The sequence below is a fragment of the Streptomyces sp. NPDC058579 genome (genome assembly GCF_042718575.1).
Taxonomy (GTDB): domain Bacteria; phylum Actinomycetota; class Actinomycetes; order Streptomycetales; family Streptomycetaceae; genus Streptomyces.
Window position 1 is genome coordinate 341,854 of record NZ_JBHXPI010000002.1, and the last position, 55,423, is coordinate 397,276.

Annotated in this window: 54 protein-coding genes and 1 pseudogene (1 of these 55 cut by a window edge); 29 read left to right on the forward strand and 26 right to left on the reverse strand. The window is 71.8% G+C overall.

Annotated features, from left to right (window positions below):
* Positions 1-25: 25 nt before the first annotated feature.
* Positions 26-307 carry a WhiB family transcriptional regulator gene (locus ACFWRO_RS04400; protein WP_384504177.1) on the forward strand — a complete coding sequence of 94 codons (282 nt, stop codon included), beginning with the start codon at positions 26-28 and terminating at the stop codon, positions 305-307.
* A gap of 84 nt (positions 308-391) precedes the next feature.
* Here ACFWRO_RS04400 and ACFWRO_RS04405 read toward each other — a convergent pair whose 3' ends face one another.
* The 3 genes and pseudogenes from ACFWRO_RS04405 to ACFWRO_RS04415 form a co-directional block, all read right to left on the reverse strand.
* Positions 392-1,366 carry an acyl-ACP desaturase gene (locus ACFWRO_RS04405; RefSeq protein ID WP_384504179.1) on the reverse strand — a complete coding sequence of 325 codons (975 nt, stop codon included), beginning with the start codon at positions 1,364-1,366 and terminating at the stop codon, positions 392-394.
* 237 nt (positions 1,367-1,603) lie between these two features.
* Entirely contained in the window at positions 1,604-1,819 is a 216-nt protein-coding gene (locus ACFWRO_RS04410) for a hypothetical protein (protein WP_384504181.1), read from the reverse strand.
* Positions 1,820-1,829: 10 nt separating this feature from the next.
* Positions 1,830-2,233 (reverse strand): annotated as a pseudogene (locus ACFWRO_RS04415) (DUF5753 domain-containing protein).
* A 20-nt stretch (positions 2,234-2,253) separates the two neighbouring features.
* Between ACFWRO_RS04415 and ACFWRO_RS04420 the strand changes: the two are divergent.
* Positions 2,254-2,634 (forward strand): ATP-binding protein, encoded by a 381-nt coding sequence (locus ACFWRO_RS04420; RefSeq protein WP_384504183.1) that lies wholly within the window; start codon positions 2,254-2,256, stop codon positions 2,632-2,634.
* A 24-nt stretch (positions 2,635-2,658) separates the two neighbouring features.
* Here ACFWRO_RS04420 and ACFWRO_RS04425 read toward each other — a convergent pair whose 3' ends face one another.
* Together ACFWRO_RS04425 and ACFWRO_RS04430 are read right to left on the reverse strand one after the other, a co-directional pair.
* On the reverse strand, positions 2,659-4,293 hold the full coding sequence (locus ACFWRO_RS04425) for an ABC-F family ATP-binding cassette domain-containing protein (RefSeq protein ID WP_384504184.1): 1,635 nt from the start codon (positions 4,291-4,293) through the stop codon (positions 2,659-2,661).
* A gap of 267 nt (positions 4,294-4,560) precedes the next feature.
* The gene (locus ACFWRO_RS04430; RefSeq protein WP_384504186.1) at positions 4,561-4,971 is read right to left on the reverse strand and encodes an SsgA family sporulation/cell division regulator; all 411 of its coding nucleotides are present in this window, start codon (positions 4,969-4,971) and stop codon (positions 4,561-4,563) included.
* A 168-nt stretch (positions 4,972-5,139) separates the two neighbouring features.
* On the opposite strand from ACFWRO_RS04430, the gene ACFWRO_RS04435 reads away from it, so the two are divergent.
* A complete protein-coding gene (locus ACFWRO_RS04435) occupies positions 5,140-6,309 on the forward strand; it encodes a WD40/YVTN/BNR-like repeat-containing protein (protein ID WP_384504188.1) in 1,170 nt (389 codons plus the stop codon).
* A 4-nt stretch (positions 6,310-6,313) separates the two neighbouring features.
* Here the strand turns inward: ACFWRO_RS04435 and ACFWRO_RS04440 are convergent, their stop codons facing one another.
* Complete coding sequence (locus tag ACFWRO_RS04440; protein ID WP_384504189.1) at positions 6,314-6,613, reverse strand: YciI family protein; 300 nt, start codon at positions 6,611-6,613, stop codon at positions 6,314-6,316.
* An 85-nt stretch (positions 6,614-6,698) separates the two neighbouring features.
* On the opposite strand from ACFWRO_RS04440, the gene ACFWRO_RS04445 reads away from it, so the two are divergent.
* The 3 genes from ACFWRO_RS04445 to ACFWRO_RS04455 are packed head-to-tail and all read left to right on the forward strand — an operon-like array spanning position 6,699 to position 7,976.
* Positions 6,699-7,412: an endonuclease V gene (locus ACFWRO_RS04445; protein ID WP_384504191.1), complete on the forward strand. Its 714-nt coding sequence runs from the start codon at positions 6,699-6,701 to the stop codon at positions 7,410-7,412.
* A gap of 58 nt (positions 7,413-7,470) precedes the next feature.
* Positions 7,471-7,605, forward strand: coding sequence for a morphogenic membrane protein MmpA (gene mmpA, locus ACFWRO_RS04450; protein WP_384504192.1), 135 nt, complete (start codon positions 7,471-7,473; stop codon positions 7,603-7,605).
* Positions 7,602-7,976, forward strand: a complete 375-nt coding sequence (locus tag ACFWRO_RS04455; protein ID WP_384504193.1) for a VOC family protein — start codon at positions 7,602-7,604, stop codon at positions 7,974-7,976. The genes mmpA and ACFWRO_RS04455 overlap by 4 nt, the downstream gene beginning before the upstream one ends.
* A 15-nt stretch (positions 7,977-7,991) precedes the next feature.
* Here ACFWRO_RS04455 and ACFWRO_RS04460 read toward each other — a convergent pair whose 3' ends face one another.
* Together ACFWRO_RS04460 and ACFWRO_RS04465 are read right to left on the reverse strand one after the other, a co-directional pair.
* Positions 7,992-9,200, reverse strand: coding sequence for a saccharopine dehydrogenase family protein (locus tag ACFWRO_RS04460; protein ID WP_384504195.1), 1,209 nt, complete (start codon positions 9,198-9,200; stop codon positions 7,992-7,994).
* 79 nt (positions 9,201-9,279) lie between these two features.
* A complete protein-coding gene (locus ACFWRO_RS04465; protein WP_384504197.1) occupies positions 9,280-9,780 on the reverse strand; it encodes a hypothetical protein in 501 nt (166 codons plus the stop codon).
* 147 nt (positions 9,781-9,927) lie between these two features.
* Here ACFWRO_RS04465 and ACFWRO_RS04470 point away from each other — a divergent pair, with 147 nt between their 5' ends.
* From ACFWRO_RS04470 to ACFWRO_RS04495, 6 genes are all read left to right on the forward strand, one after another.
* On the forward strand, positions 9,928-11,082 hold the full coding sequence (locus tag ACFWRO_RS04470; protein ID WP_384504198.1) for a CaiB/BaiF CoA transferase family protein: 1,155 nt from the start codon (positions 9,928-9,930) through the stop codon (positions 11,080-11,082).
* Positions 11,079-12,221, forward strand: a complete 1,143-nt coding sequence (locus ACFWRO_RS04475; RefSeq protein ID WP_384504200.1) for an acyl-CoA dehydrogenase family protein — start codon at positions 11,079-11,081, stop codon at positions 12,219-12,221. The genes ACFWRO_RS04470 and ACFWRO_RS04475 overlap by 4 nt, the downstream gene beginning before the upstream one ends.
* A gap of 42 nt (positions 12,222-12,263) precedes the next feature.
* Positions 12,264-13,481, forward strand: a complete 1,218-nt coding sequence (locus tag ACFWRO_RS04480) for an acetyl-CoA C-acetyltransferase (RefSeq protein ID WP_384504202.1) — start codon at positions 12,264-12,266, stop codon at positions 13,479-13,481.
* 35 nt (positions 13,482-13,516) lie between these two features.
* Positions 13,517-15,691, forward strand: a complete 2,175-nt coding sequence (locus ACFWRO_RS04485; RefSeq protein ID WP_384504204.1) for a 3-hydroxyacyl-CoA dehydrogenase NAD-binding domain-containing protein — start codon at positions 13,517-13,519, stop codon at positions 15,689-15,691.
* Between the two features lie 164 nt (positions 15,692-15,855).
* Positions 15,856-16,263 (forward strand): hypothetical protein, encoded by a 408-nt coding sequence (locus tag ACFWRO_RS04490; RefSeq protein ID WP_384504206.1) that lies wholly within the window; start codon positions 15,856-15,858, stop codon positions 16,261-16,263.
* Complete coding sequence (locus ACFWRO_RS04495) at positions 16,260-17,174, forward strand: hypothetical protein (RefSeq protein WP_384504208.1); 915 nt, start codon at positions 16,260-16,262, stop codon at positions 17,172-17,174. Before ACFWRO_RS04490 ends, ACFWRO_RS04495 begins: the two co-directional genes overlap by 4 nt.
* On the opposite strand, the gene ACFWRO_RS04500 is transcribed toward ACFWRO_RS04495, so the two are convergent.
* Positions 17,171-17,929 (reverse strand): MerR family transcriptional regulator, encoded by a 759-nt coding sequence (locus tag ACFWRO_RS04500; RefSeq protein ID WP_384504209.1) that lies wholly within the window; start codon positions 17,927-17,929, stop codon positions 17,171-17,173. The genes ACFWRO_RS04495 and ACFWRO_RS04500 overlap by 4 nt on opposite strands.
* 154 nt (positions 17,930-18,083) lie before the next feature.
* On the opposite strand from ACFWRO_RS04500, the gene ACFWRO_RS04505 reads away from it, so the two are divergent.
* From ACFWRO_RS04505 to ACFWRO_RS04520, 4 genes are all read left to right on the forward strand, one after another.
* Complete coding sequence (locus ACFWRO_RS04505) at positions 18,084-19,676, forward strand: MFS transporter (protein WP_384504211.1); 1,593 nt, start codon at positions 18,084-18,086, stop codon at positions 19,674-19,676.
* A gap of 31 nt (positions 19,677-19,707) precedes the next feature.
* Entirely contained in the window at positions 19,708-20,196 is a 489-nt protein-coding gene (locus tag ACFWRO_RS04510; protein ID WP_384504213.1) for a macro domain-containing protein, read from the forward strand.
* 86 nt (positions 20,197-20,282) lie between these two features.
* Positions 20,283-20,747, forward strand: a complete 465-nt coding sequence (locus ACFWRO_RS04515) for a hypothetical protein (protein ID WP_384504215.1) — start codon at positions 20,283-20,285, stop codon at positions 20,745-20,747.
* A gap of 11 nt (positions 20,748-20,758) precedes the next feature.
* Positions 20,759-22,120, forward strand: a complete 1,362-nt coding sequence (locus ACFWRO_RS04520; protein WP_384504216.1) for a hypothetical protein — start codon at positions 20,759-20,761, stop codon at positions 22,118-22,120.
* 12 nt (positions 22,121-22,132) lie between these two features.
* Here the strand turns inward: ACFWRO_RS04520 and ACFWRO_RS04525 are convergent, their stop codons facing one another.
* Positions 22,133-22,519, reverse strand: coding sequence for a VOC family protein (locus ACFWRO_RS04525; RefSeq protein ID WP_384504218.1), 387 nt, complete (start codon positions 22,517-22,519; stop codon positions 22,133-22,135).
* Between the two features lie 85 nt (positions 22,520-22,604).
* Positions 22,605-23,594, reverse strand: a complete 990-nt coding sequence (gene sph, locus ACFWRO_RS04530; RefSeq protein ID WP_384504220.1) for a sphingomyelin phosphodiesterase — start codon at positions 23,592-23,594, stop codon at positions 22,605-22,607.
* Positions 23,595-23,775: 181 nt separating this feature from the next.
* Here sph and ACFWRO_RS04535 point away from each other — a divergent pair, with 181 nt between their 5' ends.
* The gene (locus ACFWRO_RS04535; protein ID WP_384504222.1) at positions 23,776-24,264 is read left to right on the forward strand and encodes a hypothetical protein; all 489 of its coding nucleotides are present in this window, start codon (positions 23,776-23,778) and stop codon (positions 24,262-24,264) included.
* 154 nt (positions 24,265-24,418) lie between these two features.
* Positions 24,419-25,282, forward strand: a complete 864-nt coding sequence (locus tag ACFWRO_RS04540) for an oxygenase MpaB family protein (RefSeq protein ID WP_384504224.1) — start codon at positions 24,419-24,421, stop codon at positions 25,280-25,282.
* Between the two features lie 72 nt (positions 25,283-25,354).
* On the opposite strand, the gene ACFWRO_RS04545 is transcribed toward ACFWRO_RS04540, so the two are convergent.
* From ACFWRO_RS04545 to ACFWRO_RS04575, 7 genes are all read right to left on the reverse strand, one after another.
* The gene (locus ACFWRO_RS04545; RefSeq protein WP_384504226.1) at positions 25,355-26,722 is read right to left on the reverse strand and encodes a GH1 family beta-glucosidase; all 1,368 of its coding nucleotides are present in this window, start codon (positions 26,720-26,722) and stop codon (positions 25,355-25,357) included.
* Between the two features lie 47 nt (positions 26,723-26,769).
* Complete coding sequence (locus ACFWRO_RS04550) at positions 26,770-27,609, reverse strand: carbohydrate ABC transporter permease (RefSeq protein WP_384504228.1); 840 nt, start codon at positions 27,607-27,609, stop codon at positions 26,770-26,772.
* Positions 27,606-28,574 (reverse strand): carbohydrate ABC transporter permease, encoded by a 969-nt coding sequence (locus ACFWRO_RS04555; RefSeq protein WP_384504229.1) that lies wholly within the window; start codon positions 28,572-28,574, stop codon positions 27,606-27,608. The genes ACFWRO_RS04550 and ACFWRO_RS04555 overlap by 4 nt, the downstream gene beginning before the upstream one ends.
* A 93-nt stretch (positions 28,575-28,667) precedes the next feature.
* On the reverse strand, positions 28,668-29,990 hold the full coding sequence (locus tag ACFWRO_RS04560; protein WP_384504231.1) for an ABC transporter substrate-binding protein: 1,323 nt from the start codon (positions 29,988-29,990) through the stop codon (positions 28,668-28,670).
* A gap of 171 nt (positions 29,991-30,161) precedes the next feature.
* Positions 30,162-31,187: a LacI family DNA-binding transcriptional regulator gene (locus ACFWRO_RS04565; RefSeq protein ID WP_384504233.1), complete on the reverse strand. Its 1,026-nt coding sequence runs from the start codon at positions 31,185-31,187 to the stop codon at positions 30,162-30,164.
* Between the two features lie 200 nt (positions 31,188-31,387).
* Entirely contained in the window at positions 31,388-32,380 is a 993-nt protein-coding gene (locus ACFWRO_RS04570; protein ID WP_384504235.1) for a hypothetical protein, read from the reverse strand.
* Positions 32,381-32,487: 107 nt separating this feature from the next.
* Positions 32,488-34,101: a M1 family metallopeptidase gene (locus ACFWRO_RS04575; protein ID WP_384504237.1), complete on the reverse strand. Its 1,614-nt coding sequence runs from the start codon at positions 34,099-34,101 to the stop codon at positions 32,488-32,490.
* Positions 34,102-34,303: 202 nt separating this feature from the next.
* Here ACFWRO_RS04575 and ACFWRO_RS04580 point away from each other — a divergent pair, with 202 nt between their 5' ends.
* From ACFWRO_RS04580 to ACFWRO_RS04590, 3 genes are all read left to right on the forward strand, one after another.
* A complete protein-coding gene (locus tag ACFWRO_RS04580; RefSeq protein WP_384504239.1) occupies positions 34,304-36,313 on the forward strand; it encodes a Xaa-Pro dipeptidyl-peptidase in 2,010 nt (669 codons plus the stop codon).
* Complete coding sequence (locus ACFWRO_RS04585; protein ID WP_384504241.1) at positions 36,310-37,623, forward strand: M14 family metallocarboxypeptidase; 1,314 nt, start codon at positions 36,310-36,312, stop codon at positions 37,621-37,623. The genes ACFWRO_RS04580 and ACFWRO_RS04585 overlap by 4 nt, the downstream gene beginning before the upstream one ends.
* A 135-nt stretch (positions 37,624-37,758) precedes the next feature.
* Positions 37,759-39,495: a BCCT family transporter gene (locus ACFWRO_RS04590; protein ID WP_384504242.1), complete on the forward strand. Its 1,737-nt coding sequence runs from the start codon at positions 37,759-37,761 to the stop codon at positions 39,493-39,495.
* A 30-nt stretch (positions 39,496-39,525) separates the two neighbouring features.
* On the opposite strand, the gene ACFWRO_RS04595 is transcribed toward ACFWRO_RS04590, so the two are convergent.
* A complete protein-coding gene (locus ACFWRO_RS04595) occupies positions 39,526-40,482 on the reverse strand; it encodes an NAD(P)/FAD-dependent oxidoreductase (RefSeq protein WP_384504244.1) in 957 nt (318 codons plus the stop codon).
* Between the two features lie 73 nt (positions 40,483-40,555).
* On the opposite strand from ACFWRO_RS04595, the gene ACFWRO_RS04600 reads away from it, so the two are divergent.
* The 3 genes from ACFWRO_RS04600 to ACFWRO_RS04610 are packed head-to-tail and all read left to right on the forward strand — an operon-like array spanning position 40,556 to position 42,758.
* Positions 40,556-42,193 (forward strand): ABC-F family ATP-binding cassette domain-containing protein, encoded by a 1,638-nt coding sequence (locus tag ACFWRO_RS04600; protein WP_384504246.1) that lies wholly within the window; start codon positions 40,556-40,558, stop codon positions 42,191-42,193.
* Complete coding sequence (locus ACFWRO_RS04605; RefSeq protein WP_384504247.1) at positions 42,193-42,354, forward strand: hypothetical protein; 162 nt, start codon at positions 42,193-42,195, stop codon at positions 42,352-42,354. Before ACFWRO_RS04600 ends, ACFWRO_RS04605 begins: the two co-directional genes overlap by 1 nt.
* Positions 42,351-42,758, forward strand: coding sequence for a hypothetical protein (locus ACFWRO_RS04610; RefSeq protein ID WP_384504248.1), 408 nt, complete (start codon positions 42,351-42,353; stop codon positions 42,756-42,758). The genes ACFWRO_RS04605 and ACFWRO_RS04610 overlap by 4 nt, the downstream gene beginning before the upstream one ends.
* Positions 42,759-42,962: 204 nt before the next feature.
* Here the strand turns inward: ACFWRO_RS04610 and ACFWRO_RS04615 are convergent, their stop codons facing one another.
* Together ACFWRO_RS04615 and ACFWRO_RS04620 are read right to left on the reverse strand one after the other, a co-directional pair.
* On the reverse strand, positions 42,963-45,365 hold the full coding sequence (locus ACFWRO_RS04615; RefSeq protein WP_384504249.1) for a Tex family protein: 2,403 nt from the start codon (positions 45,363-45,365) through the stop codon (positions 42,963-42,965).
* 130 nt (positions 45,366-45,495) lie between these two features.
* Positions 45,496-46,359, reverse strand: coding sequence for a hypothetical protein (locus ACFWRO_RS04620; protein WP_384504251.1), 864 nt, complete (start codon positions 46,357-46,359; stop codon positions 45,496-45,498).
* Positions 46,360-46,482: 123 nt separating this feature from the next.
* Between ACFWRO_RS04620 and ACFWRO_RS04625 the strand changes: the two genes are divergently transcribed.
* Positions 46,483-47,463 (forward strand): GlxA family transcriptional regulator, encoded by a 981-nt coding sequence (locus ACFWRO_RS04625; protein ID WP_384504253.1) that lies wholly within the window; start codon positions 46,483-46,485, stop codon positions 47,461-47,463.
* A gap of 110 nt (positions 47,464-47,573) precedes the next feature.
* On the forward strand, positions 47,574-48,215 hold the full coding sequence (locus ACFWRO_RS04630; protein ID WP_384504255.1) for a DJ-1/PfpI family protein: 642 nt from the start codon (positions 47,574-47,576) through the stop codon (positions 48,213-48,215).
* A 17-nt stretch (positions 48,216-48,232) separates the two neighbouring features.
* On the opposite strand, the gene ACFWRO_RS04635 is transcribed toward ACFWRO_RS04630, so the two are convergent.
* Positions 48,233-48,985: an enoyl-CoA hydratase/isomerase family protein gene (locus ACFWRO_RS04635; protein WP_384504257.1), complete on the reverse strand. Its 753-nt coding sequence runs from the start codon at positions 48,983-48,985 to the stop codon at positions 48,233-48,235.
* Positions 48,986-49,255: 270 nt separating this feature from the next.
* Between ACFWRO_RS04635 and ACFWRO_RS04640 the strand changes: the two genes are divergently transcribed.
* Positions 49,256-49,789: an ATP-binding protein gene (locus tag ACFWRO_RS04640; RefSeq protein ID WP_384504504.1), complete on the forward strand. Its 534-nt coding sequence runs from the start codon at positions 49,256-49,258 to the stop codon at positions 49,787-49,789.
* On the opposite strand, the gene idi is transcribed toward ACFWRO_RS04640, so the two are convergent.
* From idi to ACFWRO_RS04660, 4 genes are all read right to left on the reverse strand, one after another.
* A complete protein-coding gene (gene idi / locus ACFWRO_RS04645; protein WP_384504259.1) occupies positions 49,755-50,363 on the reverse strand; it encodes an isopentenyl-diphosphate Delta-isomerase in 609 nt (202 codons plus the stop codon). The genes ACFWRO_RS04640 and idi overlap by 35 nt on opposite strands.
* Positions 50,364-50,505: 142 nt before the next feature.
* Positions 50,506-51,759 (reverse strand): GNAT family N-acetyltransferase, encoded by a 1,254-nt coding sequence (locus tag ACFWRO_RS04650; protein WP_384504261.1) that lies wholly within the window; start codon positions 51,757-51,759, stop codon positions 50,506-50,508.
* A 242-nt stretch (positions 51,760-52,001) separates the two neighbouring features.
* The gene (locus ACFWRO_RS04655) at positions 52,002-52,943 is read right to left on the reverse strand and encodes a cation diffusion facilitator family transporter (protein WP_384504263.1); all 942 of its coding nucleotides are present in this window, start codon (positions 52,941-52,943) and stop codon (positions 52,002-52,004) included.
* A 325-nt stretch (positions 52,944-53,268) separates the two neighbouring features.
* A complete protein-coding gene (locus tag ACFWRO_RS04660) occupies positions 53,269-53,547 on the reverse strand; it encodes a hypothetical protein (RefSeq protein WP_384504265.1) in 279 nt (92 codons plus the stop codon).
* Here ACFWRO_RS04660 and ACFWRO_RS04665 point away from each other — a divergent pair.
* Together ACFWRO_RS04665 and ACFWRO_RS04670 are read left to right on the forward strand one after the other, a co-directional pair.
* The gene (locus ACFWRO_RS04665; protein WP_384504507.1) at positions 53,428-55,188 is read left to right on the forward strand and encodes a DUF5941 domain-containing protein; all 1,761 of its coding nucleotides are present in this window, start codon (positions 53,428-53,430) and stop codon (positions 55,186-55,188) included. The two genes, ACFWRO_RS04660 and ACFWRO_RS04665, sit on opposite strands and share 120 nt — an antisense overlap.
* Positions 55,185-55,423: the start of a sugar phosphate nucleotidyltransferase gene (locus tag ACFWRO_RS04670; protein WP_384504267.1), read on the forward strand. Its footprint extends 499 nt past the window's final position; 239 of the gene's 738 nt are visible here — the first part of the coding sequence; it begins with the start codon at positions 55,185-55,187; its stop codon lies off the right edge, out of view. The genes ACFWRO_RS04665 and ACFWRO_RS04670 overlap by 4 nt, the downstream gene beginning before the upstream one ends.

The window sequence follows — 55,423 nt, forward strand, 5'->3', positions numbered from 1 at the left end:
ACGGCCTCGCGGCAACGTATCGGCCATGCAGACCGACACCACCGTGATGACCGACCCGACCGCCCCCGACCTGTCCTGGCAGGAGAACGCCCTCTGTGCGCAGGCCGGGCCGGAGTTCTTCTTCCCGGCCCCCGGCTCCTCGACCCGCGAGGCGAAGCAGCTGTGCGGGGCGTGCGAGGGCCGGGTGGCCTGCCTCCAGTACGCGCTGGAGAACGACGAGCGGTTCGGGGTGTGGGGCGGCCTCTCCGAGAAGGAGCGGGGCCGGCTGAAGAGCACCGGCGGCGCCCGCCGCCGGCTCGCTCGCTGAGGCGGCGGGCGCTGAGACGGCGGGTCGGGCGCTGAGGCAGGGGCCAGTCGCCGACGAAGGCGGGTCAGTCGCTGAGGCGGCGGGTCAGCCCGCCTTGCGGGCCGCCATCCGCGCCTTGCGCGCGGCCAGCTTCTCGTCGAACTTCGACGCCTCGCTGTCCAGACCGTTCATGTACATCCCCAGCTCCTCCTGGGCCTTCAGGCCCTCCGGGCCGAGACCGTCGATCTGGAGCACCTTGAGGAAGCGCAGCACCGGCTGCAGCACGTCGTCGTGGTGGATCCGCATGTTGTAGATCTCGCCGATGGCCATCTGCGCCGCCATCCGCTCGAAGCCCGGCATGCCGTGTCCCGGCATCCGGAAGTTCACGACGACGTCCCGCACGGCCTGCATCGTCATGTCCGGGGCGATCTCGAAGGCCGCGCCCAGCAGGTTGCGGTAGAAGACCATGTGCAGGTTCTCGTCGGTGGCGATGCGCGCCAGCATCCGGTCGCAGACCGGGTCGCCCGACTGGTGGCCGGTGTTCCGGTGCGAGATGCGGGTGGCCAGCTCCTGGAAGGCGACGTACGCGACCGAGTGCAGCATCGAGTGCCGGTTGTCGGACTCGAAGCCCTCGCTCATGTGCGCCATCCGGAACTGCTCCAGCTTGTCCGGGTCCACCGCGCGCGACGCCAGGAGGTAGTCCCGCATCACGATGCCGTGGCGGCCCTCCTCGGCGGTCCAGCGGTGCACCCAGGTGCCCCAGGCGCCGTCGCGGCCGAAGAGCGAGGCGATCTCGTGGTGGTAGCTGGGCAGGTTGTCCTCGGTGAGGAGGTTGACCACGAGGGCGATCTTGCCGACCTCGGTGACCTTGGACTGGGACGGGTCCCAGGCCTCGCCGTCCTCGAAGTAGCCCGGGAAGTTCCGGCCGTCGGACCACGGCACGTACTCGTGCGGCATCCAGTCCTTGGTGACCTTCAGGTGCCGGTTCAGCTCCTTCTCCACCACCTCTTCCAGCGCGTAGAGGAGCCGCGCGTCGGTCCACCCTGCCGAGCTGCCGAGGTGGGGAGAGGTGAGCGTCACGGGGAACTCCTGGGGACGGAGAGAGGGCATACGGAACTACCTACGGATTCGTAGGTTACGAGACCGTAGGTTAAGGCTCCGTAAGGCCCCGGCCAAGCCCGCTGTGACGATGTACGATTACGTTCCGTTATGTGCGCAGCTGGGGGCGGCGTACGGAGAGGCAGGTCACGAATCCGGGCGCGCCGGAGGTGGCGCGATCACGTCTACTGCGATCACGTTTGCCGCGATCACGTCCACTCAGAGCAGATGGTCGGCCTGCCTCGCCTTGACGGCCGAGATCAGCGCGCGCAGCGCCTCGACCGAGTCGCTCACGTACGCGCCGGGCGTCAGGGTCGAGCCGATGTAGGCGCGGCCCGCGTCGTCGAGGCCGAAGCGGAAGCAGTTGGCGCCCTCGCTGCAGAAGGCCTCGCTCCAGGCGATCTTCTCGGGGGCGGAGGGGTCCATGCCGTTCATGCGGGTTCCTTCAGAGGTCCTGGGCGAGCGCGTGGATGAACGCGCGCGATTCCGGTTCGGGCAGGGCGAGTCCGCGCAGCCGTTCCAACAGTCCGCGATAGCGCCTGAGTTGCATGTCGGCGTCGAGGAGTGTCGAGCCGTGGGAGGAGTCCAGCTGTACGGTGTCGAGCTGTGGCACGGGCGCCGCCACGTAGGTGAACGACTGTCCCGCGCCGGGAAGACGCCGGCCGTGAAGGGGATGACCCGCACGGTGATGGTGTCCCGTTCCGAGCGGTCGAGAATGTACTCCAGCTGGGCCCTGGCCACCTTCGGGCCGCCGAACTGCATCCGCAGCGCGGCCTCGTGGATCACCGCCTCGTAGAGCGTGGGCCGGTCCCGGTCCAGGATCTCCTGGCGGCGCAGCCGCAGGGCCACCCGCGCGCGCAGATCGCTCGATGGTCCTGCCCGGAGGTGCCTACTGTGCCGGACTGGCCCGGCAGGCCGTCCGGAGCCTGCTCGACCGGCACGGTCTGGCCGAGCTCCGTGACACCGCCGTGCTCGCCGCCTCCGAACTGGTCGCCGCCGCCTACCGTTTCACCCCCGACCGGGAGATGATCCTGCGTGTCCGCCGGCAGTTCGAAGCCCTGCGGATCGTCCTGTACGACCAGCATCCGGCCCATCCCTCGGCCGACAAGGCCGAGGAATGCCGCGACCGCCGCAGCCGCAGCATGTGGCTGCTGGCCGCGGCGGTCGACACACAGGGCGGGGACTGGGGGCTCGCCGTGGTGCTCACGCCCGGTGGCGGTACGAAGTCCTGGGCCTTACTGCACCGTTGACCCCGTACACGCAGCGCCGACCTCCTACTGAACCGTGGCCGCGACCTCCTCCGCGCTCGTCGGCCGCAGCTCGCCGTCGAGCAGGAGCCAGCGGGTGATCCCCAGCGACTCCAGGAACGGCACGTCGTGGCTCGCCACGATCAGCGCCCCTTCGTACGCCTCAAGCGCCGCCGTCAGCTTCCGTACCGACGCCATGTCCAGATTGTTCGTCGGCTCGTCCAACATGAGCAGCTGAGGCGCTGGTTCGGCGAGCAGCAGCGCCGCGAGGGTCGCCCGGAACCGCTCCCCTCCCGACAGCGTCCCGGCCGGCTGGTCCGCCCGCGCGCCCCGGAAGAGGAACCGGGCGAGGCGCGCCCTGATCACGTTGCCCGTCGCCTCGGGCGCGAACCGGGCGACGTTCTCCACCAGGCTCAACTCCTCGTCGAGGACGTCGAGTCGCTGCGGCAGGAAGCGCAGCGGCACATGGGTCTCGACCTCGCCCGCCACTGGCTCGAGCTCCCCGGCGATCGTGCGCAACAGCGTCGTCTTGCCGGCCCCGTTGCGGCCCACGAGCGCGATCCGCTCGGGCCCGCGAAGCTCGAACCCGCCGCCCACCCGGGCGCCGTACCGCAGTTCCAGTTCGCGCAGTGTCAGCACCTCGCGACCCGGATGGACCGTGGTGCGCGGCAGTTCGATCCTGATCTCGTCGTCGTCACGGACCGCCTCCTCCGCCACGTCGAGCCGTTCGCGCGCCTCGGCAAGGCGGTCGGTGTGCAGGGCGCGGTGCTTGCCCGCCGAGACCTGCGCCGCCGACTTGCGGCCGTTGGCGACGATCTTCGGCACGACCTTGTTGTCGAAGCTCTTCCTGCCGTACCGCTTGCGGCGCGCCAACTTCAGCTGTGCCTCGGACAGTTCACGCTTCTGCCGCTGCACATCGGCCTCCGCGACCCGGACCATCCGCTCGGCGGCCTCCTGTTCGGCGGCCAGCGCCTCCTCGTACGCGGAGTAGGCGCCGCCGTACCAGGTGACCTCACCGTCGTGCAGATCGGCGATCTGGTCGACCCGCTCCAGGAGTTGCCGGTCGTGGCTGACCACGACGAGCACTCCGGACCAGGCGTCCACGGCCTCGTAGAGCCGGGTGCGGGCGTACAGGTCGAGGTTGTTCGTCGGTTCGTCGAGCAGCAGGATGTCAGGCTGGGCGAGCAGCAGGGCGGCGAGCCGCAGCAGGACCGACTCACCGCCGGACAGCTCGCCGATGGTCCGGTCGAGACCGATGTGCCCGAGACCGAGCTGGTCGAGCGTGGCACGGGCCCGCTCCTCCACGTCCCAGTCGTCGCCGACCGCGGCGAAGTGCTCCTCCGCCGGATCGCCCGCCTCGATGGCGTGCAGCGCGGCCCGGGTCGCCGCGATCCCGAGGGCCTGGTCGACCCGGAGCGCGGTGTCCAGGACCAGGTTCTGCGGGAGGTAGCCGACCTCGCCGACCGTACGGACCGTGCCGTCGGCGGGGGTCAGTTCACCGGCGACGAGCTTGAGGAGTGTCGACTTCCCCGAGCCGTTCAGGCCGATGAGCCCGGTACGGCCGGGGCCGACCGTGAGCTGGAAGTCGTCCAGGACCTGGGTGCCGTCCGGCCAGGAGAAGGACAGGGACGAGCAGGTGATGAACGTGGGATGGGTCGCCATGGGGGCCTCCCTGTTGCGAGAGCGTGGGCTGGGGCAACGGGTGAGACACCGGGGCGCGGGCAGGCGGAAATGCTCGTACGCCGAGGGCGAAGACGGCACACGCGGCGCTGCGTGAAGCAGCTCAAGGGCACGCGCGGCACGGTGTCTCGCATCCTCAGACGAGCAACGGCCTTCTCCGATCGGGCGACAACAGGGCCAGATCAGGACGGTACGCCTGGGCGCCGAGCGGAGGCAATCGAATTAACGCGCGGAGGGAGGAGAGGGCTGTCAGCCGTCCAGGAGCTGGGCCAGGTCCCCGTCCCAGTCCAGGTACTGGTGCTCGCGGCCGGCCGGCACGAGGTGCTGCGAGCGCTGGATGAAGTGCCGCAGCTCGGAGGTGCGGACGTGCACGACGGCGACGCCCTCGGGAGCGTGGAACTCGACGACGGTGCGGTCGTAGCCGTACGGGCGCACCCGGACGTCACCGAGGCCTGCCGGGCCGTCGATGCCCTGGACGAGCAGCTCGCGGGCGAACGCCCAGGAGACCTCGACGCCCTCCAGGGTCGCGGGCGGTGGGAACGCCATGCTCACCGCGAAGGGGTCCTCGCGGTCGTACCGCAGTGTGGCGGGGACGGTTTCCATCCGGGGCGCGGATGCGACCAGACGGGCCTGAACGGCCTGCTCGATGACGGTGGACAAGGCCAGCTCCTGTCGCGCGGCTTCGGTTCCTGACGTCTCCCTGACACAAAGGAAGACGAACGATCGGGCCAGAACGTGCACTGGGGGGTCACGTGAGCTGTGTCACCGCCACCCCGGCCCGTTAGGCGGTCTGGACGGGGTCCTCTGGGTGGGCTAGCTTCCCGCGCCATGACGTCCAAGGGGAAGACGAGACGAATGATGTCGGTGGGGCTGAGCGGGGTGGCCCTCGCGGCGGCCCTGACGGTCCCGGCGTACGGCGCGTCGGACGGTGGCGCCTCGGGCGGCGCGGCGGGCAGCGGGTCCGGCGGTGCCTCGCAGGCCGGGCCGTACGGTGCCGGCTGGCAGCTGACGGAGACCGGTACGGACGCCCGCTTCCGCGGCCTCGCGGCCGTCGACCGCAGGACCGCCTGGGCCGCGGGCTCGAAGGGGACCGTGCTGCGGACCACGGACGGCGGCCGGAGCTGGCGGAACGTCTCGCCGCCCGGGGCCGGGGAGCTGGAGCTGCGCGACGTCGAGGCCTTCGACGCCCGGCGCGCCGTGGTCCTCGCGATCGGAGAGGGGGAGGCGTCGCGGGTCCTGCGGACCGAGGACGGCGGAGCCAGCTGGACGGAGTCCTTCCGCAACACCGACCCGCGCGCCTTCTACGACTGCATCACCTTCTTCGACCAGCGCCACGGCCTCGCCATGAGCGACCCGGTCGACGGGAAGTACCGCATCCTGTCGACGCGGGACGGCGGCCGCTCCTGGGCGGTGCTGCCCGACGCGGGGATGCCGGCCGCGCTGCCCGGAGAGGCCGGGTTCGCGGCGAGCGGCCAGTGCCTGGTCTCCTCCGGACCGAGGGACGTCTGGCTGGCGACCGGCGGCGGCGCCACCGCGCGCGTGCTGCACTCCCGCGACCGGGGCCTGAACTGGACCGTCGCCGAATCCACGATCCCGGCGGGCGACCCGGCGCGCGGAGTCTTCGGGCTCGCCTTCCGCGACCGCGCGCACGGCATCGCCGTCGGCGGCGACTACCGCGCCGGCCAGGCCTCGCCGAACGCGGCGGCGGTCACCGGCGACGGCGGACGCCGCTGGAAGACCGCCTCCGCCCCGCCGCCCGCGTACCGCTCGGGCGTCGCCTGGCTCCCGCACTCCCTCCCCCATAGCCTTGACGGCATGGGAGGTGCCCCCATGGCCGCACTCGCGGTCGGCCCGACCGGCACGGACCTGACGAGGGACGGCGGCCGCACCTGGCGGACCGTCGACACCGGCTCGTACGACACGGTCGACTGCACACGGGACGGCGCGTGCTGGGCCTCCGGCGAGAAGGGCCGCATCGCCCGCCTGAGCGGCCGATAGATCCTCAGGAAGGCAGCTGCTCGCGGTACGCGGCGAGGGCCTCGGCCGTCTTCGTCGCGTAGAACTCCGTGATCCGGTACGTGCACACGCTCTCGACGATGAACGGGTCGGCCGCCACGATCTTCTCGATCTCCGCGCGGTCGACCCCGGCGGCGAGCACGATGCCGCCGTCGCGCGGGTTCTTGCGCCCGGAGGCGATGAAGACGCCGGCGGCGTACTGCGCGTCGAGCCACGTGACGTGCGCGTCGAGCAGCTCGTCGGCCCGCTCGACCGGGCCGGTGTAGGTCAATTCCAGTACGAACATGATCGGCAGGCTACCCGTGGCCCGGACGGCGGCGGGGAAACCGTTCGCCTGTCGGACGGGGGAGCGCCGTAGGGTGGCCGTCATCATGAAGATCATCGACGTGCCCGAGGGCTGGCCCACCGACGAGACGACGGCCCGGGCCGTGCAGGAGGAGCTGCGGGAGCGGCTCGTGCTCGACGAGCCGGGACCGGCGCCCGGTACGGGCCATGTCACGGGGCTCGACGTGGCCTACGACGACGAGCGCGACCTCGTCGCCGCCGCGGCCGTCGTCCTGGACGCCCGCACGCTCGACGTGGTGGAGGAGGCGACGGCGGTCGGCCGGGTGTCGTTCCCGTACGTGCCCGGGCTGCTCGCCTTCCGCGAGATACCGACCGTGCTCGCCGCGCTCGCCGGACTGGCCGCAGACCCGGGGCTGCTCGTCTGCGACGGCTACGGCCTCGCCCACCCCCGCCGCTTCGGCCTCGCGAGCCACCTGGGCGTGCTGACCGGACGCCCGTCGATCGGCGTCGCGAAGAACCCCTTCACCTTCGACCACGACCAACCGGGCCCGGACCGGGGCGACTTCAGTCCTCTCATCGCGTCCGGTACGGAGGAGGTCGGCCGGGCCCTGCGTACCCAGGCCGGGGTGAAGCCCGTCTTCGTCTCGGTCGGCCACCGGGTCTCCCTGGACAACGCCTGCGCCCACACCCTGCTGCTCGCCCGGCGCTACCGCATCCCCGAGACGACCCGGCACGCCGACTCCCTCTGCCGACGTGCTCTCCGTGCGGCCCTGGGGACGGACGGGGCGAGGGATGAGTAGCGGGACTGAGTACCTGTACGGATGGCGGGGAGTGATCACGCGCGGCAGGCTGGGGCCCATGACATCCCCCGTCTCCGCACCTCCGCGCACCGCCGGCCGTGGCATGCACGCCCTGCTCGCCGGGGCCGGACTCCTGGCCCTGGCCTGGCTCTGCGCCATGATCTACGTCGTCGTCGCCTGGGTGTCGGCATGATCGGCTCGCTCCAGTGCGTCGTCCTGGACTGCACCGACGTCATGGAGCTCGCCGTCTTCTACCAGCAGGTCCTGGGCGGTGAGATCAACCGCCCCGACGGGCAGTGGGCCCTCAACGAGGCCTGGGCCACCCTGCACGACGCCTCCGGCGCGCCGGTGCTCTGCTTCCAGGGCGTGGCCGACCACCGCCCGCCCGTCTGGGGAGCGCCCGAGCAGCAGTTCCACCTCGACGTCCGGGTCGCCGACCTGGAGCCCGCCCATGACGCGGTGCTCGCGCTCGGGGCCTCGCTGCTCGACGACGGAGGCGGCGACCGGGCCTGGCGTACCTACGCCGACCCGGCCGGTCACCCCTTCTGCCTCGTACGCCACTAGGGCCCTGGGGAGGCGTCAGCCCTTGTACGCCACCCGGAAGCGGATGCCGGCCGTCCGCAGCCGGTCGAGCAGCGCGTCGCCCATCGCGACCGCCGTCGTGACCTGTCCCGAGGTCTTCGGCAGGTTGTCGTCCAGGGCGAGGCAGAGCGCGGACTCGGCGAGGATCTTCGCCGTCTCGCCGTACCCGGGGTCGCCTCCCGAGACCTCCGTGAAGACGCGCCGTCCGCCGCCCTCGCCGACGAAGCGCACGGTGAACCAGCTGCGTGCGCGCCGCTCCGCGCTCGGGCCCTGCCCGGCCTCGTAACGGCTCATCAGCCAGCGCCGTACGGGGGCCAGTTGGGCCGCCGCCAGGCCGGAGCCGACCAAGGCGGAGCCGCCGATCGCCATCGGGAGCGTCTTGACCGAGGCGTAGTGGCGGTAGACGAAGTCGGGGCCGTACGCGTCGAGCGCGCGTGCCGAACGGGCCACCACCTGGGCGTCTATGGTCGGCAGCGGCAGCGCCCAGGTGCCGGTCTCCCGGCTGAAGCGCGGTCCGCCGATCGGGGCGCGCGCCCTGCGGCCGACCAACCGGGGCTCGTGCAGCTGCCGTTCGCGCGCGGCGCGCAGCGTCTCCCGGCCGCGCCCCATCGCCGTCAGGGCGGACGCGAACGTGCCGCCCGAGAAGATGGCGCCGGCGCGCACGAAGCCGTCGATCCGCAGCGGGACGTCCTTGGGCAGCTGCTGGACGGTGAAGTAGACGCCCAGGTCGTGCGGTACGGAGTCGAAGCCGCACGCGTGCACGATCCGCGCGCCCGTCTCACGGGCGCGGGCGTCGTGGCGTACGTACATCTCGTCGACGAACTCCGGCTCGCCTGTGAGGTCCACATAGTCCGTGCCGGCCTCCGCGCAGGCCGCCACCAACTGCTCGCCGTACCAGACGTACGGACCGACCGTGGTGGCCACCACCCGTGCGGACGTGGCCAGTTCGCGCAGGGAGGCCGCGTCGGTGGAGTCCGCGACGACGAGCGGCAGCTCGGCGCAGCCGGGCCGGCGCGCCGCGAGGCGTTCGCGCAGCGCGGTCAGCTTGGCGCGGCTGCGCCCGGCGAGCGCCCACCGGAACCCGGGCGCCGCGTGCTCCGCCAGATACTCCGCGGTGAGCTCGCCGACGAACCCCGTCGCCCCGAAGAGCACGACGTCGTACGCCCGCTCCGCCGTGTCCCGCTCCACACCGTTCCCGCTCTCCATGCGGCCCCTCACCTTCCCCTGCGGCTTCCCCTGCTTCACCTGCGAGCGCGGAGCCTAGCGGTAACTCCGGCGGGATCCGTCAGCGGTAGTCGTCCGGGTGGCCCTGCATCCAGGTGTTGATCCGGTCCCGGGTGGAGATCAACAGGGTCTGGTGCTTCTTCAGGTTCGGGTACGTGGTGTCGCCCGCGAGGGTGGTCCGCAGCTTCTCGATCCAGGCGATCGGCTCGGGGAAGTGGCCGGGCCCCTTCGGGTCCGCCTTCATGGCGCGGTCGAGCTCGTCGAGCTCCTCGTGGACGCGGCCCAGGAAGTACGCGCAGTCGGCGGCGCAGCTGTCGTTGAGCGTGGCCTGCAGCCCGGCGAAGGCGTCCTTCACCAGCTCGGGCCCGGGCGTGGGCTCCTCGGCGTCCGCCTCCGCCGCGCCGGCGTCCGCGCCCGCTTCGGCGGTGGCGCGCGGCGACGCCGTCGAGGTCGGTGCCGAGTCCGTCGAGGTGCCGTCCCCCGAGGAGGAACAGGAGATCAGCAGGGCGGCGGCCATCGGTACGGCGAGCAGCGCGGTGATCCCGCGTCGTGATGTGAGCATGCCGGGACCCTATCCGGCGCCGGTCCCGCACTGCCTGTTCGTCGCTGAAATTCCAAGCGCTTGCTCGGCCTGGGGTCTTGTGCGGAGTGGAACGCGTTCCTAGCATCACCGGTGTTACATCATTGGTGTCACATAGCTGGGGGCTCGATGGCGGCGACGACGGCGACGGACCGCACCACCTCAAAAAACGGGCCGCTCTCCGGGGTGCGGGTGGTGGAGCTGGCGGGGATCGGGCCCGGGCCGTTCGCGGCCATGCTCCTCGCGGACCTCGGCGCCGACGTCGTACGCGTCGACCGGCCGGGCGGTCCTGGGCTCGGCATCGACCCCGCGTACGACCTCACCAACCGCAACAAGCGCTCCGCCCTCGTCGACCTCAAGGCCGACGGCGGCCCCGCGACCGTCCTCGACCTGGTCGAGCGGGCCGACATCCTGATCGAGGGCTACCGGCCCGGCGTCGCCGAACGCCTCGGCGTCGGCCCCGACGCCTGCCTCGCCCGCAACCCGAAGCTCGTCTACGGCCGGATGACCGGCTGGGGCCAGGACGGGCCGCTCGCCACGACCGCAGGACACGACATCGCGTACCTCGCGATCACCGGCACCCTCGGCATGATCGGCCCCGACCCGGACGGCCCGCCCACCGTCCCCGCCAACCTCGTCGGCGACTACGCGGGTGGTTCGCTCTACCTCGTCGTCGGGGTCCTCGCCGCGCTCCAGCACGCCCGCGCGCACGGCGAGGGCCAGGTCGTCGACGCGGCCATCGTCGACGGCTCCGCGCACCTCGCCACCATGATCCACGGCATGCTCGCGGCTGGCGGCTGGCAGGACCGGCGCGGAGTCAACCTGCTGGACGGCGGCTGCCCCTTCTACGGCACCTACGAGACCTCCGACGGCGGACACATGGCCGTCGGCGCCCTGGAGCAGCAGTTCTACGACGAGTTCGTCCGGCTCCTCGGCATCGAGGACCTCGCCCCGGCCCGCCGCGACTTCGGCCGCTGGGACGAGCTCCGTACCGCCGTCGCCGCCCGCTTCCGTACCCGTACGAGAGACGAGTGGACGGCCGTCTTCGCGGGCAGCGACGCGTGTGTCGCCCCCGTGCTCTCCCTCCGCGAGGCCCCCGCCCACCCGCACCTCACCGCCCGCGCCACCTTCGTCGAGCACGGCGGCCTCACCCAGCCGGCCCCCGCGCCCCGCTTCTCCGCCACCCCCGGGACCGTCCGTACCGGCCCCGCGCTGCCCGGCGCCGACACCGACGAGATCGCCCGCGACTGGGCCGTCCCCTCCCTGAAAGGCCAGGAAGCATGAAGCGCCTGCTCTACACCGCCGACCACGAGGACTTCCGCGCCACCGTCCGTACCTTCCTCGCCAAGGAGGTGCTGCCCCACTACGAGCAGTGGGAGAAGGACGGCATCGTCGCGCGCGAGGCCTGGCTCGCGGCCGGCCGCCAGGGGCTGCTCGGCCTGGCGGTGGGCGAGGAGTACGGAGGCGGCGGCAACCCCGACTTCCGCTACAGCGCCGTCCTCGCCGAGGAGTTCACCCGGGCGGGCGCGCCCGGTTTCGCCCTCGGTCTGCACAACGACATCATCGGCCCGTACCTCACCTCGCTCGCCACCGAGGAGCAGAAGCGCCGCTGGCTGCCCGGCTTCTGCACGGGCGAGCTGATCACGGCGATAGCGATGACCGAGCCGGGCGCCGGCTCCGACCTCCAGGGCATCCGGACCAGCGCCGAGGACCGGGGCGACCACTGGGTGCTCAACGGCTCCAAGACCTTCATCTCCAACGGCATCCTCGCCGACCTGGTGATCATGGTCGCCAGGACGACGCCGGAGGGCGGGGCGCACGGGCTCTCGCTCCTCGTGGTCGAGCGGGGCATGGAGGGGTTCGAGCGCGGCCGGAACCTCGACAAGATCGGCCAGAAGTCCCAGGACACCGCCGAACTCTTCTTCCACGACGTCCGCGTCCCCAAGGAGAACCTCCTCGGCGAGCTGAACGGCGCCTTCGTCCACCTCATGACCAACCTCGCCCAGGAGCGGATGGCCATCGCCGTGGCCGGCATCGCCGCCGCCGAACACCTCCTGGAGATCACCACCCGGTACGTGAAAGAGCGCGAGGCCTTCGGGCGCCCGCTGGCCAAGCTCCAGCACATCCGCTTCGAGATCGCCGAGATGGCGACCGAGTGCGCCGTCACCCGTACGTTCCTCGACCGGTGCATCGTCGATCACTCGAACGGGGAACTCGACGCCGTCCACGCCTCGATGGCCAAGTGGTGGGCGACCGAGCTGCAGAAGCGCGTCGCCGACCGGTGCCTCCAACTGCACGGGGGGTACGGCTACATGGCCGAGTTCCCGGTCGCCAGGGCGTTCACGGACGGCCGTATCCAGACCATCTACGGCGGCACGACCGAGATCATGAAGGAGATCATCGGACGTTCCCTGCTGGGCTGATCTCCCCTCCACCCTCATCGCTGAATCGTTGAAAGGCTGCTCGTGAGCACCGAAGCGTACGTGTACGACGCGATCCGCACCCCGCGCGGTCGGGGCAAGGCCAATGGCGCCCTGCACGGCACCAAGCCCATCGACCTGGTCGTCGGACTCATCCACGAACTCCAGGGCCGCTTCCCCGGCCTCGACCCGGCCGCCATCGACGACATCGTCCTCGGTGTCGTCGGCCCGGTCGGCGACCAGGGCTCCGACATCGCCCGGATCGCCGCCATCGCCGCCGGTCTGCCCGACACCGTCGCCGGCGTCCAGGAGAACCGCTTCTGTGCCTCCGGCCTCGAAGCCGTCAACATGGCCGCGATGAAGGTCCGCTCGGGCTGGGAGGAGCTGGTCCTCGCCGGTGGCGTGGAGTCCATGTCGCGCGTCCCGATGGCCTCCGACGGCGGCGCCTGGTTCGCCGACCCGATGACCAACTTCGAGACCGGTTTCGTGCCCCAGGGCATCGGCGCCGACCTCATCGCCACCATCGAGGGCTTCTCGCGCCGCGACGTCGACGAGTACGCCGCGCTCTCCCAGGAGCGCGCCGCGGCCGCCTGGAAGGACGGCCGCTTCGACCGCTCCGTCGTGCCCGTCACGGACCGCCGCAGCGGCCTGCTCGTCCTCGACCACGACGAGCACATGCGCCCGGGCACCACCGCGGACTCGCTCGCCGCCCTCAAGCCCTCCTTCGCCGCCATCGGCGACATGGGCGGCTTCGACGCGGTCGCGCTGCAGAAGTACCACTGGGTCGAGAAGATCGACCACGTCCACCACGCCGGCAACTCCTCCGGCATCGTCGACGGCGCCTCGCTCGTCGCCATCGGCTCCCGGGCCGTCGGTGAGCGGTACGGTCTCACGCCCCGCGCCCGGATCGTGGCCGCCGCCGTCTCCGGCTCCGAGCCGACCATCATGCTCACCGGACCCGCCCCAGCGACCCGCAAGGCGCTCGCCAAGGCCGGTCTGACCATGGACGACATCGACCTGGTCGAGATCAACGAGGCATTCGCGGGCGTCGTGCTCCGCTTCGTCAAGGACATGGGCATCAGCCTGGACAAGGTCAACGTCAACGGCGGAGCGATCGCGCTCGGCCACCCGCTCGGCGCGACCGGCGCGATGATCCTCGGCACCGTCATCGACGAGCTGGAGCGCCAGGACAAGCGCTACGGCCTGGTCACGCTGTGCGTCGGCGGCGGCATGGGCGTCGCCACCATCGTCGAGCGCGTCTGACCATCCGTCCCTCCCCGACTTCGGAGACACCACACATGAGCGAGAGCACCACCATCCGCTGGGAGCAGGACGAGACCGGCGTCGTCACCCTCGTCCTCGACGACCCCAACCAGTCCGCGAACACCATGAACCAGGCGTTCAAGGACTCCATCGCGGCCATCGCCGACCGCGCGGAGGCCGAGAAGGACTCCATCCGCGGCATCATCTACACCTCCGCCAAGAAGACCTTCTTCGCGGGCGGCGACCTCAAGGACATGGTCCGGCTCCGTCCGGAGGACGCCCGGCTCGCCTTCGACACCGGTACGGAGATCAAGCGCTCCCTGCGCCGCATCGAGACCCTCGGCAAGCCCGTCGTCGCCGCGATCAACGGCGCGGCCCTCGGCGGCGGTTACGAGATCGCCCTCGCCTCCCACCACCGCGTCGCGCTCGACGCGCCCGGCTCCAAGATCGGCCTGCCCGAGGTCACCCTCGGCCTCCTCCCGGCGGGCGGCGGCGTCACCCGTACCGTACGCCTCATGGGCATCGCCGACGCCCTCCTGAAGGTCCTCCTCCAGGGCACCCAGTACTCCCCGCAGCGCGCCCTGGAGAACGGCCTCGTCCACGAGGTCGCGGCCACGCCCGAGGAGATGCTCGCCAAGGCGCGCGCCTTCATCGACGCCCACCCCGAGTCGCAGCAGCCCTGGGACGTCAAGGGGTACAAGATCCCCGGCGGGACGCCGTCGAACCCGCGGTTCGCCGCCAACCTGCCGGCCTTCCCCGCCAACCTGAAGAAGCAGCTGAACGGCGCGCCCTACCCGGCCCCGCGCAACATCCTCGCCTGCGCCGTCGAGGGCTCCCAGGTCGACTTCGAGACCGCGCTGACCATCGAGGCCCGCTACTTCACCGAGCTGGTCACCGGCCAGACGGCGAAGAACATGATCCAGGCCTTCTTCTTCGACCTCCAGGCCGTCAACTCCGGCGCCAACCGCCCCCAGGGGATCGAGCCGCGCCGCGTCCGCAAGGTCGCCGTCCTCGGCGCGGGCATGATGGGCGCCGGCATCGCCTACTCCTGCGCCCGGGCCGGCATCGAGGTCGTCCTCAAGGACGTCTCGGCGGAGTCCGCGGCGAAGGGCAAGGCGTACTCCGAGAAGCTCTGCGACAAGGCCGTCTCCCGGGGCCGTACGACCCAGGCGAAGGCGGACGAACTCCTCGCCCGCATCACCCCGACGGCCGACCCGGCCGACCTCGCGGGCTGCGACGCCGTGATCGAGGCCGTCTTCGAGGACACCGCACTCAAGCACAAGGTCTTCGAGGAGATCCAGGACGTCGTCGACGCGGACGCGCTGCTCTGCTCCAACACCTCGACGCTGCCGATCACCGTCCTCGCCGAAGGGGTCTCCCGCCCGGAGGACTTCATCGGCCTGCACTTCTTCTCGCCGGTCGACAAGATGCCGCTGGTGGAGATCATCAAGGGCGAGCGCACCGGCGACGAGGCGCTGGCCCGCGCCTTCGACCTCGTACGGCAGATCAAGAAGACCCCGATCGTCGTCAACGACTCGCGCGGCTTCTTCACCTCGCGCGTGATCGGCCAGTTCATCAACGAGGGCGTGGCCATGGTCGGCGAGGGTGTCGAACCCGCCTCGATCGAGCAGGCGGCGGCGCAGGCCGGCTACCCGGCCAAGGTGCTCTCCCTGATGGACGAGCTGACCCTCACGCTGCCGCGCAAGATCCGCAACGAGACGCGGCGCGCGGTCGAGGAGGCCGGCGGCACGTGGGCCGGGCACCCCTCGGACGCGGTCATCGACCGGATGGTCGACGAGTTCGGGCGCCCGGGACGCAGCGGCGGCGCGGGCTTCTACACGTACGACGAGACCGGCAAGCGGACCGGCCTCTGGCCGGGGCTGCGCGAGCACTTCGGGCGCCCGGACGTGGAGATCCCGTTCGAGGACATGAAGGAGCGGATGCTCTTCTCCGAGGCGCTGGACTCGGTCCGCTGCCTGGAGGAGAACGTCCTGACCTCGGTCGCCGACGCCAACATCGGCTCCATCATGGGCATCGGCTTCCCGGCGTGGACCGGTGGCGTACTCCAGTACATCAACGGCTACGAGGGCGGCCTGCCGGGCTTCGTGGCACGCGCGCGTGAACTGGCGGAGAAGTACGGCGACCGCTTCCAGCCGCCGGCGCTGCTGGTGGAGAAGGCGGACCGGGGCGAGGTCTTCACGGATGCGTGACGCGTGAAGCCTGACGCCTGAAGCGTGACGTCTCCGCTCCGCTGAACGGCCCCGCCGCGTCACCCCTCGATCGTCCGATCGAGCGTCGCGGCGGGGCCGTCGCGCGCGGGTCCGGGCGAGGGGCGACGGAGCCGCTTACGCTCGCAGCCGATCAAGGAGGTCGGATGCGGGTGAAGACCGGTCGCTGGTTCCGGATCGCCAGGCTTGCCCTGTTGAGCGCGTGCGGCGTCGCCCTGCTCACCGGGTGCGACCCCGACGAGGAGAAGCCGGTGGACCCGACGCCGTCGGTCGTGACCGAGGAGACGTCGCAGGACCCGAACGAGGACCCGGGCGAGGACCCGGGCGAGGATCCGAACGAGGACCCGGGCGGGGACGGGGACACTCGACCCACGGGCGACGGCGACCCGCCGATCGCGCCGCCACCGCCCCCTCCGACGGCCACGCGCACCGACGACGGCGGCCCCAGCAGCGCACCGAGCTTCAGCGAGGCGCCGGGCACCCCCGTGCCGAAGTCGCCCGTGCCACCGCAGCCGCCCGCCCCGCCTGAGCAGCCCGATCCCGACGGCACGTGAGCGAGCCCGAGGAGCACCCGCCGCACGATCAGGAGGCCGTGCGGCGGGCCCGGGGGAGCGATCCGGCGAGCGGCAGCGATCCGACAAGCCCTACCGCGCTTCTGAGGATCGTGATCGCGCAAGGAACGTTCATCGCCGCCCTCATGTTCTACCTGGGGGCGATGTACACCAGCACCTTCTACGCGTACTTCCACCTCTCGCTCGGCGCGCTCGACCTGGGCTTCGGCGAGCTGGTGACGCAGAGCCTCCACATGCTCAAGCTGGAGGTCCTGGTGGCCATCGGCGTGATCGTGCTCCTGGTGACCGGCCCCTGGTTCGGGGACAAGGCCCGCGCGGGCGGGGGATCGGCGTCCCGCGAGCCCTCCCGGGCGGAGGTCCTCGCGAGCCGGCTGCAACTGCCGGTCGTACTCACCGGTGTGGTCCTGCTCGCCCTGTGGACCGAGATCCAGCCCTACGGGTGGGTCGCCCCGCTGATCATCGCGGCCGGGCTCCTCATGGGGCAGTTCCGTGACGCGAGCGGGCGGCGGCCGCAGGGATTCCGGCGCCGGGCCCTACCGGTCTTCGCCGCGGGGGTCTTCGTCTTCTGGGGGCTCACCCAGCTCACTGTGCAGACCGCCGAACGGGACGCCAGGTCCCGCGCCCGCCACGTCACCGAGTGGACCGGCGTGATGCTCCTCAGCAGCCAGCGGCTCGCCTTCCCCACCGGCGAGGTCACGAAGGACGTCCTGCCGAGCGGGGTGCGCCATCGCTACCGCTACACCGGGCTGCGGCTGCTCCTCGAACGCGACGGTCGGTACTACGTCGTCCCCCTGGGGTGGCACGTGGACCGCGACGCGATGTACGTGATCCGGGAGAGCGACGACCTGTGGATCGGCCTGACCCCTGGCACCCTTCCGAAGCTGCTCGGCTAGTCGGCCTCCGCCGCCGGCTCCTCTTCCGTACCGAACGCCGCCCGCAGCTCCTCCCGCAGGGACCGCTGGAACGCGGTCACCAGGGCCTGGATCACCATCGGCTGCATGTGCGCGGAGAGCGACTTCATCGCGGCGACGTGGTCCGGGTCCTCGGCGCTCTCGCGGTACGGGTTCCACACCTCGTCCCGGAAGAGCCGGGAGAGCTCGTGGGCGGCGGCGCGGGCGTGTTCGAGGAGGACCGTGCGAGAGGCGAGGATCGTCTCGTGCGCGATGGGGACGTCGAGGAGCTCCACCCCGAGCCGCAGCAGCGTGGCGTCCAGCCGGAAGACCTCAGGGTCGGCGCCCTTGTCGAGGACGCCCATCGCGGCGAGCCGGTCGACGTCCGCGTCGGTGAGCGCCCGCCCGGCGCGCCGCTCCAGCTCGCGCCGGGTGATCTCCTCGGCGGACTCGGGCGCCCAGGAGGCGACGAGCGCGCGGTGGACGGCGAGGTCCCGTGCGCTGAGGTCGGGCGGCAGCTGGTGCAGATACCGCTCGATGGCGGCGAGCGTCATCCCCTGCCGCTGGAGCTCCTCGATCAGCGCCAGCCGGGAGAGGTGGTCCGCCCCGTAGCGCCCGACCCGCCGCGGCCCGATGACCGGCGGCGGCAGCAGCCCCTTGGTGCTGTAGAACCGTACGGTCCGCACGGTCACACCCGCCCGCGCGGCCAGCTCGTCGACGGTGAACGTCGCCGCCTGCTCCTCGGTCTCGGTACCCATCGGAGACGCCTCGCTTCCGGTGCCGTGCCGTTCCCCATACGCCGTCGGTGCAACAGTATTGCTGTCTCACCGGCGTTGTAAAAGGAGAAGGGCGTCGGAGTCATGTGGGTGAGCCCGGCATGCGGGCGGGCCCGTGCGGGGTGATCATCCGTACATGGCAGGAACTTCCGCACCCTCAGGTCCGGCCGCCGGCGCGGGCTCAGGGGCTCCGCGCCAGAATCTCGCCCTGGCGGCGATGCTCTTCGCGGTGTCCATGACGTTCATCGACCAGACCATCGTGTCGATCGCCGCGCCGAACATCACCTCCGAGCTGGGCCTGTCGGCGTCCGGGATGCAGTGGGTCGTCAATGCCTATCTGCTCGCCCTCGCCGCGTTCTTCGCGCTCGGCGGGCGGCTCTCCGACCTCTTCGGGCACCGGCGGATCATGCTGGTGGGCACCGTGCTGTTCGTCGTCTCGTCGGTGCTGTGCGGCTGCGTTCCCGACAACGGCTTCGCGCAGACCTGGCTCATCCTCTTCCGCGCCACCCAGGGCCTGGGCGCCGCGCTGATGTTCCCGGCGGCGCTGGCCGTCGTCATCGCCGTGTTCCCCGTCGAACGGCGCGGCCGGGCCCTGGCCCTCTTCTTCGGTCTCTCCGGCGCCCTGACCGCCCTCGGCCCCCTGCTGGGCGGCTGGCTCACCCAATGGACCTGGCGGGCGATCTTCTGGGTCAACGTACCGGTCGCGATCATCGCGATCGTGCTCACCGTGCTGGCCCGGATCCCCGAGAGCCGGCGTCGGGAACGCCTCGACGTCGTCGGAGCCGTACTCGTCGCCGCCGGCATGGGCCTGAGCGTGCTGGGCTTCCAGCAGGCCTCGGCCTGGGGCTGGAGCAGCGTCGCGACCTGGGCCTGCATCGTCGGAGGCCTGGTGCTCCTGGTGCTGTTCTTCTTCTACGAGCGCCGTACCGTGCACCCGCTGATCAACTTCGACGTCTTCCGGGACCGGGCCTTCACCGTCGACAACCTGGTGCTGTTCTTCGCGATGCTCGCCTTCGTCCCGGTGTTCTTCTTCGCGTCCGTCTACGCCCAGGTGTCGCTGAGCGCCTCGGCCAACCAGGCCGCGCTGTACCTGCTGTACTTCTTCCTCGGCTTCGGCATCGCCTCCCAGTGGGGCGGCAAGATCCTCGACAAGCGCGGTGCCCGACCGGCCATGAAGATCGGCTGCGCGCTGGGCGCGGTCGGCTTCTACCTCTGGGCCCAGAAGCTGACCGACCTGTCGATGCACGACCAGTGGCCGTACGCGGCCATGGCGGGCGCCGGCATCGGTTTCCTGCTGGCCCCCGCCTCCACCGACGCGGTCAACCGCTCCATCGGCGCCTCGTACGGCGAGGTCACCGGCATCACCCAGACCGTCCGCAACTACGCGGCCGCCATCGGCATGGCCGTTCTCGGCACCATCCTGACCCACGTCTCCACGGACCGGATCACCTCGACGCTCCAGCAGCGCGGCCTGCCGCCGGCCGAGGCCGAAGAGACGGCCCGCCATGTCGCGGAGGCCGTCACCGGCCACCCGGACGGCCAGGCCCCCACCGGCGACGGCCCGGTGGCGAAGGCCCTCCAAGGCGCCGGAGACGCGATCCGCATGGACTTCGCCGAGGCCAACCAGTGGGTCTTCTACGCCATGGCGATCGCCCTCGCCATCGCCTTCCTGTGCGCCCTCGCCCACCCCGGCACCCGGGTCACCAAGGAGCAGCCTGCGCAGAACTGAGGCTGTCAGTGGCGCCTCGTACCGTAGGAGCATGACGGGGACGGGGATTGTGTACGTACGGGGTGACGCCAGCGCGCCGCAGGGCAAGGGCGTCAAGATCATCGCGCATGTCTGCAACGACCTGGGCGGCTGGGGCAAGGGGTTCGTCCTCGCGCTGTCGCGGCGCTGGCCCGAACCGGAGAAGGCCTACCGCGCATGGCACCGGGAGCGGGCGAAGAACGACTTCGGGCTCGGGGCGGCCCAGTTCGTCCAGGTCGAGCCGTACGTGTGGGTGGCCAACCTGGTGGGGCAGCGCGGGATGCGGACCGGGCGGAGTAGCGGTGTGCCCGTTCGGTACGAGGCCATCGACGAGGGACTCGGTCGGCTCGCCGTGAAGGCGGAGGAGTTGGGGGCCTCCGTGCACATGCCTCGGATCGGGTGTGGGCTCGCGGGTGGGAAGTGGGTGCGGGTCGAGCCGTTGGTAGTCGGGCGGCTGGCCGCGCGGGGGATACCGGTGACCGTGTACGACTTCGAGGCGTAGGCGGCGGCCCGCGCGGCGCCTGGCGTGTACCTGCCGCTAGAGTCACGTGCTTGTTCGATTACGGGGTTTGCTCACAGGGGAGGGTCATGTACACGGAACTCAGGGAGACGGCCACGGAGTTGGCCGCAGTCCTGTGGCGGGAGCACACCGTGTACCGGGAGCGCGGGGGCGGTGTCGTGATCCGGGGGGAACACGTGGAGCGCTGGATAAGCCTGGCCCCGACCGGCGGCAGGAACCAGGCGCGGCTGCGCGCCGGCCGCCTCCTGGACGGCGGCACCACGGCACCGGCCCGCTCGGAGATCGTGGTCGACCTCTCCGTCGGTACGACCGAACTGGCCGCGGTCTGCCGCCGCCTGCTCGCCGACGTCGCCGCCGCGGACACCCGGCCGCCACGCGCCCGTACGGACCGCCCTGCCAAGGGCAGGAACAAGGGCAGGAACAAGGCCCCTCGGCCCCGGAAGAGACGTCACACCGGCCTCGCCTCCTGGGCGGTGCTGATATGCGTCGCCGGTGTCGTGGGGCTGTGGGGCTACAGCCTCTTCGGCGGGTAGGCGAAGTGGCCGTGGTGGAGAGGCAGCGCAGCTACGCCGGGGTGATGGTGGGCCAGCTGCTTCTCGCTCTTGTCTGGTGCTTTCCGGGCCCCTTCGGGCTCGTAGTCGGATGCATCGCCTGGAGCCACGGGGAGGACTGGGCCTGGATCGCGCTCGTCGCCGGACTCGCCTTCTCGGTACCCATCCCCTTCATGGCCCGCACGACCGCACGCAGGCAGTTCCCCCGGATCACCCGCCGGGACACGGCCGAGGACGAGGACGTCGTCCCGTACGGCGAGCACACCTTCGTCCTGTGGGCGCCGGAGTCCCCGCAGGGCCATGCGCAGGCACGGCTGGAGCGGGCGGACGTCCTGGAGGCCTCGCTCGTGCGGTACAGCCCCGAGGGCGAGGCGACCTTCACGACCTACCCGGGCACCTACACCCCCAACGAGTTCACGCCCCTGGTCCGCCTGAAGCTGCGGGTGCGCGGCACCGAGGAGTTCGAAGTCACGGACGAGTGGCGGGTGCCGTCCGTCTGTCTGTCGGCGGTCACCGCGGGCCGCCTTGCCGTCCTCGTCGACCCGGCCGGAAAGGTCACCCCTCTCTGGCCGCGCAGCACCCTGCTGGCGGGCACGAGGACCAGCAGAGTCGTCGACCTCGAAGGCCGGCTGACCGACGTCACCCGGTTCACCGGGCGCCAGTTGCGGCAGATGCGGATCTCCCGGGACGTCGGCGGCGTCGAGATGGCCGGCGACACGATCGACCTCCGGCGCCTCGACGCGGCCACGGCGGCTCGGTACACCGCCGTCGCCGAATGGGCCCGTACGTCTCCCGAGGAGCGCGCGCCGGTGACCGAGCCGGGCGAGGAGTCCCGGTGGATCGTGGACGGCCTGCCGGGTGATCCGGCGGCCTTCGGCTCCGTCAGCCGGCGGTGGTCGCGCCGCGGCGGAGTCCTGATCCGCGGCCGGTTCCTCAAGATGAGCCCCACGGACACCTTCCAGGACCACGGGCCGGTCCTCGACACGGTGCTGCGCGTCCAGCCCGTGGACGGCACGCCCGCGTTCGACGCCGCCCGCCGGCTGACCGTGCCCCTGAACTACCTTGCGGTCCTGCACCGCACCAGGGACGTCGTCCTGTACACGAGCCCGAACGGCGGCTCGTACGTCATCGACTGGTCCCGCACCAACCTCCTCGCCGGCACCACCGAGGCGAAGGTCATCGCGCCCGACGGCCGGGAACTCCCCCTCACGGGCCGCCCCGACACGATCTGGGCGCTGATGAACCTGCTGGCTTCCCACGGCCTGTCGACCGTGACCCCCGTCCTGGATCTACGCCAGAATCGGATGCGCGCGGTGGCGGGGGCGGCGATGGACGCCATCGCGTCCACGCTCTAGGCACGCACGACGTCAGAGGGCCTGCAGCCGGGCCCGCAGGAGGCAGAAGGCGTTGCCTTCCGGGTCGGCCAGGACGTGCCAGCTCTCCTCGCCGGTCTGGCCGACGTCGGCGGGCCTGGCGCCGAGGGCGAGCAGCCGCTCCAGTTCGGCGTCCTGGTCACGGTCGGTGGCGTTGACGTCGAAGTGCATGCGGCGAGGCCCGGTCCTGGGCTCGCTGCTCGGGCTGAGGACGAGCGTCGGCTGCGCCCGACCCGATCCGGCCTCCGGCGGCGGCCCGATCTCGATGCTGCCGTCGTCCTCACGGCCGAGTTGGACGTAGCCGAGCACCTCGCTCCAGAACGCGGCGAGCAGCTCGGGGTCGGCGCACTCGATGACCAGCTCACTGATGCGGCATGCCATGCCGGTCAGTGTAGGGACGCGGACCCGGGGCTCAAAGGGACGGCTCGTCCTCGAGCCCCGGGCCGGTCAGCTCAGCTCAGCCCGGTCAGTACGCCGTCACCGGGTAGTGGTCCGACAGGTTCGTGTACGTGTACTGCGTGCCCCAGCTGGAGACCGTCCAGGGCGCGCTCTTCTCCAGGACCACGTTGTTGGTCCAGTTCGCCGGGCGCGCGTTGCCGGAGCGGTACAGGACGTAGTCGAGGTCCTCGCGCGGGTCGTCCGGGTAGCGGTACGAGGCGATCGAGTTCAGCTCCGTGTCGAACGAGTACGGGTGACCCGTGCGCGCGTCCGCGCCCACCAGGCCCGCGTCGGCGAGCATCGTGCCGTACTCGGACGTCCGCGAGTCGACGTTCATGTCGCCGGCCACGATGACCTGCTCGTTCGCCGGGATGTTCTTGGCGTCGAGGAAGGCGTCCATCGCCTTGAACTGGCGGCTGCGCATCTGCGCCGCCTCGCCCGTCGAGCAGCCCGGGTCCGTGGACTGGGCGTGCGTGCCGACGACGTGGACCTTGGTGCCGTTCACGTTGAGGACGGTGTAGACGAAGCCCTTGTTCGAGTACCAGTCCGCGCCGCAGGCGTCCTTGTAGACGTACTGCTCCTTGCGGACGATCGGCCACTTGCTGAGGATCGTCACGCCGCCGTCCTCGGGCGTCGTGGCGGAGTACGCCCCGCTGGTCGCGTCCCAGCCGCTCTTGCTGCGGCCCATGACCGGGGTCTGGTACGGGTACTGGGCGGCCGAGTTCGCCTTGAGCGCGTCCGAGGAGGAGTTGTCGAAGGCCTCCTGGATCACGACCACGTCCTGGCCCTGGTAGAAGGACGCGGCGGGTATCGCCTTGGCCCGGTGGTCCTGGCCCCAGTTGGGGTAGAGCGTCTTGCTGAACAGGAAGGCGTTGTACGTGAGCACCTTCAGCCGGGGCGTCTCGGCGGTGGGGGCGGCGGACGCGCCGGGGGCGGTCGCGGCGAGCGTGGCGGCGGCGAGCGCGCCGGAAACGGCGGCGCCGAGGAATCTGCGGTGGAGCGGGGCGAGCGGGGACACAGGATCTCCCGATTCTGAGTGGGGGTTCGACCGGCGACGCACATGCAATCAGCCCTAGTTACCTTCGGGTAGCCGTTGGATGCCGGGAATCTTGCGAGCCCGGCACGAACATGCCAACTCTGCCGTCAACTCTCCTCCTGATGCCTGAATTGTCGCTTCTTGGACCAGGTAAGATGCGCGCATGACCCTCGCGCAGAATTCGACGATCTTCGACATGGACCTCGGTCCGCTCAACCCCGTCACGGCTGAGCTGATCCTTGGCGTGGTGCTGTTCGCCCTGACCTTCCTGATCCTGGCGAAGGGCATCCTGCCGAAGATCAACCGCACCCTCGCTCAGCGCGAGGACGCCATCGCGGGTGGCGAAGACCGCGCCGACGGCCTCCGTGCCCAGGCCGCGGCGATCCGCGAGCAGTACGAGGCCGAGCTGGCCGAGGCGCGCCACGAGGCCGCCCGCATTCGCTCGCAGGCCACCGAGGAGGGCGCGGCCGCCATCGCCGCCGCCCGTGCCGAGGGCACCCGCGAGCGCGAGGCGATCCTCGCCGCCGGTACGACCGCCATCGCCGCCGAGCGCGAGTCCGCCGAGCGCGAGCTCAACCAGGACGTCGAGGCCTGGGCCCGTGCCCTGGCCGGTCGCATCGTCGGCGAGCCGGTCGGCGCCGACCGCGCCTGACGCACAGCACCGCACCACGCAGGACGCAGCACCGCACCACGTGATCGGGGCCGCGCCCCGGGCCGATGCCCGGGACGCGGCCCCGACTTCTTTGCGCCCTTTGCCGGAAAGGTCCGGAACGGGGCAGGCTGAGTACGTGAGAGGAACCGCCCGCATGACCGAGCCCCACCCGGCCGAGACGCCCCAGCCGCCCCCCGCCGGCGGTGTCCTCTGGAGCGTCGCCGGGGACGTCCGTGGGCTCCTCATGCTGCCCGCCGCCCTCGCCCTCCAGGTCGCCCACCCCGCCGTCGGCGCGGGCGTCGACGAGCACTCCGTCTTCCGCACCGACCCCTGGGGCCGGGGCGAGCGCTCACTGCGCTCCGTACAGCTCTGGGTGTACGGCGGCGAGGCCGCGGCCGAGGAGGGGCGCCGGCTCCGCCGGCTCCACCGGGACATCCAGGGCGTCGACGCCCACGGCCGCAGCTACCACGCGCTCACCCCGGCCCACTACGCCTGGGTGCACGCCACCGGCTTCCCCGTCTACCACCACGGCCTGCGCCTGCTGTACCGCCCGCTCACCGAGGCCCAGGAACGGCAGCTCTACGCCGAGTGGCTCCAGGTCGGCCGCATCCTCGGCATCCACGACCGGGACATGCCCCAGACGGTCGAGGAGTTCTGGCCGTACTTCCGCAAGAGGCTCGGCGAGCTGGAGGCCACCGCCGTCCTGCGCGAGCTGACCGCCGTCGACCAGCCCGTCCCGCCGCCCGACCGGGGCCCGCTGCCGCTGCGGCTGCTGCTCAGGCTCCTGTGGCCGGTGCTCCTGCCCCGCCTCGCCCGCTTCCGCGCCTTCGTCACCGTCGGCCTGATGCCCCCGGACGCCCGCGAGGCCATCGGCCTGGAGTGGACCGACGAGCAGGAGCGCAGGCTCCGCCGCTTCGCCCGGGTCGTACGGGCCGTGGTGCCCGTACTCCCCGAACGGCTGCGCTACCTCCCCCTCGCCCGAAAGGCGCGCCACGAGGCCAGGCTCGCCCGCCGCTGATCCGGGGGCTCCAGGCCAGGCTCGCCCGGCGCTAGGCCGGGCGGCGCATGGCCAGGCTCCAGGCGTCAGGGCTCAGCGCGCCAGGCCGCCGCGCCTGATCACCTCCGCGTACCAGCGCGCGCTGTCCTTCGGTGTACGGCGCTGGCTCGCGAAGTCCACGTGCACGATCCCGAACCGCTTGCCGTAGCCGTACGCCCACTCGAAGTTGTCCAGGAGCGACCACAGGAAGTACCCGCGCAGGTCGACGCCGTCGGAGAGCGCGCGGTGCGCGGCCGCCAGGTGGGCCTCGACGTACGCCACCCGCTCGGGGTCGTGGACCTCGCCCTCCGGGTCGGCGTAGTCGTCGTACGCCGCGCCGTTCTCGGTGATCAGGAGCGGCACCCCGGGCAGCTCGTCACGGAGCCGGACGAGCAGCTCGTACAGCCCGTCCGCGTCCACCGACCAGCCCATCGCCGTACGCGGCCCGGGCGCGGGCTCGAACCGCACCCGGTCCGGCGCGCCGGGCCAGGGCGACGGGGAGTCCGAGACGCCGGCGCCGACGACGGTGGGCGCGTAGTAGTTGACGCCGAGCGAGTCGATCGGGGTGGAGGTCACCTCCAGGTCGCCGTCCCGGACGAAGGACCAGTCCGTGATCCCCGCCGTGTCCTCGACCAGATCGGCCGGGAGGCGGCCGTGGAAGACCGGGTCGAGGAAGATCCGGTTGCCGACGGCGTCGATCCGGCGGGCCGCGTCCCGGTCTTCGGGGGAGTCCGAAAGGGCTCTGATCGCGTGCAGGTTCAGGGTCAGTGAGAGCTCGGCCGAGGCGGGCACGGCCGCGCGCAGCGCCTGGGCGGCCAGGCCGTGGGCCAGGTTGAGGTGGTGGGCGGCGCGCAGGGCGGCCGCGTCGTCGGTACGGCCCGGGGCGTGCACCCCGGAGCCGTAGCCGAGGAAGGCCGCGCACCAGGGCTCGTTGAGGGTCGTCCAGGTGGTGATCCGGTCGCCGAGCGCCTCGGCGGCGAGCCCCGCGTACTCGGCGAAGCGCTCCGCCGTCGCTCGCTCCGGCCAACCGCCCGCGTCTTCGAGCTCCTGAGGCAGGTCCCAGTGGTAGAGCGTGGCGACCGGCCGGATCCCGGCTTCGAGCAGCTCGTCCGCCAGGCCGCGGTAGAAGTCGAGGCCCTTCTGTACGGCCGGGCCGCGCCCGGTCGGCTGGACCCGGGACCAGGAGAGGGAGAAGCGGTAGTCGGTGAGGCCCAGGTCCTTCATCAGGGCCACGTCCTCACGGACCCGGTGGTAGTGGTCGGCGGCGATGTCACCGGTGTCGCCGTTGCGCACCTTGCCCGGCGTACGGCTGAAGGTGTCCCAGATGGACGGGGTGCGGCCGTCCTCGGTGGCGGCCCCCTCGATCTGGTAGGCGGCGGTGGCCGCGCCCCAGCGGAAGCCGTCAGGGAAGAGAGCGTTCATGGAGGGAGAACTCCTGTGAGAGGAAGAGGGTACGGTCGGCCACCTGCTCAGCCCTTGACGGCGCCCTGCATGATGCCGCCGACGATCTGCCGGCCGAGCAGGCCGAAGACGAGCAGCACGGGCAGCGTGCCGAGCAGGGTGCCGGCCATGATCACGGACTGGTCGTGGACGTAGCCGCCGCCGAGCTGGCGGAGGGCGACCTGCACGGTCGGCTCCTGCGAGGACAGCGCGATGATCGGCCAGAAGAAGTCGTTCCAGGCGGCCATGAAGGTGAGCAACCCAAGCACGGCCATGCCGGGCCGGGCTACGGGCACCACGATCGACCAGAAGATCCGTGCCGAGGACGCCCCGTCTACCCGGGCCGCCTCGATCAGCTCGTCCGGCAGCGACTGCACCAGGTACTGGCGCATGAAGAACACGCCGAAGGCCGAGACGAGACCGGGCAGGATCACGGACTGCAGCTGGTTCACCCAGCCCAGCTCGGCGATGAGCATGAAGAGCGGGATGACGCCGAGCTGCGGCGGGATCATCATCGTGCCGACGGTGATCGTGAGCAGCGCGCCCCGGCCCCGGAAGCGCAGCTTGGCGAAGGCGAACCCGGCCAGGGTGCAGCAGAGCACCGTGCCGACGGTGATCGAGCCGGAGACGACGAGCGAGTTGAACAGCGCCTTGCCGATGTCCGCCTCCTCCATCACCGCCTCGAAGTTGCGCATCAGGTTCGGGCCGGGCAGCAGCGTCGGCGGCACCTGCGCGAGATCGGCGTTGGAACGGCTGGCGGCGACGATCGTCCAGTAGAACGGCAAGGCCGAGACAAGGACGGCGAGGATCAGGACGGCGTACGTGATCCGGCCCCCGCGCCCGGTACGGCCGGCGACACGGGTGGTCACGCGCGGCCCTCCTTCCGTGAACGGCGCCGCACGATCAGGGCGTTGACCCCGACGAGGACGAGAATGAGCAGGAACATCAGCCAGGCGATGGCGGCGGCGCGGCCGAGATGGAAGAAGCCCCAGCCCTGTTCGTAGAGGTAGAGCCCGAGCGTCTGGTACTGGTGCGAGATGCCGCCCGAGATCGACCCCTCGAAGAGCAGTGGCTCACCGAAGAGTTGGGTCGCGCCGATCGTGGAGACGACGGTGGTGAAGACGATCGTGGGGCGCAGTCCGGGCAGCGTGACGTGGAAGAACTGCCGCCAGCGCGAGGCCCCGTCCATCTCCGCCGCCTCGTACAGCTCGGAGGGGATGGACTGCATGCCCGCGAGGTAGATCAGCGCGTTGTAGCCGGTCCAGCGCCAGACGACGATCGAGGAGACCGCGATCTGCGAGGCGACCGTGTTGTTCTGCCAGTCGACGGGGTCGAAACCGACCAGTGAGAGCGCGTAGTTGACGAGTCCGTAGTCGTGCCCGAAGAGCTGGGCGAAGACGAGGGTGGCGGCGGCGACGGAGGTCGCGTAGGGCAGCAGCATCGCCGTGCGGAAGAACGTCCGGCCACGGAGCTTGTAGTTGAGCAGATGGGCGAGGCCGAGCGCCATGGCGAGCTGGGGCACGGTGGACAGGACCCCGATGGTGAACGTGTTGCGGAGCGCGGTCCAGAAGAACTCGTCGGTGAGCAGCGCCGTGTAGTTGCCGAATCCGCGCCACTCCATGTCGCCGGGGGTCTGCAGCTCGACGCGGTAGAGCGAGACGAACGCGGTGTAGAGGAGCGGGAAGAGGCCGAAGGCGGCGAACAGGGTGAAGAACGGGGCGATGTAGGCGTACGGGACGAGCGCGGACCGTCTGCGGCGGCGCGCCGGTCCGGGGGGCCGGGCCGGCGACGGCGGGACGGGTGCCGCCGTCGGCCCGGAGGCGGTCAGGGTCACGGTGCGGCCCTTCGGGTCGGATGAGCGGGTGTGCGGTGTGCTGCGGGCACGGAGGGGGTGGGGGCCGGAAACCCGGCCCCCGGGCCCCGACCGTCATCCGACCGCGTTCTCGACGCCCTTCTGGGCGTTGGACCACGCCTTCTCCGGCGAGGTGCCCTTGCGCTCCACCTCGCTCAGCGCGTTGGTGATCTGGTCGGCGACGTTCTTGTCGTGGACCCCGAGCACCTGCACCGGGGCGGCCTTGGCCGCGTCGCCGAAGATCTGCCCGATCGGGGCGCCGGAGAAGTACGGGTCGGTCGCCGTCGCGACCTTGGAGATGGCGCCCGTCGAGGACGGGAAGTTGCCCTGCTTCGTGAAGAGCGTGGCCTGCTGCTCGGGGGCGGTGAGCCACTTGATCAGCTCGTACGCCTCCTTCTTGTGCTTCGCCGCGCGCGGTACGGAGAGGTAGGAGCCGCCCCAGTTCCCGGCGCCACCGGGCAGCTTGGCGATGTCCCACTTGCCCTTGCCCGCGTCACCGGCCTGGCCCTTGATGTAGCCGAGCATCCACGCGGGGCAGGGGAGCGTCGCGAAGGAGCCGGTGGAGAAGGCCTGGTTCCACTGCGGGGACCACTGGTCGAGCTTGGCGCTCAGCCCGTCCTGCGCGGCCTTCGTCGAGGCGTCCCAGGCGGTCTTCACGGCGGGGCTCTCGGCGTAGATGAGCTTCCCGGAGGCGTCGTAGTACCGCTCCTTCTCCTGGCCGATCATGACCGCGTAGAGGCTGCCGACGCTGTCCACCCAGGCGCTCTTGGCCGGGGCCTTGGCCTTGTACTGCTCGCCGAGCTGCAGATAGCCGTCCCAGGTGGCCCACTTCTGCGCCAACTCGGTGCGGTCCGTGGGGAGTCCGGCCTGCTTGAACAGGTCGGTGCGGTAGCACATGGCCTCCGGGCCGACGTCCGTGCCGAGGCCGAGGACCTTGCCGTCCTTGGTGGTCGCGGCGGACCACTTGGCGTCGGCGAACTCGCCCTTCAGCGCGTCCGCGCCGTACTTCGTCAGGTCCTCGAACTTGTCCGCCTGCTGCTGGGTGACGGAGGCGATCCGGCCGACCTCGATGCCCTGGACGTCGGCGAGCCCGCCCCCGCCGGCCAGCCGGGTCTGGAGCGACTTCCAGTAGTCCTGCTCGTCCTCGGTGTCGGACTGCTTGATCGTCACATTGGGGTGGAGCTTCTCGTACGCGGCGTAGAGCCCGGCCTCCTTGTAGCCGAACGAGCCGAAGAGGTCGACGGTGATCGTGACCTTTCCGCCCGCGCTGTCGGACGTGCCGTCGGATCCCCCGGATCCGCAGGCGGCGAGCAGGGCCCCGGTGAGGACGACCGCGCCGATCCGTACGGCGGTGGTCCGCACGGCGGTCGTTCTGGCGGCTCGGGCAGGGGTGCGCATGGGAAGCCTCCGTCTTGAGAGCGCTCTCAGGAATGCGTCTGGAGCGTGCCTCTCTGGCCCGGTTCCCGTCAAGAGTCGAACGCGTAACAGCTCGGCCTACGCCGTGACTTGTCCCCGCTCTTCAGGAGCCGTACACCGCGAAATCCAGTGCGGAGGAGGGGCGGATGAGGCTCAGGCCGAGGCTCGGCGGACCAGTTCCGTGGCGGTGATCACGGGCTCGGGCACGCCCGTGCCGTCGAGGGTGCCCATGAGCAGCCGTACCATCAACCGGCCCATGCCCTCGATGTCCTGACGGACCGTCGTGAGCGGGGGATCGGTCGCCTCGGCCACCTGGAGCATGTCGTCGAAGCCGACGAGCGCCACGTCGTCCGGGACGCGCCGGCCCTGCTCACGCAGCACCCGCAGCGCGCCCGAGGCCATCAGGTCGTTGGCGGCGAAGACGCCGTCCAGATCGGGGCGGCGGCGCAGGAGCTCGGCCATCGCGCGCGCCCCGCTCTCCTCCGTGAACGCCCCCTCGGCCACCAGCTCCGGCCCGGCTTCCGGCAGTTCGTCACGGTATCCGGCGAGCCGGTCGAGCGACGAGGTCTGGTCGCCGGGGCCGGTGATGTGCGCGATGGTGCGGCGCCCCAGCGAGCGCAGATGGCGCACGGCGTCTCGGGCCCCGCCCCGGTTGTCGCAGTCGACGTAGGGCACCGTGGGGTCGCCGACGGGCGTCCAGCCGGGCCGCCCGCCGAAGACCGTCGGCACCTGGGCGCGCCGGACGATCTCCGGGAGCTGGTCGTCGGTGTGCAGCGAGAAGGCGAGCGCCCCGTCGACGTGCCCGCCGCCGAGGTACCGCGCGATCCGCTCGTGGTCGCCCGGACCCTCCACCCAGAGCAGGACCAACTGTGCGTCGTGAGCGGTCAGTTCGCGGCTGATGCCGCGCACCTGCTGCTCGAAGAACGGGTCGGAGAAGATCCGGAACTCGGGCTCGGCGATGATCACGGCGACGGCCCCGTTGCGCCGGGTCACCAGCGTCCGCGCGGCGTGGTTGGGGACGTAGCCGAGCTCGGCGACGGCCTCGCGCACCTTCTCGGCGAGCGCCTCGCGTACCCCGGCGCCGCCGTTGACGACCCGGGAGACCGTTGCCCGGGACACCCCGGCGCGCTCGGCCACGGCTTCCAGGGTCGGGCGCGTCCCGGACGTCGTTTCGCTCAAGGCTGGCTCCCCACGGGCACGATGCTGCGACGGTGCTGACAGCGTCGAGGGTAACCCCTGGTGGAGCGGGCGAGGGCGGAGATCGAAAGCGCTCTCAGACGGGCCGGGCTCAGGCCGGCTGGTCTCGGACGGGCCGGGCTCACGACGGCAGGTCTTTGGCGGGCCGGGCTCAGACGACCCGTCTCTCAGACGGGCCGGGCTCAGCGCGCCGGCCGCAGCACGTCCACGTCCGGCAGCGCCCGGTGGCGGTGGTGGGCCGCCGCGACCTCGGCGAGCGCGGGGCGGCCGAGCTCCCGGTACGCGACGGCCAACAGCTCGCTCGCGTACTCCTCGTGCTCCGCCCGGCCGTACGACGCGCGGTGCAGGTCCCGGCCGAGCACCAGCGCCTCCGCCGGATCGCCCGCCGCCGCCCTCCGCAGGGCCTCGTCGCGGGCCGCCCGGACCGCCTCTGCGTCGTCGAGGAGGTCCTCCATGAAGGTGCCGAAGCGGTGGACGTCGGCCGCGCCATGGGGTGGACGGTCGAGGACCGTCGCCCCGGAGAGCAGAGCCCCCGCGCCGTCCATGGTCGTGATCCGGGCAGCGTCGACGGGCGGCCGCCGGTACACGTACGCCTCGGAGTACGCGAGCCCCGTCTCCGTACGCTCCCCGGTCTCGAAGCCGGTCATGACCTCCCGCAGCCGCCCCAGGTCGGCGAGGCGGGCGAGTTCCGCCTCGTCCCCGTCGGCCGCGTAGTCGGCGAGATCACGGTGAACCGCCTCGATCCGCGCCCGCACGGCCTCCAGCGGGGTGCGGTGGCACCGCTCGATCCCCTCGCCGTCGTCGGTGTAGTACGAGGCGACTCCGTCGCACGTGCGCCCGTCGTCGGACCAGAGCCCGAAGTGCAGGCCGTCGGAACCGCCGTGCAGGAAGGTGAGGAACTCCGGCGGATCGCGGTAGTACCGCCCGTGCACCCGGATGTCGAGACCGTCCCGGGGGAGCGCCGACGGGTCCGCGAAGAGGTCCATCACGCCGTACGGCGCGAGTTCCAGGTCCCTCAGTGCCCGCTGCTCGACGGGTCCGAGTGCGGCGAGGAAGTCGGCGAACCGGAAGAAGGAGTCCGGCAGTTCGAGCCCCCACTCCGCGCCGACCCGCCGCGCGACGGCCTCCCGCACCGCCGGGTCCCCGTACCGCTCCGCCTTCGTCTCCACCGCCACTGCCCCGCTCCCGCCTGCCGCTCCGTACGGCCGGTGAGCCTACCCCCGGCACACGTACGCGCCCCGCGCCCACCCCTGAGGGCGGCGCGGGGCGCGTACGCGACGGCTCAGTGACCGCTGTGACTGTCGTGACCCTCGGGGCCGCCGTGCTCGTGGATCGTGTTCGTCTCCGCGATCTTCTTCCAGGACTTCGGCTGAACGGGCTTCGGCTGAACGGGCTTCGGCTGCGCGGGCTTCGCCGGCTCGGCCGTCGCCGGCGCGGCGGAAGAGGCAGCCGGAGCAGTCGCCGAGCGGGCCGTCCGGGCCGAGACGCCCGCCTCGGCCGCCGTCGACGCGGCCGGCTTCACCGGTTCGTACAGCCAGGTGTCGAAGAGCTCGGCCAGCGGCTTGCCCGAGACGCGCTCCGCGTACTTCACGAAGTCCTTGACCTTCGCGTTGCCGTACGCGAACTCCGTCGGCCAGCCCTTCAGGATCGCGAAGAAATCCTCGTCACCGATCTCGTTGCGCAGCGCCTGGAGCGCCAGCGCGCCCCGGTCGTAGACGGCGATGTGGAACTGGTTGTCCGGACCCGGGTCGCCCGGAGCGACAGTCCAGAACGGGTCCTCGGCGGTACGGGTCTGGTAGACGTAGTCCGCCAGTTCCTGCGCCGTGCCTTCGCCCTCCTTCTCCGACCACAGCCACTGGCTGTAGCGGGCGAAGCCCTCGTTGACCCAGATGTCCTTCCACCGGTCGACCGAGACGCTGTCGCCGTACCACTGGTGCGCCAGCTCGTGGACGACGACGGACACGTTCGCCCCGTTGGAGAACTGCCGGGGGCTGTAGAACGGCCTGGTCTGTGTCTCCAGCGCGTATCCGCTGGTCACGTTGGGGACGTAGCCGCCGAGCGCGTTGAAGGGGTACGGCCCGAACACCTCCTCCAGCCACTCCGCGACCTCGGTGGTCCGCTCGATCGAGGCCCGGGCCGCGCCCGCGTTGTCGCCGAGGTCCTTGCTGTACGCGTTGAGGACCGGGAGCCCGTTCGCGGTCCTGTCCGTGGTGATGTCGAACTTGCCCACCGCGAGCGTGGCCAGATAGGTCGCCTGGGGCTTGTTGGAGCGCCAGTTGAAGCGGGTCCAGCCGAGCCGCGAGGACTGCGACTGGAGCACGCCGTTGCTGATGGCCTGCGTGCCGTCCGGCACGGAGACCGAGACGTCGAAGGTCGCCTTGTCCAGGGGGTGGTCGTTGGACGGGAACCACCAGGCGGCCGAGTCCGGCTCCTGGGCGGCCACACCGCCGTCGGGGGTGCGGTGCCAGGCGGTCCAGCCGCCGATCTTCACCTCGGAGGGCTTGCCCGCGTACCGCACGACGACCGAGATCGTCCGGTTCTTCTCCAGCGGGGTCGCCGGGGTGATCTCCAGCTCCTGCTCGCCGCTGGTGGCGAACCGGGCCTTCTTGCCGTTCACCCGCACCTCGCTGACCTTCAGACCGAGGTCCAGGTTGAAGCGGGAGAGGTTCTGCTTGGTAGTGGCGAGGATCGTCGCCGTGCCCTCCAGGAGGTCGGTCGCGGGCTGGTAGGTCAGCCGCAGGTCGTAGTGGGAGACGTCGTAGCCGCCGTTGCCACTGGCCGGGTAGTAGGGGTCGCCGATGCCCGATGCGCCCGGAACGTAGTCGGCGGCGGATGCCGGGATCGCCAGCAGGAGGGACGCCGCGAGTGCGCTCGGAACGACAAGTCTGCGGTGCACGAGAGCTCCAAGTCGGTAAGAAGCATGCATGGTGTTCGGTCCTTAGCGACGCTATTCAGCGCGGTGATGCCCCGTCACGTCCAGAGGACCTCCTTTCACACGATCGCCATTCGGCCGAAACGGACCCTCAGGCCCCATTCGTGCGTCCCCGCTCCCGACGGCACTCTTTTGCGCGGGAGTTGACGGGGGTACGTTCCGCCCCATGCCGATACGTGTGCGGAGAACCCGCGGAGCCCGTCCGTCGCGCAGAACCCTCGCCGTGGCCGCCACGGCCGCCCTGCTGTCCGCCCTCGTCTCCCCGTCAGGCGCACTCGCCGCGGACACCCGAGCAGGCGACCGGACCGTACGCGAGTCCAAGCCGGTGTACTCCTACGGCGACGCGATACGCGAGTCCGTCTGGGTGGACACCGGTCTCGACGGCGACGGCGACGGTCGCACCGACCGGGTCGCCGCCGACATCGTCCGCCCGCGCGAGACCGCGGCGACCGGCCGGAAGATCCCGGTCATCATGGACGCCAGCCCGTACTACGCCTGTTGCGGACGCGGCAACGAGAGCCAGAAGAAGACCTACGACGCCGCCGGGAAGCCGGTCCAGTTCCCGCTCTTCTACGACAACTACTTCGTGCCGCGCGGCTACGCCTTCGTCGCCGTCGACCTCGCCGGCACCAACCGCTCCGACGGCTGCGACGACGTCGGCGGCCGCTCCGACGTCCAGTCCGCCAAGGCGGTCGTCGACTGGCTGAACGGCCGCGCGCGCGGCTACACGACCCGTACCGGCTCCGAGCGGGCGAAGGGCACGACCTGGTCCACCGGCAAGGTCGGCATGATCGGCAAGAGCTGGGACGGCACCGTCGCCAACGGCGTAGCCGCCACGGGGGTCGAGGGCCTGGAGACGATCGTCCCGATCGGGGCGATCTCCTCCTGGTACGACTACTTCCACTCCCAGGGCGCCCCGCTCTACAACGCCAACCCGAGCTGGCTCTCCGAGTACGTCAACAGCCCCGAGGCGGCCGCCCGTTGCGGCGCAGTTCAGGAGCGCGTCACCGCCGGTACCCCCTACAGCGGGGACTGGACGCCCGCGTGGAGCGAGCGGAACCACGTCCCGGACGCCCGGAAGGTGAAGGCGAGCGTCTTCGTCGTGCACGGGCAGCAGGACCTCAACGTCCGTGCCAACCAGTTCGGCCAGTGGTGGGACGCCCTCGCCGCGCAGGGCGTCGAGCGCAAGATCTGGCTCTCCCAGACCGGCCACGTCGACCCCTTCGACTTCCGGCGCGCCGACTGGGTCCGCACCCTGCACCGCTGGTTCGACCACCAGCTCCTCGGCTACGACAACGGCATCGACCGCGAGCCGATGGCCGACATCGAGCGCGCCCCGGACCGCTGGACCACCGACCCAGTCTGGCCGCCGCGTGCCACCGAGCGCACCACCCTGCGCCCCGGCACCGGCCAGGAGCCCCGCGCCGGCACCCTCGGCAGGACCCCCGCGGCCCCCGGCGCCACGGAGACCTTCACCGACGACCCGGCCCTCGGCGAGACCGACTGGGCGGCCCGGATCGACGACCCGACCTCAGCCCAGGCCGGCTTCACCACCCGGCCGCTAGCCCGTGACCTGCGGCTCTCCGGGTCCTCCACGGTGACCGTCACGGCCACCCCGACGACCGCGACCGCCCATCTGTCGGCCGTACTCGTCGACCTCGGCCCCGATACCATCCGGGACTACGGCGCCCCCGGCGAGGGCATCACCACCCTCACCGAACGGACGTGCTGGGGCGCGAGCACCGACGGCGACTCCGCCTGCTTCAAGGAGACGAAGGCCCGGACGGCGGACGTCGGGTACACGGTGGTCAGCCGGGGCTGGGCGGACCTGGGCACCTGGGCGAACCCCGAGCAGGGCCGCCCGCTGACCCCCGGCAGGGCGTACACGATCACGCTCAAGCTCGCGGCCACCGACCACGTCGTCCCGGCCGGCCACCGGCTCGCCCTGATCGTCGGCGGCACGGACAAGGACCTCCTCGATCCTCCGTCGACCACCCCGACGCTCACCCTCGACCTCGCCAGGACCTCGGCGAAACTGCCGCTCGTCGGCGGCGTCGAGGCGTTCACGCGGGCGACGGCCGGTACGGTCGACGCACGCTCGGCGCAGGCCGGGTGGCCGCTCACGGGTGTCGGGCCCGCCCGCCCGGGCATCCCCGTCCCGGGTGAGGCCCGATGACCCGCGCACCAAGCCACCGCCCCGTGCGGCGCACGCTCGCCCTCGTCGCGGGCGTCACCGCCCTCGGCCTCCCGCTGGTCGCCGTGCCCGCGGAGGCGCACGGCGGGGCCGCCCCGGCGCAGCCCCCGCGGACCGGCTTCGAGACCAGCAACGGCGCCCGGTGGACGACCGAGGCGGAGGAGAGCTCCTTCCTCGCCGCCGTCGACCGGGCGAGTGACCGGGTTGCGGTGCGGACCGTCGGAACGACCGAGCAGGGCCGTCCGATCCGGCTCGCCACGGTCGGCGCGCGGGCGACGGGCACCACCGTGCTCCTCGTCTGCTCGCAGCACGGTGACGAACCGTCGGGCCGGGAGGCGTGCCTGACCACGGTGCGCGACCTGGCGTTCGCGCGGGACAAGGAGACCCGGCGCTTCCTCGCCCGTACGACCGTCCTCGTCGTCCCCACGGCCAACCCGGACGGCCGCGAGGCCGACACCCGGGGCAACGCCGACGGGATCGACGTCAACCGCGACCACCTCGCCCTGCAGACGGCCGAGGGCCGGGCGCTCGCCGCGCTCATCCGCGACCGGCGCCCCGAACTGGTCTACGACCTGCACGAGTACGACGGCACCTCGCCGTACTACGACAAGGACCTGCTCGCCCTCTGGCCGCGCAACCTCAACACCGACGCCCATGTGCACGACGAGGCCCACACCCTGTCGGAGTCCTACGTCCGGTCTGCCGCCGGGATCTCCGGCTTCAGCAGCGGCATATACGGGATCTGGACCGACCCGCACACGGGTCAGCCCGTGAAGCAGGTCGCGGGCGACGGCCAGGAGCGCATCCTGCGCAACACGGCCGGCGTGAAGCACTCCGTCGGCCTGCTCGTCGAGACCCGGATCGAGGCCCTCACCCAGGCCGAGGCCGACGACGACGCGCGCAACAAGCGGCGCCGGGTGACCACCCAACTCGTCTCGCTGAAGGGCGCGTTCGCGTACGTCGACGAGCGGCGCGGCGTCCTCGGCGCGGCCACGGCGGCGGCCCGTCACACGGGCTTCGCCGACCGGGGACCGGTCATGCTCGGCGGCGCCGACAACGACCCCGCCGAACCCGCCGAGATCCTCCAGGACCCGCCCTGCGGCTATCGCCTGGACGCCGCGCAGTACGCCGAGTTCGGCGACGAGCTGGCGCTGCACGGGATCACGGTCCGGCGGGACACCGACGGGGTGTTGGTGCCCCTGCGCCAGTCCGGGCGCGCCCTCGTCCCGCTGCTGCTCGACGGCCGGGCGGAGTACCGGCTCACCACCGGACGGCCGGTGGAGGTCTGTTGACGGGCTGACGAACTGACGGGCTGACGGGTCGGCGAACTGACGGTCTGAGTTGGTCCCGGAACTGGCGTGTCACCTGTGGTACTGCTGCCTTAAGGAGTGTGTTTGTCCCGTAATGCAGTGAAAGGTACGGAACCTGTGTCGCAGGAAGATCAGTCAGCCGGGGAGTCCGGGAGCGGCGGTGGCCGGGGAGGCCGGGAGGGGCTGTCGGTGACCGCGGACCTCCCGCGCCGTCCCGGCCACCACCCCAAGGCCCGGACGGACCGGATCGTGTTCGGTGTCACCGCCGTCCTCACCCTCGCCTTCGTGATCTGGGGCGCCACGGCCACGGACAGCCTGGAGAGCTTCTCCAGCGAGCTCCTCGACGGGCTGATCCGCAACGGGGGCTGGGCGTTCATGCTCGCCGCCTCCGGCTTCGTCGTCTTCGCGCTCTGGCTCGCGATCAGCCGGTACGGCCGGATCACCCTCGGCCACGAGAGCGAGGGGCCGGAGTTCCGGACCGTGTCGTGGATCGCGATGATGTTCAGCGCCGGCATGGGCATCGGCCTGATGTTCTACGGCGTGAGCGAGCCGCTCGCCCACTACGGCACCCCGCCGCCGGGCACCCACCCCGTCGACTCGGCCGAGCGGATGCAGACCGCGATGGCCACCACCCTCTTCCACTGGACCCTCCACCCGTGGGCGATCTACGCCGTCGTCGGTCTCGCGATCGCGTACTCCACCTTCCGGCGCCGTCGGCGGCAGACCATCAGCGCCGTCTTCGTCCCGCTGATCGGCAAGCGGGCGGCCCACGGAGGACCCGGCCGGGTCATCGACATCCTGGCGATCTTCGCGACCCTCTTCGGCTCGGCCGCCTCACTGGGGCTCGGCGCGCTCCAGATCGGCAGTGGCGTCGAGGAGTTGGGCTGGATGGAGAAGACCGGGACCGGGCTGCTCGTCGGCATCATCGCCGTCCTGACGGTCGCCTTCGTCGCGTCCGCCGTCTCCGGCGTCGAGAAGGGCATCCAGTGGCTGTCCAACACGAACATGGTGCTCGCGCTGGTCCTTGCCCTCTTCGTCTTCATCGCGGGCCCGACCATCATCGTGCTCGACCTGCTGCCCACCTCGATCTTCGCCTACTTCGGCGACCTGGCGCAGCTGGCCGGCCGGACCGAGGCGACCAGCGGCGACAACATCCATGAATGGCTGGGCGGTTGGACGGTCTTCTACTGGGCGTGGTGGATCTCCTGGACGCCCTTCGTCGGCATGTTCATCGCCCGGATCAGCCGGGGCCGCACCATCCGCCAGTTCGTCGGCGGGGTCATCCTGGTGCCCAGCGTTGTGAGTCTGGTCTGGTTCGCCGTCTTCGGCGGCACCGCGATGAAGCTCAGCGAGGAGGGCCGGCTGACGGAGGAGACCACGCCCGAGGGTCAACTCTTCGGTGTGCTCCAGGAGTTCCCGATCGCCGGGGCCATGAGCCTGCTCGTGATGATCCTCGTCGGCATCTTCTTCGTGTCCGGCGCGGACGCCGCGTCGATCGTGATGGGCACGCTCTCGCAGCGCGGCACCTTCGAACCGACCCGTCCGGTGGTCGTGTTCTGGGGCGTGGTGACCGGGGCAGTCGCCGCGATCATGCTCCTGATCGGCGACGGCCAGGGCGACGCCCTCGCGGGCCTGCAGAACCTCACGATCCTGGTGGCCGCGCCGTTCGTCCTCGTGATGATCGGCATGTGCGTGGCGCTGATGCGGGACCTGCGCAGGGACCCCCTGATCGTCCGGGGCGAGGTGGGCGAGGAGGTCATCGAACTCGCCGTGATCGCGGGCCACGCGAAGTACGACGGCGACTTCGAACTCCGCATCGGCCCGGGCCCGGGCACGTCGGGCGAAGGACCGTGACCGGCGGCGGGACCCCCCTCGCCCCCGCGGTCAGGCGTACGCCAGCTCCGCCGCGCGCCTGGCGCAGCCCCAGGCGACCGTGACGCCCGCGCCCCCGTGGCCGTAGTTGTGGACCAGGCGGCCGCCGGACGGCAGCGGCTCCGTGTCGAGCCGGACCCCGCCCGCCCGGGCAGGCCGCAGTCCCACCCGGTGGCCGATGACCCGCGCGCCGGCGATCTCCGGCCGGATCAGGGCGCACCGCGCCACGATCGCGGCGGCCGTCGCCGGGTCGGGCTCCAGGCGCTCGTCGCCCTCCTCGGCGGTCCCGCCCAGGATCAGCCGCCCCGGCTGCGGGAAGAAGTACGTCGTCTTGTCCGCCGCCGCGTCGGCCGCCGTGAACCACTCCTCGACGCCCGGGTTCTCCACGAGCACCAGCTGCCCCCGCACCGGCCGCAGTCCCGCGTCCGGTACGAGCTCCCTGGCGCCGAGCCCCACGCAGTTCACCACCACCCGCGCCGACCGGGCCGCCTCCGCGAAACCGGTCACGGTCCGCCCCTCGACGACCCCGCCGGCGGCTTCGAGGCGGCCCCGCAGCCACGCGAGGTGGACCGGCATGTCGATCAGCGGCAGTACCGCGGCCAGACCCACCCCGTACGGCCCCGGCACCTCCGGCGCCGCGAGCTGCCGCAGCCCCGAGACCTCCCGCGCCCAGTCGCCCAGGTCGGCGAGGTCCACCTCGGCGTGGACGCCGGGTATGAGCCGTACCCCCGTGGCCACCGGATCGGCGCCGAGCTTCTCGTACACCCGCAGCGACTCGAGCGACCAGCCGCCCACCTCCGCCGCAGGCTCGATCCGGTACGGCCACCACAGCGCCCCGGCCACCGCCGAGGTCGTCTCCGCCGCCGGGTCCCGGGACCAGACCCGTACCCGAAGGCCGCGCTCCGCCAGCGTCAGGGCCGTCGTCAGACCGATGACCCCGCCCCCCACCACGATCACGTCGTCGCTCATGGCCGGACCGTACCGGGGACCCGTCCGGGCGCACCACGGTGCGTCGAGCCGGTGGCATACGATTCATCCCCTGATGACTGCCACTCTCGTCGCCAAGGATCTCGCCGCCGGCCACGGCGAACGCTCCCTCTTCGCCGGCCTCGACCTCGTCGTCGCCCCCGGCGACGTCATCGGCCTCGTCGGCGTCAACGGCGCCGGCAAGTCGACGCTGCTGCGGCTGCTCGCCGGGCTCGACACCCCCGAGGAGGGCGAGCTCAAGCTCTCGCCGCCCAGCGCGACCGTCGGCCACCTCCCGCAGGAGCCCGAGCGGCGCGAAGGGGAGACGGTCCGCGAGTTCCTGGCCCGCCGTACGGGCGTGGCGGCGGCGCAGACCGCCATGGACGAGGCCACCCAGGGCCTGGTCGACGGGTCGCCCGGCGCCGACGACGCGTACGCCGTGAGCCTGGAGCGCTGGCTCGGCCTCGGCGGCGCCGACCTCGACGAGCGGGCCGAGGAGGTCGCCGAGTCCCTCGGCCTGACCGTCGGCCTCGACCAGCCGATGACCTCGCTCTCCGGTGGCCAGGCCGCCCGCGCCGGTCTCGCCTCGCTCCTCCTCTCCCGCTACGACGTCTTCCTGCTCGACGAGCCCACCAACGACCTCGACCTCGACGGTCTGGAGCGGCTCGAATCCTTCGTCCAGGGGCTGCGCGCGGGCACGGTCGTCATCAGCCACGACCGCGAGTTCCTCACCCGTACGGTCACCAAGGTCCTCGAACTCGACCTCGCCCAGCAGCAGATCACGCTCTACGGCGGCGGCTACCAGGCGTACCTGGAGGAGCGGGACACCGCCCGCCGGCACGCCCGCGAGGAGTTCGAGGAGTTCGCCGACAAGAAGGCCGCCCTCGAAGGCCGCGCGCTCATGCAGCGCAACTGGATGGACAAGGGCGTCCGCAACGGCCGCCGCAAGGCGACCGACAACGACAAGATCAGCCGGAAGCTGCGCGGCGAGGCGAGCGAGAAGCAGGCCGCGAAGGCCCGCCAGACGCAGCGGATGATCGAGCGGCTCGACGTCGTGGACGAGCCCCGCAAGGAGTGGGAGCTGCGGATGGAGATCGCCTCCGCGCCGCGCTCCGGCTCGGTCGTGGCGACCCTGCGCGAGGCCGAGGTCCGGCGCGGCGACTTCCGCTTCGGGCCCGCGACCCTCCAGATCGACTGGGCCGACCGGGTCGCGATCACCGGCGCGAACGGGGCCGGCAAGTCGACGCTGCTCGCCGCGCTCCTCGGCCGCCTCCCGCTCGACTCGGGCGACGCCGTGCTCGGCTCGGGCGTCGTCGTCGGCGAGGTCGACCAGGCCCGCAAGCTCTTCCACGGCTCGGAGTCGCTGCTCGACGCGTTCTGCGCGGCCGTCCCGGAGACGGAGCCGGCGGAGGTACGGACGCTGCTGGCGAAGTTCGGGCTCAAGGCCGCCCACGTGCTGCGCCCCGCCACCACGCTCTCCCCGGGCGAGCGGACCCGCGCCGCGCTCGCCCTCCTCCAGGGCCGGGGCGTCAACCTCCTCGTCCTGGACGAACCGACGAACCACCTGGACCTGCCGGCCATCGAGCAGCTGGAGTCCGCGCTCGAGTCCTACACCGGCACCCTCCTCCTGGTCACCCACGACCGCCGAATGCTCGACGCGGTCCACACGACCCGCCGCGTCGAGGTCACGGCCGGCAAGGTGACCGAGCTCTGATGGGCGTCGCCTCCGACCCGGTCGCGGAGCTGCACCGCGGCGATTCGGGGCGTGAACTGTACGGGTACGGCCATCCGCAGCACGTCGTGGTGGCCGCCGAGGTCGACACCTCGGAGACGGTCCCCGTCCTGAGGGACGGCGCATTCCAGGAGACACCATGACCGACCTGCTGAACCGGCTCACCGAGATGCTGGACGACCTCGACGCCGATGTCGACGAGACCATCGACCTCGCCGACGAGATCGCCGCCTCGGGCGACGCGGCGCTGCTGCCCCGGCTCCAGGCCGAACTGGACCGGGCCCTCGTCGAGCGCAACGCCTACGCCCGCGAGCTGCTCGGCGGCGTCCTCGCCGCGATCGGCGGCCCGGACGCCCTGCCGGCGCTCCTGCGGGCCTCCTCCGTGGACCTCGGCGACGACCAGGACTCCCTGGCGGCGGAGATCGTCGACCTGGTCCAGGCCGACCCGGCCCGCTCCCGCGCCCTCCTCCAGCCCCTGACCGAGGACGACGACCTGACGGTCGCCAACCGAGCCGAATGGGCCCTCCGCTTCCTCCCGAACGCCTGAAACCAGGGCGCGCCGGCGCTGCGACACGCGCGCCCCGACCGTTCGGTCCGCGTGGCCCGGCCCGCTCTGTCCGGGGCCTTCGGCCCGCAGTCGCCGACGGCGCCCGGCGCACCACAGGATGACCCGCACCTCTGTGTACTCAGCAGTACGGGTGGTGCGGGTGGGAAACAACGGGCCCGGCCGCCAGGCCGGGCCCGCACCGCGTCAGCGGCCGCGCCGCTTCCCGCCGCCGCCCTCGTTGTTCAGCAGGCCCGCCTTACGCAGGGCGTCCGCCATCGCGCTGTTCGCGGGCGCCGGAGCCGAGGCCGAACGCTGCCCCTGCCCCTGCCCCTGTGCCTGACCCTGCTCGCGGCGCTGCTGCGGCGGACGTCCTCCACGTCCACCCCGGTCGCGCCGTTCCCGCTGCGGAGCCGCCGGCTCGGCCTCCGAGCTCGCCTCGTCGTCGAGCCGCAGCGTCAGCGAGATCCGCTTGCGCGGGATGTCGACGTCCAGGACCTTCACCCGGACCACGTCACCCGGCTTCACCACGTCGCGCGGGTCCTTGACGAAGGTCTTGGACATGGCCGACACATGGACGAGCCCGTCCTGGTGCACGCCGATGTCCACGAACGCCCCGAACGCCGCCACGTTCGTGACCACGCCCTCCAGGACCATCCCCGACGCGAGGTCGCCGATCTTCTCGACGCCCTCCTTGAACGTGGCCGTCTTGAACGCGGGACGCGGGTCGCGACCCGGCTTCTCCAGCTCGCGCAAGATGTCCGTGACCGTCGGCAGACCGAAGGTCTCGTCCACGAACGCGTCCGCCCGCAGTGACCGCAGCACCCCGCTGTTGCCGATCAGCGACGCGACCTCGCCACCCGTCGTCTTCACCATCCGCCGCACCACCGGGTACGCCTCCGGGTGCACCGATGACGCGTCCAGCGGGTCGTCCCCGCCGCGGATCCGCAGGAAGCCCGCGCACTGCTCGTACGCCTTCGGGCCGAGCCGCGCCACGTCCTTCAGCGCCTTCCGCGAGCGGAACGGGCCGTTCGCGTCACGGTGCGACACGATGTTCTCGGCGAGGCCCGCGCCGATGCCCGACACCCGCGAAAGCAGCGGCGCGGACGCGGTGTTGACGTCGACGCCGACACCGTTCACACAGTCCTCGACCACCGCGTCGAGCGAGCGGGAGAGCTTCACCTCGGACAGGTCGTGCTGGTACTGCCCGACGCCGATCGACTTCGGGTCGATCTTCACCAGCTCGGCCAGCGGGTCCTGCAGCCGCCGCGCGATCGAGACCGCGCCGCGCAACGAGACGTCCAGGCCCGGCAGTTCCTGCGAGGCGAAGGCCGAGGCGGAGTACACGGAGGCGCCCGCCTCCGAGACCATGACCTTGGTGAGCGTCAACTCGGGGTGCTTGGCGATGAGTTCGGTCGCGAGCTTGTCCGTCTCGCGGGAGGCCGTGCCGTTGCCGATGGCGACCAGCTCGACCGCGTGCTCCTTCGCGAGCCGCGCCAGCTTCGCCAGCGACTCGTCCCACTTGTTCGCCGGGACGTGCGGGTAGATCGTGTCGGTGGCGACGACCTTGCCCGTACTGTCGACGACGGCCACCTTGACGCCCGTACGGAAGCCGGGGTCCAGGCCCAGGGTCGCCCGCGTCCCCGCCGGGGCCGCGAGCAGCAGGTCGCGCAGGTTCGCCGCGAAGACCCGGACCGCCTCGTCCTCGGCGGCCGTCCGCAGCCGCAGCCGCAGGTCGATCCCGAGGTGGACCAGGATGCGGGTCCGCCAGGCCCAGCGGACCGTGTCCTGAAGCCACTTGTCGCCCGGCCGGCCCCGCTCGGCCACCCCGAAGCGCGAGGCGACCATGGACTCGTACGCGGAGGGCCCAGGGGTCTGGGACGGCTCTTCCGGCTCCAGCTCCAGGCTGAGGACGTCCTCCTTCTCGCCGCGCAGCATCGCGAGGATCCGGTGCGAGGGGAGCGCGGTGAAGGGCTCCGCGAAGTCGAAGTAGTCGGCGAACTTCGCGCCCGCCTCCTCCTTGCCGTCCCGTACCTTCGCCGCCAGCCGGCCCCGGCCCCACATCCGCTCCCGCAGCTCGCCGATCAGATCGGCGTCCTCGGAGAACTTCTCGGTGAGGATGGCGCGGGCGCCCTCCAGGGCCGCCGCCGGGTCGGCGACACCCTTGTCGGCGTCCACGAAGGCCGCCGCGGCCGCCGTCGGCTCCACCGACGGGTCGGCGAGCAGCCCGTCCGCCAGCGGTTCGAGACCGGCCTCGCGGGCGATCTGCGCCTTGGTGCGGCGCTTGGGCTTGAAGGGCAGATAAATGTCCTCCAGACGGGCCTTGGTGTCGGCGGCCCGCAGCTGGGCCTCCACCTCGGCCGTCAGCTTCCCCTGCTCCCGTACGGAGTCGAGGATGGCGGTCCGCCGGTCCTCCAGCTCCCGGAGGTAACGCAGTCGCTCCTCGAGCGTGCGCAGCTGCGCGTCGTCGAGCATCTCCGTCGCTTCCTTGCGGTAGCGCGCGATGAACGGCACGGTCGAGCCGCCGTCGAGCAGCTCGACGGCCGCCCTCACCTGTCGCTCACGTACGCCGAGTTCCTCGGCGATCCTGCCTTCGATGGACGTCGTCACGGTGTCCCGACTCGCCTTCTCGTGCCTCAAGCTTGCGAGTGCATTGTGCCGTCTTACCGGCCGGAACCCCGCACGCGCCCCGGTCCCGCCGTGTCCGGTGGTACGGCCGCGGACCGCGGGCGGCCGCGGGTCAGCTCTTGGCGCTGAGGTCCGCCGGGAAGGCCCCGGCCAGGAACGCCGTGTTCCGGAAGGCCTTGCCCAGCTCCGTGAGACGCTCCACGCCCGCCGCGCCCAGGTGCTCGTACGGGGCCGAGTCCAGGCGGTCCGTACGGTCCTCCAGCTCCTCGCGGAGCGCCGTGCCCTCGGCCGTGAGCTCGCCTTCCGCGTCCAGCAGCCCGCGCTCGCGCAGCCGCTCGGCGGCGGCGTCCCAGTCGGCGCGCTTCCAGCCCCGCGCGCCCAGGGCGAGGCGCGGGTTCATGCCAAGGCCGGTCGCGGTGTGGCTGACCATCGCCTCCAGCGGGTCGAGCTCCACGGTCAGCAGGGCCGCCAGGTGGCCGTCGCCCCGGTGCTCGCGCAGCAGCGTCGCGGCGTGCCAGTACCGCAGGTGCGGCGCCTCGGGGACCGGCAGGTCGGCGTGGGCCGAGTAGAGCGGCCGGGCGTGCCGGGTGCAGGCCTCGGTGGCGCGCATCGCGAGCTCGGCGGCCTCCGCCATCTCGGCCGATGCGATCGTCTCCTCGCCGAGGAGCCGGCGCAGCGTGCCGTCCACGGCCCGCAGCCGCGCGGCCCCCACCTCGGCGGGCGAGGCGATGTCCCAGACGGCCGGAAGGTGCTTGGCGAGCAGCTCGACGTTGTAGTTGGAGAAGGTGGCGGCGACGGTTCCCGCGCCCACGGCGCCCATCGCGGCGCTGCGCGAGGCGAGCCGCATGGCCGAGCCGTCCTCGAAGCCGAGGGCCCGGAACTCGGTCTCCAGGTCGGGCGAGAAGTACACCGTGGAGTGCATCGGGTTCAGCATGTGGTGACAGCGGCGGCCCGCGCGGGGAGGCAGAGAGGTCATGGAACGAACGTTACCGACTGGTCGGTACGACCGGAACCCCGGGGGACGCGTCCCCGTTCCCATGGCAGGAAAGGTGGGGTCTTCGTCATTGCGGCCGTCCCGCACCGCGCCAAGGATGGAGCCATGACGAAGCGACCCGTGCTCGTCGTCCTCTTCGACGACGTCCAGAGCCTGGATGTCACCGGACCGGTGGAGGTGTTCGCCGGCGCCGGCCGCGCCGACGGCGACTCCTCCTACCCGATCGTGACCGCCTCGCTCGACGGGGGACCGGTCCGCACGCAGAGCGGCCTGCGGCTGCTCCCGGACATGACGCTCGCCGCCGCGGACCGCCCGCACACCCTGCTCGTCCCCGGTGGCGAGGGCACCCGGCGTCCCGACCCGCGCCTGATCGACTGGCTGCGCGAGAACGCCCCGCGCGCCGAGCGTCTGGTCTCCGTCTGCACCGGCGCCCTGCTGCTCGCGGAGGCCGGGCTCCTCGACGGCCACCGGGCGACCACCCACTGGGTCGCCTGCGACCACCTCGCCCGCTGCTATCCCCGGGTCGACGTGGACCCGGACCCGATCTTCGTCCGCGACGGCCGCGTGTCCACCTCGGCCGGCGTGACCGCGGGCATCGACCTCGCGCTCGCGCTCGTGGAGGAGGACCTGGGCCGCGACACGGCCCTGACCGTCGCCCGGCACCTGGTCGTCTTCCTGCGCCGCCCCGGCAACCAGGCGCAGTTCAGCGCCCAGCTCGCCGCCCAGACCGCCCGGCGCGCGCCGCTGCGGGACCTCCAGCAGTGGATCACCGAACATCCCGCCGGAGACCTCTCCGTCGAGGCCCTCGCGGCCCGCGCCCGGCTGTCACCGCGCCACTTCGCCCGCGCCTTCCAGGCGGAGACCGGCACGACGCCGGGCCGGTACGTCGACCGGGTCCGGCTCGAACACGCGCGCAGGCTCCTGGAGGAGTCGGTCGACGGAGTCGAGGAGGTCTCCCGGGCCGCCGGCTACGGCACCCCCGAGGCCATGCGCCGGGCCTTCGTCAGAGCCATGGGCACCGCCCCGGCCGACTACCGCCGACGCTTCCACGCACCCGTACGCAAAGCCCCGCAGACCACTCTCTGAACCGCAGACCACTCTCTGAAACCGCGGACCCCTCTGAATCCGCGGACCACGCTCTGAGACCGCAGACCACCCGCTGAGACCGCGGGACCACCCCCTGAAGGGAACCCACCGTGCAGATCGCCGTCCTGCTCTACGACCGCTTCACCACCCTCGACGCCGTCGGCCCCTACGAGCTCCTGGCCCGCATCCCCGGAGCCGAGACCATCTTCGTCGCCAAGGAGACCGGGCCCGTCCGCAACGACCAGGGCAGCCTCGCGCTCGTCGCCGACAAGACCCTCGCGGAGGTGCCGAAGCCGGACATCGTCCTCGTCCCCGGCGGCCCCGACTCCCGGGAGGCGATGAACGACCCGGAGATCCTCGACTGGCTCCGTACCGCCGACGCGACGAGCACCTGGACCACCTCCGTCTGCACCGGTTCCCTGATCCTGGGCGCCGCGGGCCTGCTCGACGGCCGCCGGGCCACCACCCACTGGCTCGCCTTCGACGAGCTGCGGGCGGTCGGCGTGGAGCCCACCGGTGAGCGGGTCGTCTTCGACGGCAAGTACGTCACCGCCGCCGGGGTCTCCTCAGGCATCGACATGGCGCTGCACCTCATCGGCCGGATCGCCGGCGACGAGACGGCCCAGACCATCCAGCTCCTGACCGAGTACGACCCGCAGCCGCCCTACGACGCGGGCTCCCCGGAGAAGGCCCCGGCCGAGATCGTCGCCCACTGGCGCGGCACGGCCGCGAAGGACCTCGCCGAAGGCTGAGCGGCGCCCGACAGGCCCTAGAGGCCGTACGTGAAGCGGGGCGCGCGGCGCTCCAGGAAGGCGGCGACCCCCTCGGCGGTGTCGCCGCTGCCGCGCGCCTGCTCGGCCCAGTGCGCGTCCCGGTCCGTGTGGCCGTACGCGAACTCCTTCGCCGCCGCCTGGGTGAGCAGCGAGCGCCCGACGAGCACCCGGATGAACTCGGCGACCCGCTTGTCCAGTTCGCCCTCCGGCAGGACCTCGTCGACGAGCCCGGTGCGCAGCGCCCGCTCGGCGTCGATCAACTCGGCGGAGAAGAGCAGGTACTTGGCGGCGGAGGGCCCCACCAGGGCGGCCAGTCTGCGGGTCGAGGAGGCGGGGTAGACGATCCCGAGCTTCGCCGGGGTGACCCCGAACCGAGCGCCCTCCTCGGCGAACCGCAGGTCGCAGGCGGCGGCGAGCTGGCTGCCGCCGCCCACGCAGAAGCCGCGGACGGCGGCGAGCGTCGGCTTGGGGAAGGCGGCGAGCGCCTCCTCGGCCCGTACCGCGAGCGACTGCTGCTCGTCGCCCGGCTCCCGCAGCGTCGAGATGTCCGCGCCGGCGCAGAAGGTGGAGCCCTCGCCGGTGAGCACGAGCGCGCGGACCTCGGGGTCGGCGGCGAGCGGCGCGAGCAGCCCGGGCAGGGACCGCCACATCGCGGCCGTCATCGCGTTGCGCTTGGCCGGGTTGGCGATGACGACGGTGGCGACCGCGTCGGCGACGACGACCTTCAGCTGCGGCTCGGTGGGCTCCATGGGCCGGATGCTATCCGGGCACCCCGACCGTACGATCGAGAAGGGGTCGAGAGCGGGGCCGCCGTACCGTCGGTACGGTCACCCCGCCGGACGCCCCTCCGAAGGCGTCAACAGAGGATCAGGAGCGATCGAACAACTGACGTTGGCATACTCACCCGATCAGAATGTGGTCGATAAGTGTCGACTTCTGGTCAGTAGCCCGGTCTGGACCTGCGGATTGCCAAGACTCGACGTGTGGCGACAATCGAGCACGAGGGTGGGAGCCGGACTATGGAGAGCGGGAGCGTCCCCGCACGGCCACCGTCCTATGAAGGGGTCTGGCGCTTCACCGCTCCCGCGGTCGACGTCTCTGTTCCGCAAGCCCGGCACGCTGTACGGGACCTGCTGGTCCGTCAGGGAGTACCGGTCCACGACGACACGGTCCATGGCCTGCTCCTGATCGTCTCGGAGCTGGTCACCAACGCCGTCAAGCACGCGGCGCTGCTCTCCCCCGAAGTGGCGGTGGAGGTGGCGATCGGCGCGGAGTGGATCCGGGTGTCCGTCGAGGACAACCATCCGTACCGCCCCAAGGCGCTGGTGGCGGACTACGGTCAGACGGGCGGCCGCGGGCTGCTCCTGGTCCGGGAGATCGCCCTGGAGTCCGGCGGCGCCTGCGACGTGGAGCACACCGCGAGCGGCGGGAAGATCATCTGGGCCGCGCTGCCCCTGAACCCGGCGTACGCGCCGCCGGGGGAGGCGCCGTCGGCGCTCCCCCCGGCCGTGCCCGGGATCACCAGCCCCCGGCGGGACCCGTCAGCTCCTTGATCGCCGGACGCGCCGCGTCCAGGACGGTCATGAACCAGGCGGAGAACGGCGCGCTCGCGTGCTGCTCCATGAGCTCCTCCGCCGTCACGTAGGCGGTCTCCTCGACCTCCTCCGGGTCCGGCCGCAGCTCGGTCTGCGCCATGCCGACGAAGAGGTGGTTGTACTCCTGCTCCACCAGGCCCGAGGCCGGGTCCGGGTGGTTGTAGCGGACCGTGCCCGCCTCGGCGAGCAGCGAGGGCGAGATCCCCAGCTCCTCGTACGTGCGCCGGGCGGCGGCCGCGAACGGCGCCTCGCCCGGGTAGGGGTGGCCGCAGCAGGTGTTGGACCAGACTCCGGGGGAGTGGTACTTGCCGAGCGCGCGCCGCTGGAGCAGCAGCCGGCCGGACTCGTCGAAGAGGAAGACGGAGAACGCCCGGTGCAGCTGCCCGGGAGCCTGATGGGCGGCGAGCTTCTCCGCCGTACCGATGGTGATGCCGTTCTCGTCGACCAGTTCGAGCATGATCGACGCCTGGGCTCCCGTCGGCTGGACACCGTTCGACGAGGTGTGAGCCACGCTGGCTGATGTGGTCGGCATAACCGTCCTTCGCTTCGGTCTCGGCCCGGAGGGGCTCCCTCAGTCTGCCGTACAAAAGCCGCTTGTCCGTACTTCGGGGGGCCGGACATGGCCCGCTCCCACCACTCCGGAGTACACCGGAGCGACGGGAGCGGGCGGGGCGTCAGACGCCGAAAGCCGCCGGATACTGGATCGTGCCCGACGGGACCGGTCCTGAGCCGTCGAGGACGAGCGCCCTCATGGCCTCGTCCGGCACGTCGAAGGACGGCCGGATTCCATATTCAGACGCGGGTACGAACCCGAACCGGGGGTAGTACTCCGGATGGCCGAGTACCAGGACGAGCCGCTCGCCGCGCAGCCGTGCCGCGTCGAGCACCGCCCGGGTGACGGCCTCCCCGACGCCCTGCCGCTGGTACGCCGGTGCGACGGCGACCGGCGCGAGCGCCGTCGCCGGGACACCGTCGACATGGCAGCGGGTGATCAGCGCGTGCCCCGCGATCGAGCCGTCCGGGGCCTCGGCCACGAACGACAGACCGGGCAGCCAGGCCCCGGAGTCCGCACGCAGGGCGTCGACCAGATCGGCCTCGCCCCGCGTCTCGAAGGCCGCCGCGTTGATGTCCCATACGGAACGGATGTCGGCGTCGGTCTCCGACCGCGTCCGCCACCGGGGGTCGGCGGGCCGCAGGACGTATCCGGTGTAGCCGTACTCGCCGCCGTGGTCGCGGCGCATGGCGAGCTCCGCGCGGGTCGAGGCGAGGATCTCGGTCATGCCGGGAGCGCCGGGGTCGGCGGCGTCGGCCCGCTCGGTGAGCGGACCGTAGTACTCGTCCCAGTCGCTCTCGGGCTGCGGTACGACACCGAGGACGTGGTAGCCGCCCTCGACGGCCGCCGCGGTGTTCGCGGACCGGGTGCGGAGCGGGTAGTGCTCGTCCCAGAAGGCGCGGGCCTCCTGGCTCGGCTCGTCCACCGACCACTCGCAGTCGGTCAGCACCAGGGTGCCGCCGGGAGCGAGGAGTCGGCGCCAGGAGCGCAGGGCGGTGTCGAAGCCGAGGGCGTAGGCCGAGCTCTCGGCCCAGACGAGGTCGAAGGACCCGTCGGGGAACGGCAGCTCGCCCATGTCGGCATGGAGCGTACGGATCAGGTCGCCGAGCCCGCGGGCGTCGGCGGCCTCGCGCAGTTCGTCGAGGAACGGCTGGTGCAGATCGACGGCCGTCACCTCCGCCCCGGCCTCGGCGGCCAGGAGCAGTGCGGAGCGGCCGGGACCGCAGCCGAGGTCGAGCACACGGGGCCGCTCGGGAAGCGGGCCCGCGAGCGCGAGCAGCCGGCGGGTGGTGGCGTCGGAGCCCGGACCCTGGCGCGGAAGGCCGTGGTGCAGGGCGAAGAAGGCGTCGTGAGTTGCGTTGTTGTTGTCGGACAACGTGGGAAACCCTTTGTGAGAGGGCCCCGGGCCGACGGGTGATCGGTTCGGAGGAACCGGGATCAGGTCAGCCGAGGACCCGGAAGCTGAAGCTGGACCGGGTGCTGCCGCTCTGGGCAGCCTCCATCGCGACGGTCATCAACCTCAGCTCCTCTCTCACATCACGACTTTCACGCACTCGGTTCGAACGCGTGTCGATCAAGCCTAACAGGGCTCACGGACAGAGCTCACGGACAGGGGGCTCACAGGCAGAGCTTGGCCTCGTGCGCGGCGTGACCCACAGGTTCCAGCTGGAAGGTGCAGTGGTCCACGTCGAAGTGGGAGCCCAGGCACCCCTGCAGGTCGTGCAGCATCTTCTCGTGGCCGACGGAGTCGAGCGCCGCCTGGTCCACCACCACATGGGCGGAGAGCACCGGCATGCCCGAGGTGATCGTCCAGGCGTGCAGGTCGTGGACGTCCTCGACGCCCGGCAGCGCCACTATGTGCGCGCGGACCTCCGCCATGTCGACGCCCTTGGGGGCCGCCTCCAGGAGCACGTCCAGCGTCTCGCGCAGCAGCTTGACCGTGCGCGGCACGATCATCAGGCCGATCAGGATCGAGGCGATCGGGTCGGCGTACTGCCAGCCGGTCGCCAGGATGATGCCGGCCGAGACCAGGACCGTCACCGAGCCGAGCGCGTCCGCGAGCACCTCCAGATAGGCGCCGCGCACGTTCAGGCTCTCCTTCTGGCCGCGCACCAGGAGGGAGAGCGAGACCATGTTGGCGACCAGACCGATCAGCGCGAACACGATCGTCAGTCCGCCCTTGGTCTCGGCGGGCTCGATGAACCGCTGGATCGCCTCGTACAGCACGTAGGTGCCGACGCCGAGCAGCAGCAGACAGTTGGCCAGGGCGGCGAGGATCTCGGCCCGCGCGAAGCCGTAGGTGCGGTTCTCCGTGGGCGGGCGGTTGGCGAAGTGGATGGCGAGCAGCGCCATCGCGAGTCCGACCGCGTCGGTCGCCATGTGGGCCGCGTCGGCGATCAGGGCGAGCGAGTCGGAGAGGACGCCACCGATGATCTCGATCACCATCACGGACAGCGTGATCGCGAGCGCGATCCGCAACCGGCCCCGGTAGGCAGCCGCTGCGGTCCCCGTGGGCGGGGGTCCGCCGTGGCTGTGCCCGTGGTCGTGTCCAGCCCCCATGACGTGGCCTCTCCCTTGTGTCGTCCGCCTGGTGTTTCGCGTCACCGCGAGTCGCTCCGATTCGCCAGTGAACTACGGGTGGGGGGTATGTGCAACACGGCACTGAACACCGTTGTCATAACATCTGACCTGCGGTGATGCGCGTTCGCCGGTACGGCGCGAGAAGGTGGGTCAGGACGGCCGTCCGGCACGGTTTGTGGGGCGGCGGGTCGATCACCCATGATGATCACCGTGGGGCCTGGCGCACTCGTACGGATTCGAGTGGGCCCGGGGGAGTCCGCCCCGCAAAGCCTCGGTGAACTCCGGTCATGTTCATCCGATAGCCTCAGCCGACGTGCCGCCGCCCGATGCCGGGCCGAGCCGCCGTGCCCGGGGCCGAGCCGTGAGCCCCGAGGGCCCGCCCGTCAGCTCCAAGGAGTGAGTTCGTCTGTCGACCGCCATCCTCACCGGTCCGCCGGTACCCGGATCTTCGCTCGACGGCGATCTGCGGTCGCTGGGTTTCGACGTACGGGTCGCCTCCGGCCCGCAGGACACGGGAGCGCTGCTCGCCGCCGTACCGGCCGGTGAACGGGTCGCCGTCGTCGACCCGCGCTTCGTCGGACACCTCCACGCCCTGCGCCTGGCCCTGACCGACCCCCGCTTCCCGGCCGCCTCGGCGCCCGGCGCGCTCAGCGCGCAGCCCGAGGCCCGCCCCGCGCTCGCCCGTGCGCTGACCGACGCGTACGCGACGGTGCCCGGCGCCCCCGCGGTGCCCGCCGCCACCGGCGAGAGCCTGCCCGACGCCCTCGCCGAGGCCCTCGACGCCGACGGCGTCGCCGTGCACCGGCCCGCGCTCGGCACGCTCGTCGCCGCCGTGCCGACCGACGCCGAGGCCCGCCACGAGGCCCGCGCCGCCGTCGCCGCCGTCGACGACGAGGCCGTACGACTGCGCTCCGCGGTGAAGGCCCACGACGGCTTCTTCACCACCTTCGCCGTCAGTCCGTACTCGCGCTACATCGCCCGCTGGTGCGCCCGGCGCGGTCTCACCCCCAACCAGGTCACCACGGCCTCGCTGCTCACCGCGCTCGTCGCGGCCGGCTGCGCCGCCACGGGCGAGCGCGGCGGATACATCGCCGCCGGGGTGCTCCTCCTCGTCTCCTTCGTCCTGGACTGCACCGACGGGCAGCTCGCCCGCTACTCCCTGCAGTACTCGACGATGGGCGCCTGGCTCGACGCCACCTTCGACCGCGCCAAGGAGTACGCCTTCTACGCGGGCCTCGCCCTCGGCGCGGCCCGCGACGGCGACGACGTCTGGGCGCTCGCGCTCAGTGCCATGGTCCTCATGACCTGTCGGCACGTCGTGGACTTCTCGTTCAACGAGGCCAACCACGACGCCACGGCCAACAGCAGCCCCACCGCCGCGCTCTCCAGCCGGCTCGACAGCGTCGGCTGGACCGTCTGGGTCCGCCGGATGATCATCCTGCCGATCGGCGAGCGCTGGGCCATGATCGCGGTCCTCACCGCCGTCACCACTCCCCGGATCACCTTCTGGGCGCTGATCGTCGGCTGCGCCTTCGGCGCCTGCTACACCACCGCCGGCCGCGTGCTCCGCTCGCTGACCCGCAAGGCCAAGCGCACCGACAGGGCCGCCCAGGCGCTCGCCGACCTGGCCGACAGCGGCCCCGTCGCCCAGGTCATCGCGCATTCGCCGGGCAGTGCCCGCGGCCCCTGGGTGGCCCCGCTGGTCGCGGCCTTCGGTGCGGCCGTCCTGCTGGTGGAGGCGGGCTGGAAGGACGTCGGCAGTCTCTGGGTGGTCCTGGCCGCCGTGGTGTACGCCCTGTCCGCCGGGGTCGCCGTCGCGCACCCCCTCAAGGGGCCCCTCGACTGGCTCGTCCCCCCGATCTTCCGGGCCGCCGAGTACGGCCTGGTCCTGATCCTCGCCGCCCGATCCGAGGTGAACGGCGCCTTGCCCGCGGCTTACGGGCTCGTGGCGGCCGTCGCCTACCATCACTACGACACGGTGTACCGCATCCGCGGCGGCACCGGCGCCCCGCCCACCTGGCTGGTGCGCACCATCGGCGGCCACGAGGGCCGCGTCCTGCTGGTGACGGTCCTCGCCGCCCTGCTGGCGAGCCGGGGCGACGACTTCGCCCTGGCGCTCACCGCTCTCGCGGTCGCCATCGCGCTCGTGGTGCTCGTGGAGTCCATCCGTTTCTGGGTGTCCTCCGGAGCACCTGCCGTACATGACGAAGGAGAAACAGCATGATTGGCCTCGTATTGGCAGCCGGTGCCGGACGGCGTCTGCGCCCCTACACCGACACGCTTCCGAAGGCCCTCGTGCCTGTCGACGGTGAGACCACCGTCCTCGACCTGACGCTGAAGAACTTCGCGGAGGTCGGCCTCACCGAGGTCGCCATCGTCGTCGGCTACCGCAAGGAGGCCGTGTACGCGCGCAAGGAGGCCCTGGAGGCCCAGTACGGCGTCTCGATCACGCTGATCGA

Excerpts from the sequence above, each read along its gene's own strand:
- ACFWRO_RS04400 (WP_384504177.1), top strand. The coding sequence starts at position 26 with ATGCAGACCGACACCACCGTGATGACCGACCCGACCGCCCCCGACCTG.
- ACFWRO_RS04410 (WP_384504181.1), bottom strand. The coding sequence starts at position 1,819 with ATGAACGGCATGGACCCCTCCGCCCCCGAGAAGATCGCCTGGAGCGAG.
- ACFWRO_RS04420 (WP_384504183.1), top strand. The coding sequence starts at position 2,254 with ATGGTCCTGCCCGGAGGTGCCTACTGTGCCGGACTGGCCCGGCAGGCC.
- ACFWRO_RS04425 (WP_384504184.1), bottom strand. The coding sequence starts at position 4,293 with ATGGCGACCCATCCCACGTTCATCACCTGCTCGTCCCTGTCCTTCTCC.
- ACFWRO_RS04435 (WP_384504188.1), top strand. The coding sequence starts at position 5,140 with ATGACGTCCAAGGGGAAGACGAGACGAATGATGTCGGTGGGGCTGAGC.
- ACFWRO_RS04440 (WP_384504189.1), bottom strand. The coding sequence starts at position 6,613 with ATGTTCGTACTGGAATTGACCTACACCGGCCCGGTCGAGCGGGCCGAC.
- ACFWRO_RS04445 (WP_384504191.1), top strand. The coding sequence starts at position 6,699 with ATGAAGATCATCGACGTGCCCGAGGGCTGGCCCACCGACGAGACGACG.
- mmpA (WP_384504192.1), top strand. The coding sequence starts at position 7,471 with ATGACATCCCCCGTCTCCGCACCTCCGCGCACCGCCGGCCGTGGCATG.
- ACFWRO_RS04455 (WP_384504193.1), top strand. The coding sequence starts at position 7,602 with ATGATCGGCTCGCTCCAGTGCGTCGTCCTGGACTGCACCGACGTCATG.
- ACFWRO_RS04460 (WP_384504195.1), bottom strand. The coding sequence starts at position 9,200 with ATGGAGAGCGGGAACGGTGTGGAGCGGGACACGGCGGAGCGGGCGTAC.
- ACFWRO_RS04465 (WP_384504197.1), bottom strand. The coding sequence starts at position 9,780 with ATGCTCACATCACGACGCGGGATCACCGCGCTGCTCGCCGTACCGATG.
- ACFWRO_RS04470 (WP_384504198.1), top strand. The coding sequence starts at position 9,928 with ATGGCGGCGACGACGGCGACGGACCGCACCACCTCAAAAAACGGGCCG.
- ACFWRO_RS04475 (WP_384504200.1), top strand. The coding sequence starts at position 11,079 with ATGAAGCGCCTGCTCTACACCGCCGACCACGAGGACTTCCGCGCCACC.
- ACFWRO_RS04485 (WP_384504204.1), top strand. The coding sequence starts at position 13,517 with ATGAGCGAGAGCACCACCATCCGCTGGGAGCAGGACGAGACCGGCGTC.
- ACFWRO_RS04490 (WP_384504206.1), top strand. The coding sequence starts at position 15,856 with ATGCGGGTGAAGACCGGTCGCTGGTTCCGGATCGCCAGGCTTGCCCTG.
- ACFWRO_RS04500 (WP_384504209.1), bottom strand. The coding sequence starts at position 17,929 with ATGGGTACCGAGACCGAGGAGCAGGCGGCGACGTTCACCGTCGACGAG.
- ACFWRO_RS04505 (WP_384504211.1), top strand. The coding sequence starts at position 18,084 with ATGGCAGGAACTTCCGCACCCTCAGGTCCGGCCGCCGGCGCGGGCTCA.
- ACFWRO_RS04510 (WP_384504213.1), top strand. The coding sequence starts at position 19,708 with ATGACGGGGACGGGGATTGTGTACGTACGGGGTGACGCCAGCGCGCCG.
- ACFWRO_RS04515 (WP_384504215.1), top strand. The coding sequence starts at position 20,283 with ATGTACACGGAACTCAGGGAGACGGCCACGGAGTTGGCCGCAGTCCTG.
- ACFWRO_RS04525 (WP_384504218.1), bottom strand. The coding sequence starts at position 22,519 with ATGGCATGCCGCATCAGTGAGCTGGTCATCGAGTGCGCCGACCCCGAG.
- ACFWRO_RS04535 (WP_384504222.1), top strand. The coding sequence starts at position 23,776 with ATGACCCTCGCGCAGAATTCGACGATCTTCGACATGGACCTCGGTCCG.
- ACFWRO_RS04540 (WP_384504224.1), top strand. The coding sequence starts at position 24,419 with ATGACCGAGCCCCACCCGGCCGAGACGCCCCAGCCGCCCCCCGCCGGC.
- ACFWRO_RS04545 (WP_384504226.1), bottom strand. The coding sequence starts at position 26,722 with ATGAACGCTCTCTTCCCTGACGGCTTCCGCTGGGGCGCGGCCACCGCC.
- ACFWRO_RS04560 (WP_384504231.1), bottom strand. The coding sequence starts at position 29,990 with ATGCGCACCCCTGCCCGAGCCGCCAGAACGACCGCCGTGCGGACCACC.
- ACFWRO_RS04580 (WP_384504239.1), top strand. The coding sequence starts at position 34,304 with ATGCCGATACGTGTGCGGAGAACCCGCGGAGCCCGTCCGTCGCGCAGA.
- ACFWRO_RS04585 (WP_384504241.1), top strand. The coding sequence starts at position 36,310 with ATGACCCGCGCACCAAGCCACCGCCCCGTGCGGCGCACGCTCGCCCTC.
- ACFWRO_RS04595 (WP_384504244.1), bottom strand. The coding sequence starts at position 40,482 with ATGAGCGACGACGTGATCGTGGTGGGGGGCGGGGTCATCGGTCTGACG.
- ACFWRO_RS04600 (WP_384504246.1), top strand. The coding sequence starts at position 40,556 with ATGACTGCCACTCTCGTCGCCAAGGATCTCGCCGCCGGCCACGGCGAA.
- ACFWRO_RS04605 (WP_384504247.1), top strand. The coding sequence starts at position 42,193 with ATGGGCGTCGCCTCCGACCCGGTCGCGGAGCTGCACCGCGGCGATTCG.
- ACFWRO_RS04610 (WP_384504248.1), top strand. The coding sequence starts at position 42,351 with ATGACCGACCTGCTGAACCGGCTCACCGAGATGCTGGACGACCTCGAC.
- ACFWRO_RS04620 (WP_384504251.1), bottom strand. The coding sequence starts at position 46,359 with ATGACCTCTCTGCCTCCCCGCGCGGGCCGCCGCTGTCACCACATGCTG.
- ACFWRO_RS04625 (WP_384504253.1), top strand. The coding sequence starts at position 46,483 with ATGACGAAGCGACCCGTGCTCGTCGTCCTCTTCGACGACGTCCAGAGC.
- ACFWRO_RS04635 (WP_384504257.1), bottom strand. The coding sequence starts at position 48,985 with ATGGAGCCCACCGAGCCGCAGCTGAAGGTCGTCGTCGCCGACGCGGTC.
- ACFWRO_RS04640 (WP_384504504.1), top strand. The coding sequence starts at position 49,256 with ATGGAGAGCGGGAGCGTCCCCGCACGGCCACCGTCCTATGAAGGGGTC.
- idi (WP_384504259.1), bottom strand. The coding sequence starts at position 50,363 with ATGCCGACCACATCAGCCAGCGTGGCTCACACCTCGTCGAACGGTGTC.
- ACFWRO_RS04655 (WP_384504263.1), bottom strand. The coding sequence starts at position 52,943 with ATGGGGGCTGGACACGACCACGGGCACAGCCACGGCGGACCCCCGCCC.